This is a genomic window from Pseudonocardia sp. NPDC049154 (genome assembly GCF_040648315.1).
Lineage (GTDB): Bacteria > Actinomycetota > Actinomycetes > Mycobacteriales > Pseudonocardiaceae > Pseudonocardia.
This window is the reverse complement of the sequence record NZ_JBEZDN010000057.1, coordinates 1-47,551: the sequence shown is the minus strand read 5'-3', so window position 1 is coordinate 47,551 and position 47,551 is coordinate 1. Positions and strand designations below refer to the sequence as shown.

Here is a 47,551-nt window from a genome sequence, read left to right as displayed (position 1 = left end):
GTGACCGTGCCGACGGTGGATCGCGGGTTGGCGCCCATCCGCTCCTGGTCGACGATGATCGCGGTGGTCAGGCCGTCGAGGAGTGTCCGCGCCGAGGGCGGGTGGCGTGCGGCGGTAGTCCGGCGGGGTGGCGGAGTAGTCGACGGGGTTGCGGACCCCGCCCGGCCCGCCGCCGGGGTGCACGACCGGGGCGAGGCCGAGGCTCTCGGCGAGCTCGACGCCCTGGTCCACGGTGTTGATCGGGCCGCAGGGCACGCCGGCCGCGCTCAGCACGTCGAACCACTCCTGCGCGCCCTGGGTGGCGAGCTTCTCGAGCAGCAGGGGGCGCAGCTCGTCGCGGTGCCGGGTGCGCTCGACCATCGACCCGAAGCGCGGGTCCTCGAGCAGCTCGGGTGCGTCGATCGCGGCGCAGAGCCGGCGGAACTGGTGGTCGTTGGCGGCGATCACGATCAGCTCGCCGTCGCCGGTGGGCAGCGGCTCGTAGGGGAAGAGCGAGAGGTGGGCGTTGCCCATCCGCTTCGGTACCACGCCGCCCGCGACGTACGCCGAGGTCTGGTTGACCAGGCTCGACAGGGCCGCGGACAGCAGGTTCGTCTTCACGTGCTGGCCCTCGCCGGTGGCGTCGCGGTGCCGCAGCGCCGCCAGGATCGCGACGGCGGCGTGCAGCCCGGTCATCACGTCGAACACCGCGACGCCCGCCCGGTACGGCGTGCCGTCCGGGTCGCCGGTCAGGCTCATCAGGCCGGACGTCGCCTGGATCAGCAGGTCGTAGCCGCCGAGCTTCGCGCCGCCCTCGTCGCCGAAACCGCTGATGGAGCAGTAGACGACCGACGGGTTGGTCCCGCGCACGGTGTCGACGTCCAGGCCCCACTTCGCGGTGGAGCCGGGCATGAAGTTCTCGATCAGGACGTCCGCGCGGGCGGCGAGCTGCTGCGCGACCGCCAGGTCCTCGGGGTCCTTCAGGTCGAGCACCACGGAGTGCTTGTTGCGGTTGATCGAGAGGTAGTAGGTGGCGACCGGGCCGTCGGGGCCGTCGACCGTGGGCGGCTGCCAGGTGCGGGTGTCGTCGCCGGTCGGGCCCTCGACCTTGATCACGGTCGCGCCGAGGTCGCCGAGCAGCATCGTCGCGTAGGGGCCGGCGAGGACCCGGGAGAAGTCGGCCACCACCACCCCGGCGAGCGGGCCGGACGGCGTGGGTTCGTCGGGGTCGAGCGGGGGGAGATCAGCCACGGCCCGACTCTAGATACCGGTCCGGCCGCGACGCGAGGTCGCGACCGGACGGCTACAGGACCGCGAGCACGACCAGCGCGAGGCCGGCGAGCGCGAGGCCGGCGCCGATCCAGGCCCAGATGCGCTGGCCCGTGCGGGCGGAGTCGGTCAGCTCCTCCTCCGTCCTCGTGGACATGACGAAGGGCGAGCCGTCGCGGGGCGCGCGGATCACGAGCGGGCCGTCCCGGTCGTCGACCTCGCCGAGCACGTACATCCGCGTGCCGGGCCGCAGCACCCACTCGGTGTGCTGGTAGCCGATCGTCTCGTCGCGGTCGCCGCCGGCCAGCGCGCCGAGCACCGAGATCGCCCCGGCCAGCGCGCCCTGCGGCTGGTGGTCGTGCGCGGGCTCGAACCGGTCGACGACGGTCTCGACGCCGTCGGGCCGCCGCCCGCCGTGGTCGACGCCGACGGTGTGTCCGTCGCGCAGCAGCGCCCAGCCGTGCGGGGAGCTGATCTCGGCGACGGTCTCGGTGCGAGTGGTGACGCGGGTGTCGCCGTCCGGGTCCCGGTCGTAGTGCTTGTAGCGGCGCTGGACGCGGTGCGCGTGCCACACGCAGTCGACCCCGGCCAGCTCGGAGCGCAGCAGCCCCACCGGCGCCGCCGCCGTCTCGCCGACGACCTCGCACACCTTGCGGAACTGCCCCGGCCCGGTGAGCTCGGCCGAGATGCCCTGCAGCTCGAGCAGCTCGGGCACCGAGAGCGTCTCCGCGGCCATCATCGCGTGCACCTTGCGCCGGGACCGGGTCGCGGCCCACAGGCAGCCGGCGGCGGCCAGCAGCAGGATGATCCCGAACCAGACCATGGTCGTCGTTCCTCTCGTGAAGCGGTGAGGGGAACGCTAGGGAGCGCGCGGGGCCGGCGGAGGTGTGCTGGCACCACACCCGGTGTGCGGGCTACCGGCGTTTCCGCACGGGGTCCAGCCTCCGCAGCACCAGCCCGGTCGCGACGGCGAGCACCACGGCCATGACCACCAGCACCCCGGCGCCGAGCAGCCAGTGCGCGGCGTCGTGCGTCCAGAGCGGGTCGGCGCCGCCGCGTGCGGTCCGGTTGAGGTCCGCGGTCGCCGCACCCATCGCGAAGGCCCAGCGGGACGGGACGAGCCAGGCCAGCTGCTCCAGGCCGGCGTAGCCCGCCACCGGGAAGAGCCCGCCGCTGACCACCAGCTCCAGCATCAGGACCAGCACCAGCAGCGGCATGCCGCGATCGGCGTTGCCGATCGCCGCCGAGATCACCAGTCCGGCCAGCATCGTCACGACGGTCACGCCGACGACCGCCAGCAGCACCTCCAGCAGGCCCGACCCGAGCACGACCGCCGAGTCGGGCCCGGGTCGTCCCGCCAGCGCGAGCAGCGTGAACACCGCCGCCTGCAGCCCGGTGACCACGCCCAGCACCAGCAGTTTGGACAGCAGGTACGCCGGTAGCGACAGCCCGATCGCCCGCTCGCGGACGTAGACCGGCCGCTCCTTGACCAGCTCGCGGATCGCCGCTGCGACCCCCATCAGCGCCCCGCCGAGCACCAGGACGAGCATCAGCTGGCTCGGTTGGGCCTGCTGCAGCTCCAGCGCCCGGGTCGTACTCAGCCCGGAGTCCCCCGGGACGAGGCGCGCGAGGGCCGCGAGGACCAGCGGGAGCGCCACGAGGAAGATCGCGTACTGCCGGTCGGCGGCGATCACGGCCAGGTAGCGGCGGCACAGCACGCCCAGCTGTGCGCCGAAGCCCTGCTGGCGCGGCGCCACCTCCGGCGCCGCCCGCTCGACGACCCTCGGCATCCCCGCCGTCGGCTGCGCGACGTACCGCGAGTGCTGCCGCGACTCCCGGTACCGGGCGGCCAGGGTCTCCCCCGGCACCCGCTCCAACAGCAGGAACATCTCGGCGTAGTCCGGCGCGCCGAAGTACTCCAGCGCCTCCCGCGGCGGCCCGAAGAAGGCGACGTGCCCGCCGGGGGCGAGCACCAGCAGCCGGTCGCAGAGATCGAGGTTGAGCACGCTGTGGGTCACCACGACGACCGTGCGCGCGCCGTCGGCCAGCCCGCGCAGCGTCTGCATGACGGACTTGTCCAGGCCCGGGTCCAGGCCGGACGTCGGCTCGTCGAGGAACAGCAGGCTCGGCCGGGTCAGCAGCTCGAGGGCCACGGAGGTGCGCTTGCGCTGGCCGCCGGAGAGCGTGTCGATCCGCTGCCCGGCCTGCCCGGTGAGGTTCAGCTCGGCCAGCACCTCGTCGATGCGGCGCTCCCGGTCGGCCTCCGGGACGTCGGCGGGGAAGCGCAGCCGGGCGGCGAAGCGCAGGGCCCGACGGACGGTGAGCTGGGGGTGCAGCACGTCGTCCTGCGGGACGAGGCCGATGCGGTGCCGCAGCTCGTCGTACTCGGCGTAGAGGTCGCGGCCCGCGTAGCGAACCTCGCCGACGTCGGCCGGGCGGGAACCGGTCAGCGCGCGCAGCAGGGTCGACTTGCCCGCCCCGGACGGCCCGACGACGGCGAGCAGGCTGCGGCCCGGCAGCGCGAAGGAGACGTCCCGGAGCAGCGTCTTCCCGGAGTCGGTGGTCACGGAGGCGCCCTGGACGGAGAACCCGACGTCGCCGGTGTCCTCGGCCGAGACGAGCCGGTCGCCCTGCAGCTGCAGCAGCGCGTGCCCGATGCCGACGACGTCGCGCGGAGTGATCTCGGCGGAGGTGACCCGCACGCCGTTGACGAAGGTGCCGTTGCCGCTGTCCAGGTCCACGATCCGCCAGCCGGCGCCGCTGCGGTGCAGCTCGGCGTGGCGGCGGGAGACGAGGAGGTCGTCGAGCACGACGTCGTTGTCCGGCAGGCGGCCCACCGTGAGCCGGGTGGTGAGGACGTGCCGGACGGAGGTCTGCCCGCCCTGCCGGGCCAGGACGTCGGCCGGCCTCGGGGTGGCCGGCGGCGGTGGCGCCGGCGGTGCGCTCACCGGCAGGACCTGCACGACCGCGGAGTCCGCGGTGTCGCCGAGCCGCACCGAGACCGGGCCGGCGAGCGGGAGGGTCGTGACCCGCCGGCCGTCGACCCACGTGCCGTTGCGGGAGGCGTCGGTGAGCGTCCAGCCCTGCGGCGTGTGCTCCACGATCACGTGCCGGCGCGAGGCCCGCGGGTGCCCGACGTCGAGGTCCGCCTCCGGGCCCCGGCCGATCACGAACGGGCGGCCCGGTGGGACCGGCAGCCGCCGCCCGCCGACGACGATCTCCAGCGGGGGCGGCGTCATGCGCGGACGATATCGGGCGGACCGGACGCCGTCACCGCACCCGGCGGCGCCCGGATCGTCCGGTTGCGCACCCCACCCGAGTGTGTGCACCCGGGGAGGGGGGCCGATAGGGTCCCCGGCACGCTACCCGTCCGTAACCCCGGAGAGTCGACGATGACCAACCTGGCCGCGAACCTCGTCGCGACCGCGCGCGACCACGGCGACCGCACCGCCGTGAAGCTCGACGAGTACGTCCTGACCTACGCGCAGCTGCACTCCGCCGCCGCGGCGGTCGCCGGGGACCTGAAGGAGCGCGGGATCAACCCCGGCGACCGGGTCGGGCTCGTGCTGCCCAACGTCCCCGCCTACCCGGTGCTGTTCTACGGCGCGCTGCTGGCCGGCGCCGTCGTGGTGCCGATGAACCCGCTGCTCAAGGCGCGCGAGGTGGAGTACTACCTGGGCGACTCGGGGATGTCCCTGGTCTACGGCTGGGACGGCTCCGGCGACGTGGTGCCCGAGGCCGCGAAGGCCGTCGGGATCCCGGGGATCGTGGTGCCCGCGACCGGACCGACCGAACTGGGCGGCACCCCCGCGCCCGAGGCCGTCGAGCGCGCCGACTCCGACACCGCCGTGATCCTCTACACGTCCGGCACCACCGGGCAGCCCAAGGGCGCCGAGCTGACCCACCACAACCTCGACTCCAACGCCCGCACCACGGTCGAGACGCTCATCGAGATCAGCGCCGACGACGTGATCATGGGCTGCCTGCCGCTGTTCCACGTCTTCGGCCTGACCTGCGGGCTCAACGCCGCCGTCGTCGCCGGGTCCACGCTCAGCCTGATCCCGCGGTTCGACCCGTCCAAGGCGCTGCAGGTCGTCGCGCGGGACAAGGTCACCGTGTTCGAGGGCGTGCCCACAATGTACGCGGCGATGCTGCACTCGCCCGACGCCGAGGGCGCCGACATGGCCTCGCTGCGCACCTGCATCACCGGCGGCTCGGCGATGCCGGTGGAGATCCTCAAGTCGTTCGAGAAGCAGTTCGGCTGCGAGATCTTCGAGGGCTACGGGCTGTCGGAGACCGCGCCGGTCGCCTCGTTCAACCAGCCCGGCCGCCCGCGCAAGCCCGGCACCATCGGCTTCCCGGTGCGCGGCTGCGAGATGCGCGTGGTCGACGACGAGGGCCGCGACGTGCCGGACGGCGAGCCCGGCGAGATCGCCATCCGCGGCGAGAACGTCATGAAGGGCTACTGGAACCGGCCCGAGGCCACCGCCGACGCCATCCCGGACGGCTGGTTCCGCTCCGGCGACATCGCCACCCGCGACGCCGACGGCTACTACACGATCGTCGACCGCAAGAAGGACCTGATCATCCGCGGCGGCTACAACGTCTACCCGCGCGAGGTCGAGGAGACCCTCTACGAGCACCCGGCTGTGGCCGAGGCCGCCGTCGTCGGGATCAAGCACGCCGAGCTCGGCGAGGAGATCGGCGCCGCGGTCGCGCTCAAGCCGGGCCAGGAGGCCGACCCGGAGGAGCTGAAGAACTTCGTCAGGGACCGGCTCGCCGCCTACAAGTACCCGCGCGCGGTCTGGCTCGTCGACGCCCTCCCCAAGGGCCCGACGGGCAAGATCCTCCGCCGCGAGGTCGAGCCGCCGGCGGACGTGTAGGCCCGGCGCATCCGGTTCAGGCGAGGAGGGCGGCGGCCGTGCCCTCGGGGTCGGTGACCATCGCGTCGTGCCCCGTGGGCAGGTCCCGCCACTCCCAGCCCTGGTCCTTCACCACCTGGCGGGACGACGCCAGCGCCGGGTAGACGGGCTGCGTGCAGTGGACGTAGGTGACCGGCAGGCCGGCGCCGAGCGGGCCGTCGAGCGCCAGCGGTTCGCGGTAGCTGCGCAGCGGGTGCGGGGTCATGCGCCGCTCGACCCACGCGACGTCGTCCGGGTCGGTGACCCCGAAGGCCTCGGCGGGCGGCGGCGGGAGCGCGAGACCGTGGCCGCGCCGCTTCGCGTCGAGCTCCCGCTGCCGCACGACGTCCTCGGGCAGGGCGTCGAACGCGCGCCGCCCCGCCTCGACCACCAGGCCGTCGAGCAGCACGATCCGCCGGATCCGGTCCCGGGCGCGGTCGGCCGCCCCCAGCACGGGCAGCCCGCCGAAGCTGTGCCCGACCAGCAGGACGTCGGTGAGCTCCTCGGCCTCCAGCACCGCCGTGACGTCCCGGATCATGGTGGTGAGCCCCACCTCCGGGGTGAGCAGGTGGGCGCGCTCCCCCAGGCCGGTCAGGGTCGGGGTGAACACCTCGTGCCCCGCCGCACGGAGCAGCCGCGCCACCGGGCGCCAGCACCACCCGCCGTGGCACAGCCCGTGCACCAGCACGATCGGCTCGCCCATCGCACTCGCCCCCTCGCGACCCGCCACCCAGCCTGCCACCGGCACCGTCGTCGAGGAAGCGCCCTCACCGCACCTGCGCGGCCCGCTCCTCCACCTCGGCGGGGCGGGGGGTCGGGCGGTCGGCCGAGGGTTCGGGATGGCCGAGGTCCGTGAGCCAGCCCCGGAACACCCGGTGCAGGTGCTCGGCGCCGACGATCTCGCCGGGGTCGGCGAGCTCGGAGGGCGCGAGGAGGAAGCCGCGGCTCTGCGGGCCGCCCATCCCGCCGTGCGAGCCGACGTGCGGTTCGAAGGGCGAGGCGTCGTCGGTCGCCGGGTCGTAGCGGCTGTTGATCATGATGTCCGGGCAGTGCGGGAAGGTGTCCACCCGGCTGATCAACGACGCCGCGTGCTCGCCGTAGTCCGCCAGCGGGTCGTCGCCGATCACGGTGCCGCTCGCGAGCCGGTGCACGCCGTCCCGGCCGAGCACCACGGCGCCGTGCTCCCGGCTGCGGACCAGCACGAACCCGATCCCGGGGTGGTCGACGAGCGAGGGCAGCAGGTCGGGGAACTCGCGCTCGATCGTCTCGAGCTCCACCCGTCCCTCGTGCTCGGTGAACGACACCATCGCCACGTGCCCGGACGCGCACACCACGACCCCGGGCGCCGCCCGCACCACCTCGCCGGGCTTCCCGGACTCGGTGCGGTGCCTCGCGGGCGAGGCCCCCGCCTTCTCGACGCGCGCCCGCAGTCGTCGGGCCACGAACCCCCCGCCCGACGACGCCTCGGCCAGCGCCGCCCCCACCTGCCAGCCCTCCGCGGCGCGGCGGCTGGAGCGCTCGGCGGGGGTGCGGCCGAAGAGCCGCCGGCGCGGGCGCGGCGGCGGGCCCCCGCACAGCCGGCCGACGTACTGCTCGATCGACTCGCCGAACCGGTCGGCGAAGGCCTGGCCCTGCGTCTGCCCGTGGTCGGACAGGCACACGACCAGGTACGGCCGCGGCGCGAGCTGCGCGGCCCGGTGCAGCCGGCCGATCTGCTGGTCGATCGTGCGCAGCACCGCGAGGGAGTCGAAGCGCTCGATGCCCGAGTGGTGGGCGACCTCGTCGTAGCCCAGGAAGTCCGCGTAGGCGACGGGCCGGCCCGCGAGCATGTCCTCGATCAGCGCGGACACCACGACGTCCCGCGCGATCACCGTGGTCCCGGGCCGGGCGAGCGGGTAGAGGCCGCCGCGGTGGGTGCGCGGCCGGACGTCCGCCCGCCGCTGGGCGGACGCCTCGACGACCTCGCGCACGGCGTCGACCAGGGCGCCGGCGAAGGTGCGGATGCCGTTGACCGGGTTGGCGAAGTAGGCCCAGTACCCGCCGCCGACGTGGTCGCGCCGCCGCGCCGAGCGCCTGCCGCCGAGCACGGTCACCGTGCTCATCGTGAGGCTGTAGTGCGGGGCGTCGCCGGTGAACAGGTTGCCGCGGCTGGCCCCGTCGACGGCGAGCAGGCCCCGCCCGTCCGAGTGCCGCCGTTCGATCTCGGCGGCGTCGGCGGGGTGCGCGCACGCCATCACGTGGTCGCGGTCCTTCTCGTACCAGCGGAAGCCGAGGATGTCGTGGTTGTTCCCGTGCAGGATCCCGGAGACGCTGGCGCCCGTCTGCGAGCTCCAGTCCGTGGTCCAGTGCTGCAGCGTGTGGCTGCCCTCGGCGAGCCAGCGCGCCAGCGTCGGCACGGTCCCGTCGCGGACAGCACGGCGCGCGGTGTCGTGGCCCAGCCCGTCGATCTGCAGGAACAGCACCCCGGGCGTCTGCTGCTCGGGCGCCGCCGAGCGCCGGCTGCGGCGGACCGCGCGGCGGAAGAACAGCTCGTCCTCGTCGATCGCCAGCAGGCTCGTGGCGACGGCGTTGACCACCGTCATCACCACGACCACCACGAACGCGGTGCGGATGTTCGTGAGCTCCACACCCGGGACGAGCCAGAAGATCGCGAGCACCGCCGCGGCGAGCAGCACGAAACTGCCGAGGCCGAGGGTGAACAGGGCGATCGGCAGCGCCACCCGCAGCACCAGCGGCCAGACGACGGCGGTGAGCAGGCCGAGCAGCAGCGCGCAGACCGTGGGCTGCCACCAGCCGGCCATGGCGAACCCGGTGAGCCAGACGTCGAGCAGGTGCAGCGCCGCCGTGACCAGCGCCCACACCAGCACGACACGGGCCACCACGCGCCCGCCGCGCAGCAGCGGGCCGCGCTCGACGGGCGTCGCGCGGTAGTCGCGGACGATCGGGCCGGTCCGGTTCACGGGCGCTCCTGGTCGGTCGGCGGCGGCAGCGGGCCGCGCCGCGCCGGGCCGGCCGCGGGATCGATCATCTCCCCCGGCTTCTCGGGGACGACGTCCGGGGCACGCCGGGCACGCCGTCGTCGCACCAGCCGGGCGATCCCCGCGGACAGCGCGCCGACGAGGAGCACGAGCACCGCCGCGCCGAGGGTGGCCACGAGCGGGTTGTCGAACAGCCCGCCGGAGAGGATGCCGAGCAGCGCGTAGGCGACCGCCCACACCAGGCACGCGACCAGCGCCGACGGCAGGAACCGGCGCCACGGGTAGCCCAGGGTGCCGGCGGCCACGAGCGCCGGGATCCGCCCGGCGGGCACCAGCCGCCCGACGACGATCAGCTGCCATCCGTGCCGCGTGAACCGCACCCGGGCCCGGGCGAGCTGCTCCGGCGTCTGACCGCGGGCGACGAATCGCACCGCCGCTTCCCCACCCAGCCGAGCGACCCCGTAGGTCACGACGTCGCCCACGAACGCGGCCAGGGTCGACGCCAGCAGCACCAGCGGGAGCGACAGGTGCGTGGTCGTCATCGCGACGGCGGCGGCCGCGCCGACGACCGCTCCCGTGGGCACCACCGGCACGACCGACCCGAGCAGCACCCCGCCGATCAGCACCGGGTAGCCGATGGCCTGCGGGTTCGTCCAGTCCGCGGCGAGGGCGCCCGTCACGCGGACATCATTCCCGGTGCCCCTCGCCCGGCCCGCCGTCGCCCTGCACGAACGGCCCGTTCGTGCGGTAGGTCCGCAGGAACGGGCCGTTCGTGCGATCGCCGGGGTCGGGAGCGGTGCCGTCGAGTGGCACGTCCTGCCCCGGCCGGGCGATCGTGATCGTGCTGGTGCTCCCCCGCTTCCGCGCCGCGACGGCGAACCGGTGCGGCGGGTCGTGCAGCAGCGCCCGCATCCGCGCGCCGTGCCCGGCGGGCGCCCGGGTCAGCCCGGCGACGGCCAGCGTCCCCCAGTGGACCGGGACGGCGAGCCGGGGCCGCAGCACGTCGACGGCCTCGGCGGCCCGCTCCGGGTCGAGGTGCCCCGGGCCCAGGTTCGGACCCCAGCCCCACACCGGCAGCAGGGCGACGTCCAGGCCGAGCGCCCCGAGGTCCGCCATCCCGTCGAACAGGTCGGTGTCGCCGGCGGCGTAGACGCGCAGGCCGTCGGCCTCCAGGACGTGCCCGAGCGCCGGCGACTGCGGCCCGCGGGTGGAACGCGGGCCCCACCGGTGCCCGCTGTGCGCGGCAGGCACCGCGGTGACCCGCAGCCCGCCCTCGCGGATCTCCTGCCCCACGTCGATCTCCTCGACCCGCCGCACGCCGCGCCGGCGCACCCACTCGGCCGCTCCGCGCGGCACCACGACCCGGGTGTCGGGCCGGAGCAGCCGCAGCGAGGGCGGGTGCAGGTGGTCGCCGTGCAGGTGGGAGATCAGGACGAGGTCCGCGTCGGCCCAGTCCTCGGCGCGCAGCGGCGGCACCACACGTCGCAGCAGCGACACCCGCGGGGTGAGGACGGGGTCGGTGAGGACGACGCGCCCGCCCAGCTCCAGGCGGGTGGTCGAGTGGCCGAGGAAGCGCAGGGCCGGGTGGTGCACGCCCACCACAGTAGGTGGGCGCGGGGTGCTCAGGCGCCGAAACGGACCGGCTGCCCGGTGGACTCGAGCACCGCCTGCCACAGGTCGCCGTGCGGGTCGACCTGGTTGCGCTTGCTCACCGCGAGCGGCATCGGGATGTGGACGAAGCGGCGCCGCACCCGCCCGACGACCATCGCGGTGCGCCCCGACATGGCCGCGTGCACCGCCGCCTGCGACAGCCGGACCGTGTACACGCTGTCGTACGGGTTGGCCGGCACGGAGCGGATCGCGTAGCTGGGGTCGATGTAGCGCACCGACGTCTCGATCCCGGCCTCGTCGAAGTGGTCCTCGATGCGGTCCCGCAGGTACCGGCCGATGTCGCCGAGCTTGCGGTTGCCCGAGGCGTCCGTGGTCGAGCGGCTGGCCTGGGCCGCCTCCAGCAGCTCCTGCCCCGCCCCCTCGGCGACGACGACCACGGCGTGCCCGCGCTGCTCCACCCGCCTGCGCAGGTGCGCGAGCAGGCCGGTGTCGCCCTCCAGGGCGAACGGGACCTCCGGGATCAGCACGACGTCCGCGTCGCTGCGGGCCAGCGCGGCGTAGCAGGCGATGAAGCCCGAGTGCCGGCCCATGAGCTTGACCAGGCCGATGCCGTTGGCCGTGGACTTGGCCTCGACGGTGACCGCCCGGATCGAGTCCGACGCCCGGGAGAAGGCCGTCTGGAAGCCGAAGCTCTGGTCGATGTACGGGATGTCGTTGTCGATCGTCTTCGGCACCCCGACGACCGCGATCTTGAGGTTGCGCTCGGCGATGACCCGCTCGATGCCCATGGCGCCGCGCATGGAGCCGTCGCCGCCGATCACGAACAGGATGTTGATGTGCATCCGCTCGAGGCAGTCGACGATCTCCTCGGGGTCCTGGTGACCGCGGGAGGTGCCGAGCACGGTGCCGCCGTCGACCGCGATGTCGCGGACGTACTGCGGGGTGAGCTCCACCTCGTCGTAGCCGTAGCGGGAGATGAAGCCCTGGTAGCCGTTGCGGAAGCCGACGACCCGCCGGACCCCGTAGTGGTAGGTCAGCGTGCGGACCAGGCCGGCGATGACGTCGTTGAGCCCCGGGCAGAGCCCGCCGCAGGTCACGATCCCGGCGCGGGTCTTCGACGGGTCGAAGTAGATCTTGCGCCGCGGCCCGCAGGGCTCGAGGCCCGGCAGCTGGTCGATCGGCACACCGCGGGCGGTCACCCGGGCGATGGTGTCGTCGAGCAGGACGCGGTCGTCCTCGTCGACGTAGTGCTCGGTCGTCTGCCGCGCGTCGAGCAGGTCGAGCATCGGGGAGTCGATGCGGCTGGTCCCGAGCCTGCGGATCTCCAGGTCCGCCTGCGTGACGGCCTGCGTCCGCGAGAAGTGCACGACGTTGTCCGGCGCGTCTGGCGCGCCGGCCGTGCTCGCGCCGTCGACGGTCGCGTCGGCCGTGCTCGCGGCAGGTTCCTGTGCGCTGCTCACCGTGTCCCTCGGTCCTCGCGTGCTGGTGCGTGGTCTGCGTGCTGTCCTGCGCTGCCCGACACCGGATCGTGACGGTGCGCCGGACGGGCCGGCCCGCGACGGTGGGGACTCCTGACCCTGGAAGTGCGTACAGCGTGCCCGATCCGGACACGGACCGACAGGTCCGCGCTACGGGATCGGTTCAGACCATACCCAGGACGCGGTCGACGCGGATCTCGATGACCACCCGCTCCGGGTTCGGCCGGGGCACGCGGAAGCGCGCGGCGTAGCGCTGCTCGGCGTCCCGCACCGACTCGGGGTCGTCGCGGACCACGGCGACGCCCTCGAGCGTGGACCAGCGGCGGCCGTCGTGCTGCGACACCGCGACGCGGGCGCCTTCCGGCCCGGCCTCGACGACGTTGCGGGCCTTCTGCGAGCCGCCGCGGCAGATCACCCGGGCGAGGCCCTCCTCGACGTCGATCGTGACCCCGACCGGCACGACGTGCGGCGTCCCGTCCTTGCGCAGGGTGACCAGGGTGCCGAGGTGCCGCTCGGTCCAGAAGGAGCGGAAGTCCTCGGAGACGACGTCGGGGGCGAGCCGGGTGCGGAAGGGGCGTGCGGTCACGCCCGCATCATGCCTCGACGGGTGTCGACCGCCGGCCGCCCCACCGGACCGCGCCCGCGCAGGCCGCGACCACCAGCGCGATCGCGACCGCGCCGACCGGGGTGAGGGCCTGCCCGAGCACCAGCGCCCCGGCGAGCGCCGCGACGGCGGGTGAGAGGCTCATCACCACGGCGAAGGTGTTCGCGGGGACGCTGCGCAACGCCACCAGCTCCAGCGAGTAGGGCAGCAGCGAGGAGAGCACGGCGACGGCCGCGCCCCAACCCAGCGCGACCGGGTCGAGCAGCGCGGCCCCGACCCCGGCGATCCCCAGCGGCAGGGCCAGGGCGGCGGACACGGTGAGGGCGAGGGCCAGGCCGTCGAGCTTCGCGAAGGAGCGGCCCGCCCGCTGGGCCAGCACGATGTAGCACGCCCACAACGCGCCCGCGAGCAGCGCGAACCCCACCCCGACGACGTCGAGCCCGGTGAACCCGCCCTCCCCCAGCAGGGCGACGCCGGCCAGCGCGAGCACCGCCCACAGGGCGCCGAGCAGGCCGCGCCCGGTGAGCACGGACAGCGCGAGCGGCCCGAGCACCTCCAGCGTCACGGCCGCGCCGAGCGGGATCCGCGCGATCGCCTCGTAGAAGCAGATGTTCATGCCGCCGAGCGCCAGCCCGTAGCCGAGGACGGTGAGCAGGTCGCCGCAGGTGCGCCCGCGCAGCCGCGGCCGGCACACCAGCAGCAGAACGAGCGCGGAGATGCCGAGCCGGAGCGCCACGGTGCCGTTCGCGCCGAGCCGGGCGACCAGCAGCGCCGCCACGGCCGCGCCGAACTGCATCGAGAACTCGCCGCCGACCACCAGCCCGATCGCCGTCCGGCGCCCGGGACCGGTCGCGCCGGGGGTCGAACCAGTGGTCGGGCGGGCGGCGAGATCGGTCACCCGCTCGACGCTAGGAGCCGGATCCGCCGCCGGGAAATGCCGGTTCAGCGGTGGTTATGCTCCTGAGGCATGAGCGCGGACCTGCGACACCTGCGGGCCTTCCTGGCCATCGCCGAGGCCGGCGCGATCACCCGCGCCGCGACGCGGCTGCACGTCGGCCAGCCCGCGTTGTCACGCACGCTGCACCAGCTCGAGACCCACCTCGGGGTGCGGCTCGTGGAGCGCTCGACCCACCACCTCGCGCTGACCCCGGCCGGTCTGGCGTTCCGGGAGCGCGCCGAGCGCGCGGTCGAGGCCGTCGACGCACTGCTCGACCCGGCCCGGGCCGGCGAGTGGCTGCGGGTGCCGCTGCGTCTCGGGCACGCCTGGTCGGCGCTGGGCGGGCGCACCCCGGAGCTGCTGCGCCGCTGGCGGGCCGAGCACCCCGACCTGCCGCTGGAGCTGGTGCAGATCGACGCCCGCACGGCGGGGCTGGCCGACGGCCGGGTCGACGCCGCGGTGCTCCGCGGGAGGGTGCGCGTCCCGGGTACGCGCGTGGTGCGGCTGCCGGACGAGACGCGCATGGCGGCGGTCCCCGAGGGTGGTGAGCTGGCCGCCCGCCCGTCGCTCACCCTGGCCGACCTCGCCGGGCGGACCGTGGCGGTCAACGACGTCACCGGCACCACCACCGCGTCGCTCTGGCCCGCCGACGCCCGGCCCGACGTCGTCCGGGTGGCGACGACCGAGGACTGGCTGGTCGCGATCGCCTCCGGCGGGGCCGCGGGCGTCACCCCGGCCGCGACCTCGGAGCTGCACCGCTTCCCGGGCGTGGCCTACGTGCCCCTGACCGACGCCCCGCCGGTCCCGGTGTGGCTGGTCTGGGCCGACCCGCCGACGCACCCGGCCGTGCCCCGGCTGGTGGAGCTCGTGCAGGAGATCACGGGCGCCCCAGCAGGGTGACCGTGCCGGAAGAGCCGTCCACCAGGACCCGGTCGCCGGTGCGCAGCCGCGTGGTGGCGTCCCCGCAGCCGACGACGGCGGGGATGCCCAGCTCACGGGCCACGATCGCGGCGTGCGAGAGCGGCGCCCCGACGTCCGTGACCACGGCGGCGACCACCGGGAACAGCGGGGTCCAGCCCACGTTCGTCACGGTCGTCACGAGGATCTCGCCGGGGTGCAGGGCCGCGCCGTCGGCCACGTCGGCGAGCACCCGCACGGTGCCCTCGACCACCCCGGCCGCCCCGCCGAACCCGGTGACCGCGCCGGCGGCGGACACGGGTGCGGGCGGGCGGCCCTCGACGAACAGGTCCGCCCGCCGGTGCGGGTCCGCCGCCCAGGCGAAGGGGTCGAAGGTCCCGCGGATCACGGCGGGGTACGGCGGCAGGGCGTCGTAGGCCTCGAACACGGTGCGGTTCCGCGCGGCGCGGGCGGCGGGCGCGTCGGCACCCGGCTCGAGGGCCCGCAGCAGCGCGTCGAGATCGAGGAAGAACACGGCGTCGCCGAGCCCGGTCACCTCGCCCGCCCGCAGCGCCCAGGCCCGGAGCACGCCGAACACCCGCACCACATCGGACCGGGTGCGTTCGCGGCCGCCGGCGGCCCGGATCCAGCGGTCCACGGCCTTCCGCGCGCCGCGCACCCGCCGCGGGTGCTCGCGGCGCAGCCGGTCCCAGGCCTCCTCGCGGGCTCGCCGTTGGCGCTCCAGCAGCTGGGCGGGGCCCGCGCCCGCGGCCCGCAGCCGCCCCAGCTCGCGCCGCACCCACTCCGGGTCCTCGGCGGGGCGCGGCGCCGACACCTCGAACTCGCGCGGGCCTCGGTGCCCCCACCGCCGCAGGTACTCCGCCTCGGACAGCTCCCCCGCCTCGACCCGGGCCAGCCCGACGACGGGGCCGAGGCTCTCCAGCTCCCCGCCGGTCGCGAGGGCGGCGGCGTCGGCCGGCCCGAGCAGCCGCTCCAGCCGGGCGCGGGCGCCGAGCAGCGCGCGCGGGTCGCTGCGGCCGGCCACCTGCAGCATCCCGCTGGCGCGGACGAGGAGGGGCTGCAGCTCGGCGGTCCACGCCGTCCGCAACCCGGCGGCGTCGAGCCCCGCGACCCCGGCCGCCAGCGCCGCGCAGTGCGCCGGGTTGCCCTCGACGTACGCGTCGACGTGCGGCTTCTCCCGCCGCACGGTCCGCAGCACCTCGCGCACCGCGGGCAGCAGGACCCGCAGCGCCGCCCGGCGATCGAGCGCGGCGCGCGGGACCCGGACCCCGGCCGGGATCCGCCCGAAGGCGCTGCCGACCAGGCGCACGAACAGCCCGCGCGGGACGCCGACCAACCCCGCCAGCGCCGACGCCGTCGACAGGTCCATGTAGGCGCGCCCGCCGATCCGCCCGTAGGCACGCAGCCCTGGCAGCGCCGAGGTCGTCATCGCGTGCGCGGAGAAGATCTCCAGGAAGGACCAGGTCAACGGGGTGATGGTGCCGGGCACGGCCTCACCGAGGTTGCCGTTGGTCCACAGGTGGTCGCGGCCGCGCGAGTCGTTCCACGGGTCGCGGACCGTGGTGATCGGGCGGGCCTGCAGCAGGGCGAACCGCCCCTCCGCCCGGGCCCACTCGACGTCCGTCGGGCCGCCGTACAGGGCCGCGACACGGCGGCCGAGGGCGACCAGCTCGGCCACGCGCGCGTCGTCGAGCACCGGGGCGCGGCGCAGCTCGTCGGGCACGGGCTGCTCGACCGTCCCGGCGTCCGTCCGCACGGTCCGGACGGCCTTGTCCGCGGTGCGGCGCTCACGGACGGCACCGGTGGCGGCGTCGGCGACGACGGCATCCGGCGTGACCAGCCCGCCCACGACCGCCTCCCCGAGGCCCCACGCGGCGTCGACCCGCATCCGGCTCTCGTCGCCGGTCACCGGGTCGGCGGTGAACAGCACCCCGGCCGACTCGGCGGGAACCAGCTCCTGGACCACCACGGCGATCTCGGCCCCGTCGATCCCCGCGCGGTCGCGATAGGCGACCGCCCGCCCGGCCCACAGCGACGCCCAGCAGCGCCGGACGGCGTCGAGCACCCCGTCGGCGTCGCGGACGTCGAGCACGGTCTCCTGCTGGCCGGCGAAGGACAGCCCGGGCAGGTCCTCGGCGGTCGCCGACGACCGGACGGCGACCGGCGGGCCGCCGAGGGCGGCGTAGCCGGCCCGGACGGCGGCGGCGAGGTCGTCGGGCAGCGCGGTCGTGAAGTCCTCCGGACGCGGCCGCTCGGGGAGCCCGGCGGCGTAGCGGCGGTAGGCGGCCGTCGTGACGACGAAGCCCGGCGGCACCGGCAGCCCCGCCCGCACCGCACGGGCCAGTGCGGACCCCTTGCCGCCGGCCTCCGCGAGGTCGGTCGCGCCGGGCGCGTCGAGCGGGAGGACGAGGTCCGCCATCCCGGAACCGTAGCGCCCTCCGTATTCCCCAACGACCGTTCAGCGTGAGTTACTTGGCAAAGGCAAGGTTTCGCCTTGCCACGGAGTCGGGGGCCGTGGTCACCTGGTCGAGCACCCTCTCGTGGACGGAGACCCACACCTCGTGAGTGCCGATCTGGCCGAATCGCCCGCCTCCGCCGCAACCGGACAGCATGCTCGCCCGACCGTGGCGATCCTGGTACTCGCGTCCTGCGGCCTGCTGGTGTCGCTCATCCAGACGATGGTCGTGCCCCTGCTGCCGCAGTTCCCGCGGCTCATGTCGGTCTCCCCGTCGACGGCGGCGTGGCTGGTCACCGCCACCCTGGTCGCCGGCGCGGTGTCCGCCCCCGTGCTCGGCCGGCTCGGCGACATGTACGGCAAGCGGCGGATGCTGCTGATCTCGATCGCGCTGATCCTGGCTGGCTCGGTCATCGGGGCCGCGGCGCCCAACATCGTGCTGCTGATCGTGGGCCGGGTGCTGCAGGGCGTGTCGTTCGGCGTCATCGCGCTCGGGATGAGCCTGATGCGGGACGTGCTGCCGCCCGCACGGGTCGGCAGCGGTGTCGCGCTGATGAGCTCCTCGCTCGGCGTCGGCGGCGCGATCGGGCTGCCGATCACCGGCCTCGTGGCGCAGTTCACCTCCTGGCGCTGGCTGTTCGCCGGCGCGGCCGTGGTCGCGGTGATCCAGCTGCTGCTCGTGTCGCGGCTGGTCCCCGAGTCGCGGGTGCGCACCGGCGGCCGGTTCGACGCCGTCGGCGCCGTCGGGATCGCCGCCGCCCTGGTCTGCCTCCTGCTCGGCATCTCGAAGGGCACGGAGTGGGGCTGGACGAGCCCGACCGTCCTCGGCCTGTTCGGCGCGGCCACCGTGGTGCTCGCGGTGTGGGCGCGCTGGGAGCTCGGCCGGCGCGCCCCGCTCGTCGACCTGCGCGTCTCGGCCCGTCCGGCGGTGCTGATGACGAACGGCGCCACCGTGCTCATCGGCTTCTCGATGTTCGCGACCTTCATGCTCGCGACCCAGATCCTGCAGGCGCCCGTCGAGACCGGGTACGGCTTCGGGCTGTCGCTGCTGGTCGCCGGCGTGGTGCTGCTGCCGATCGGCGGGTCGATGGTCGTCTTCTCGTCCGCCTCGGCGATCATCTCCAGGATCCGCGGGCCGCGGACCACCCTGATCCTCGGCACCGCGCTCCTGGCGGTCGGCAACGTCGGGTTCGCCATGCTGCCGACGTCGGAGCTGCTGCTGATCGGCACCGCGACCATCGGCGCGATCGGGGCCACCCTCGCCTACTCCGCGCTGCCGCTGCTCATCATGCGGGCCGTCCCCGAGACCGAGACGGCCGCGGCGAACAGCCTCAACACGCTGATGCGCCAGCTGGGCACCTCGACCTGCACCGCGGTGGTCGCGGCCGTGAGCACCGCGCTCGTGATGGACGTGGGCGGCGAGACGCGGCCCGCCGGCACCGCCTACACCGTGGTCTTCCTGGCCGCGGCGGTCGCCGCGGTGCTGGCGATGGCGCTCGCCGCCGTCACGCCGGCGCCCGAGGGCGTCACCGACCCGCGCGACGACCCCGCCCTGGCGAGCCGGGCCGCAGCCTGAGGGTCGCCGGGTTTCTGGCGGCAACCCAGCCGCGCGGCTACCCTGGCGCGCATGACGTCCGCAGCGTCTGCACCGTCGCCCGGATCGGCCTGGACCGACTTCGACAGCGGCACCTGTTCCGTCGCCCGCACGGCGGCGCTGATCGGCGACGCCTGGACCGTGCTCGTGCTGCGGGACATGTTCAACGGCGTCCGTCGGTTCGACGACCTGGCCGCGCACCTCGGCATCGCCCGCAACGTGCTCACCCGCCGGCTCGGCGGCCTCGTCGACGCGGGCCTGGTGGAGAAGGTGCCCTACCGCGAACCGGGCCGCCGCGAGCGCCACGAGTACCGGCTCACGCCCGCCGGCAAGGACCTGCGCGTCGTCATGACGGCGTTGCGGGACTGGGGCGACCAGCACCTCGCCGGCGAGGCGGGCCAGCCCATGGTGATCCGGCACGCCGACTGTGGCGCCGAGGTGCACGCGGAGCTGCGCTGCGAGGCGGGGCACCTGATCGAGCCCCGCAGCAAGCTCACCTCCGACCCGGGCCCCGGCGCCCGCCTCCGCTCCGCCTGACGGGCGCAGCAGGGACCCACGACGCGCCCAGGGGCCTCTCCTGGTCGCAGTATGGATCCATAACGCGCCCCGGCGCCCCTCCCGGACGCAGTACGGATCCATAACGCGCCGGGCGCCGCTCGGGCCGTCGAGGTTCGCCGGCACCAGGACGCGACCGCCGCTCGCACACCGGCTCAGGGGCGACCGCACACCTGCGGTGTGTGGCCTCCGTTCTCAGCGGACCGTCACCCCCACGCCGAGCAACATCCTCGAGCCGAACCCACCCCGGCGACCGAAGACCTCCGGCAGGCCGAGCGACTCTCGCCTGCCGGAACCCCCCGACCGAACACCCCGCCGGCCGAACACCCCGCCGGCCGAACACCCCGCCGACCGGGCGCCCCTCACTCCCCGCGGGTGTCGCGGCGGAGCGGGTGTTCCGGGGGGATCTCCACGATCCCGATCTTCACCCCGTCGGGGTCGGTCACCCACATCTCGTCGAGCCCCCAGGGCTCGCGGCGCGGCTCCCGCACGATCGTGGCGCCGCGGTCCGCCAGCTCCTTGTGCGCGGCGGCGATGTCGCGGACCTGCATCCACAGCGCGACGCCCGTGGGCTCGGTGCGCGGCCCGGCGGCGTGTCCCGACACCTCCAGGAACCCGCCGCCGAGGAAGAACACGGTGCCGCCGGGGAACTCCCGGTAGACGGCCAGCCCGAGCACGTCCCGGTAGAAGGCCGTGGTCACGTCCGGGTCGGACGGGCGCAGCAGCACCCGTCCGGCGAGGATCTCCATCTCGGCGAGCCTACCCAGCGGAGGGCCGTTCCACGCGCGCCGCGGGCAGGCCGTCGGGCCCGGCGGGGGCGTCGGGGTCGATCCGGAGCGCGGTCATGATGCGCGCGAGGCCGAGATAATGCGCAGCGGTGAGTGCGATCTCCACTATTTCCCGCTCCGAGAACTCCGCCGCGAGTGCCGCATAGTTCTCGTCGGACACTTCGCCGTCGCGCACGAGCGCTGCGGTGAATTCGAGGGCCGCCCGGGTACCAGGGTCGAAAGTCCCCAACTCGTCCCGGTCGAGGGCCTCGATCTGCTCGGCGGTGCCGCCGGCGGCGAGGGCGATCGGCACGTGCTGCTCCCACTCGTAGCGCGCGGCGAGTCGTCCGACCTGGAGGATCACGAGCTCGCGCAGGAGCGGGTCGATCGCGAGGTCCGCGAGGATCGCGCCGCCGAACTTCAGCCACGGCCGGAAGGCCGTCTCCGCGTGCGCGAGCATGCGGAAGACGTGCAGCGGGGGCATCTTGCCGAGCGTGGAGGCGACGGCGGGAGGGGCGGTCTCGGGGGTCAGGTACGTGACACGGGCCATGCCCGTGGACCCTAGAGCGGATCGGCACCCGGTGCCACAACCGACGATCCGTCCACACGGGACTGCGTCCACTCAGGATGGTGTCACGTCCTTGATCTGCACCGATCCGTACCCGCCCCAGCGAACGCACAGGTAGAACCATTGAGTAGAACTCGTCGGTAACATTTCCTCGGATCCCCAACAATAGGTATCAGCAGACGGGTGAAGAGCCAGGTCACGTTCCGATCTCCGGTCAATTCCCGCTACGGTTCCCTCACCGCCGAAGCACGAAACCATCCGGGTCGTCGCGCCGCCGTCCGCCGCGCCGACCTGTGTTTCCGCCTTGTTCGGCCCACGTTTCGACCAACGTCGCCGCCTGGAGGCACCCGTATGAAGCCGTTCGTGGTCAACCGCCACGGCCGCCTCGTGTTCCCCGCGAACTTTTCGCCGGATCTCGATTTCTCGGTTCTCGACACGCTCGACGGCGCGGCCGCCGTCATCGGCCGGGACTTCGAGTCCAAGGCCCCCACCGGGACCGAGATCGCCGAGCGCGTGGCCCGCGGCGCGTACACCCGCCGGTACGACCTGCTGCGCGACCTCGGCCAGAACCTGTTCTGGGTCAACCGCTGGGCGCTGACGATGTACGAGAAGCGGCCCACCCGCTGGCGCGACCTGCCGCGCACCCGGGACGACGTGTTCCTGCCCGTCGTCACCCCGTGGGTCGACGGCGAGCGCAAGGCCGCCGCCGTCGTCGAGGCCTGGCAGTCGCTGCCCGAGGGCCGGTACCCGGAGGTCGAGGAGCGGCTGTTCGCCCTGCTCAACGACGTGTACGGCAATCGCAAGCACCACGCGACGGACCTCGAGCCCGTCAAGCCGACCGTCGCGGAGTTCCTCGCGCAGCCCGGCGCCCTGACCTTCGTCCTGCCCGACCTGGAGCCGGACTATCCGACCTTCTCCCCGACCGAGATCCTCGACGCCCACGAGGAGGCCCCCGAGCTGGAGGCCCTGTCCCGCTGGGCGATGGTGCTGCACAACCAGTACCCGTGGACCCGGTCGCGGACCGAGCTGCGCGAGGCGTCGGCGATCGGCGACGACGAGGTCGTCATCGCGTTCCACCCGCGCACCCGGGAGGTGGCGGCGTTCCTGGACCGGGTCCGCAACGGAGCGCCCGTCCGGACCCGCCCCTCCCGGCCCGCCGTCACGCCCGTCGCGCCGGCCACGCCGCTCGAGCCGGTGAAGGTCGCCGAGACGTTCGCGGTCAAGCCGACGATCGAGTCGCTGGCGGTCGTGCGCGGCGAGCACGTCTGCGAGAACACGGACGTCGTGCGCAACACCAGCTTCTCCTGGTCGCCGATGAGCGCCGCGGAGATCACGGCGAAGACCGGGATCGAGCGGCGGCGCTACTCCGAGCACGACATCGGCGAGCTCGCCCTCGCCGCGGCCGACGCCGCCCTCGCCCACTCCGGCCGCAAGCCGGAGGAGATCGGCGCGGTCCTCGTGGCGACCTGCACCAGCGACCGGCTCATCCCGTCGCTGGCCACCTGGCTCTCCGGCGAGCTCGGCCTCCTGCAGACCCACTGCTCGGCGGACATCGTGGCGGCCTGTGCGGGCCTGCCCTACGGCCTCGCCGAGGCGGTGCGCCAGCTGCAGGAGGTCGGGCGACCGGTGCTGCTGGTCTGCGTCGAGAAGTTCAGCGACAAGATCGGCGGGGTCCGCACCTCGCGCATGATCTTCGGGGACGGCGCGGCCGCCCTCGTCGTCGCGCCCGCGGCGGAGGGGTCCGCGGGCGACGTCGAGATCCTGCAGACCTACGCGAGCGGTCCTCCCTCCCAGGTCAACTCGATCATCTGGCCGAACCCGGAGTTCGACAACGACATCACGGTCTACGGCCCCGAGGTGAAGGCCCTCGTCGCCCGCTACCTCGAGCAGATGATCGGCGAGCTCGACGCGCTGCCCGGCCCGGACGGCGGGAAGCTGCTCGACGCCATCGAGCTGATCGTGCCGCACCAGGCCAACCGCACGATGATCGTGCAGCTGGCCGAGAAGGCGGGGCTGAGCGCGGACCAGCTGTACTTCAACATCGGCGACATGGGCAACGTGTCCGCCGCGTCGATCCCGATCGCGCTGTTCGACGCCGTCCGCGACGGTGTCATCGACCGCCCCACGCGGGTCTTCGCGCCCGGGTTCGGGGCCGGCGCGGTGGGCGGCTACGCCGTCCTCACGGTCGACCCCGCCGTCATGGCGCCGGAGGTCGTGCTGCCGCCCGCGGTGCGGGACCGGTCGACAACGGTGTTACCACGGAATCCGGTCGCCGGAACCTCCGTGGAGGATGTTCGCGCGGCGTTCGGGGCGTAGCAGGATGGCCCTCGTGAGCAGCTTCTCCCGGATCGCGATCGTCAATCGTGGTGAGCCCGCCATGCGGCTCATCCACGCCGTGCGCGAGTGGAACGCCGCGGGTGGATCCCCGCTGCGGACCGTCGCGCTGCACACCGCCGTGGACCGTCGCGCCATGTTCGTGCGCGAGGCCGACGAGGCCGTGCTCATCGGCCCGGACGACCCCGACCACCTCGGTCCGTCGCCCTACCTCGACCACGCGGAGCTGGAGCGGGCCCTGAAGGTGGCCCGCGCGGACGCCGTCTGGCCGGGCTGGGGCTTCGTCTCCGAGAAGGCGGAGTTCGCCGAGCTGTGCCGGGACCTCGGCATCACCTTCATCGGCCCGTCCCCCGAGGTCATGCGCGACCTCGGGGACAAGATCGCCGCGAAGAGGCTCGCCGAGCGCGTCGGCGTGCCGCTCGCGGCCTGGTCCGGCGGCCCGGTCGCCGACCTCGCCGAGGCGCGGGAGAAGGCGGAGGCGATCGGCTACCCGCTGATGGTCAAGGCCACCGCGGGCGGCGGCGGGCGCGGGATCCGCTACGTCGCCACGCCCGACGACCTCGCCGAGGCCTTCGAGCGCGCCGCGTCCGAGGCCGGCAAGACCGCCGGCGACGCGACCGTGTTCCTCGAGCGCGCGGTCCGCGGCGGGCGGCACGTCGAGGTGCAGGTCGTCGCCGACGCCACCGGCGACGTCTGGACCCTGGGCGTGCGGGACTGCTCCGTGCAGCGCCGCAACCAGAAGGTCATCGAGGAGTCCGCCTCCACCGCGCTCGACGCCGAGCAGGAGGAGCTGCTGCGCTCCTCCGCCGCCGAGCTGGCCCGCGCCGCCGGCTACGTCAACGCCGGCACCGTGGAGTTCCTCTACGAGCCCAAGGAGCGACTGCTGTCGTTCCTCGAGGTCAACACCCGCCTGCAGGTCGAGCACCCGGTCACCGAGGCGTGCACCGGCGTCGACATCGTCAAGCTGCAGCTGCACGTCGCGGGCGGCGGCAAGCTCGCCGACATCGCGCCGGAACCGCCGCGCGGCACGGGCTGGGCGATCGAGGCCCGCCTCACCGCCGAGGACCCGGAGCGCGGCTTCGCGCCCGCCCCCGGCGTCATCGAGCACCTCGCGCTGCCCGCCGGCCCCGGGATCCGGGTGGACACCGGCGTCGCGACCGGGGACGTCATCCCGCCGCAGTTCGACTCGATGATCGCCAAGATCATCGCGTGGGGCCGGGACCGCGACGAGGCCCGCGCCCGCCTGCTGCGCGGGCTGCGCCAGACCGCCGCGGTGATCGACGGCGGCACCACCAACAAGGCCTTCCTGCTCGACCTGCTGCAGCGGCCCGAGCTGATCGCCGGCGAGACCGACACGACCTGGCTCGACGGGCTGATGGCCCAGGGCTACACCCCGCCGCGCCGGCTCGACGTCGCGCTCCTCGCCACCGCCGTCGAGGCGCACGACGGGCACGTCGCCCGTCAGCAGGAGCGGCTGTTCACCGCCGCCGAGCGCGGCCGGCCCGAGGTCGGCGCCGAGACCTGGCACCAGACGGACGTCCGCGCGGCCGGCGAGTCCTACCGGCTGCGGGTCGCCCGCACCCGGGCGAACCGCTACCGCGTGGTGCTCGAGGTGCCCGGTGGCACCCCGCAGGCCGTGGACGTCGACGTCGAGCGCTCCGGCCGCTTCGAGCGCCGGCTCACCGTCGGCGGAACCACGTACTCGGTGCTGTCGGCCCCGCAGGACACGGACTACCTCGTCGAGGTCGACGGCGCCGTGCACCGGATCTCCGGCGGCGAGGCCGGCATGGTCCGGGCGCCCGCCCCGGCCATGGTCGTGGCCGTCCCGGTGATCGCCGGGCAGGAGGTCGCCGAGGGCGACGTCGTCGCGATCGTCGAGTCGATGAAGCTGGAGACCGCGCTGCGGGCCCCGTTCGCGGGCACCGTCGCCGAGGTCCTGGTGCCGTCGAACACGCAGGTCGAGGGCGGCACGAAGCTGGTCCGGCTGGAGCCCGCGGCCGACGCCGCCGGCCCCGCCGCGGGCGGCGACCGCGCCGACTTCTCCGCGCTGCTCGGCACCGGCGCCGACGCCGACCCCGCGGCCGACGCCGCCGACGCCCTCACCGCGCTGCGCTGGCAGGTGCTCGGCTTCGACGTCGACGAGCGGCAGTCCCGCCCGCTGCTCGCCCGGCTCGACGCCGCGCGCGCCGCGCTGCCCGGGGACGACCCGGCCGTGCTCGCCGGCGAGACCGCCGTGCTGCGGATCTTCACCGACCTGTCGGCGCTGTCCCGCAACCGCCGCGAGTCCGACGAGCCCTCCGACGGCAACGGCAACGGCGAGTCGGGGCGCAACCCGCAGGAGTACCTGCACGCCTACCTGCGGTCCCGGGACGTCGAGGCCGAGCAGCTGCCGGAGTCCTTCCGCGCCAAGCTGCGCCGCGCGCTCGCGCACTACGGGGTGGAGCTCGAGGGCTCCGCCAAGGGTTCCGGCACCCAGCTCGAGCCCGCGCTGTACCGGATGTTCCTGGCGCACCGCCGCGCCACCGCGCACGAGCCGGTGATCCTCAACCTGCTGCAGTGGCGGCTGGCGCACCCGGAGTCCCTGGCGGGGCTGCCGGCGGCGACCCGCGAGGAGTACCTGCGCACGCTCGACGGCCTGGTCCTGGCCACCCAGCTGCGGCACCCCGTCGTCGGCGACCTGGCCCGCCGGGTCCGCTACCACTGCTTCGACGCCCCGGCGGTCGAGGCGGAGCGCGACCGCGTGCACCGCGAGGTGCGGACGCAGCTCGACGAGCTGGCCGAGCAGCCGGACGCCGCCGACCGCGCGGAGCGGATCGAGGCGCTGGTCGCCTCGTCCGAGCCGATCCTCGGGGTCTTCGGGACGCGGCACAACGCCGCCCTGCTCGAGGTCATGACCCGGCGCTACTACCGGATCCGGCCGCTGCAGGACCTGCGGATCAGCGAGAGCATCGGGCTGCCGGTGCTCACGGCGTCGTACACGCACCGGGGCAACGACCACACGGTCCTCGCCACGGTGATCGACAACAACGACCCGCGGCGCGCGCTGGCCGCCGCGAACCAGATGCGGCGGCTGGTCGAGGAGCTGCCCGAGGGCCGCACGGCGCTGGTGGACCTGTACGTCACCTCCACCCATGCGGACGACCGGGGCGACCCCGACGCCCGCGCCGACCGGGTGCGGGCCGCGATCGGCGCCGTGCCGACCGGCCGGGTCGCCCGCGTCGCGGTGGCCGTGCGCCCCAACCCGTCCGAGACGGCCGACGTCCTGGCCGACCCCGACCCGGTGTGGTTCACCTTCCGCCCGGAGTCCGACGGCACGCTCGTCGAGGACCGCACGCTGCGCGGCCTGCACCCGCTCGTCGCGGAGCGGCTCGGGCTGTGGCGGCTCGGCAACTTCGAGCTGCGCCGGCTGCCGGCCGAGCCGGACGTGCACCTGTTCCACGCCACCGGCAAGAACGTGCGCGAGGACCAGCGCCTGCTGGCCCTGTCCGACGTCCGACGGCTCACCGTGCTTCGGGACGACGCCGGCGTCATCCGGTCGCTGCCCGAGCTGGAGCGGGCGATCGACGCCTGCCTCGACAGCCTGCGCAGCGTGCGGAGCCGGGACCCGAAGCTGGCCAAGCTGGGCTGGAACCGGATCCTGCTGCACGTCTGGCCGGTCGTCGACATCCCGTTCGAGGAGCTCGACACGGTGGTCCGGCGGCTCGCCGCCCGCACCGGGTCGCTGGGCCTGGAGCAGGTGCTGGTGCAGTTCCGGGCCGACCGCCCGGGCGAGGACACACCGCACGAGTACCTGCTGCGGTTGTCGCGGCCGCCGGGCGCGGGCCTCACCGTGCGGCTCGACGAGCCGCCGACGGGCCTCATGCGTGAGCTCGACGCCTACGCCCAGAACGTGATCAAGGCGCAGCGTCGCGGGGCGGTCTACCCGTACGAGATCATCCCGATGCTGACCGGGCCCGAGGGCCGGTTCGTCGAGTACGACCTGGTCGAGGGCTCGGGCGTCGACCCGGTGGCCGAGCCGGTCGAGCGCGAGCCCGGCCGCAACACGGCCAACATCGTGCTCGGCACGGTCACCATGCCCACCGCGAAGCAGCCCGAGGGCATGACGCGGGTGGTGCTGCTCGGCGACCCGACGCGGGGGCTGGGCGCGCTGGCCGAGCCCGAGTGCGCGCGGGTGTGCGCGGCGATCCGGCTCGCCCGCGAGCTGGACGTGCCGCTCGAGTGGTTCGCGGTGTCGTCCGGCGCCAAGATCGCCATGGACTCCGGCACGGAGAACATGGACTGGATCTCGCGCGCCCTGCGGGCGATCATCGAGTTCACCCAGGACGGCGGCGAGGTCAACGTCGTCGTCACGGGGATCAACGTCGGCGCCCAGCCCTACTGGAACGCCGAGGCCACGATGCTCACCCACACCAAGGGCATCCTGGTCATGACGCCGGACAGCGCGATGGTCCTCACCGGCAAGCAGAGCCTGGACTACTCCGGCGGCGTCTCGGCCGAGGACAACTTCGGCATCGGCGGCTACGACCGGATCATGGGCCCGAACGGGCAGGCGCAGTACTGGGCGCCGGACCTGGCCGGGGCCGTCGACGTCCTGCTCCGGCACTACGAGCACACCTACCGGATCCCCGGCGAGCGGTTCCCGCGGCCGGCCCCGACCAACGACCCGGTGCAGCGCGACGTCACGACCGCGCCGCACGAGGGCGGGGAGTTCACCACCCTCGGCGAGATCTTCTCGTCCGAGACCAACCCGGGGCGCAAGAAGCCCTTCGACATCCGCTCCGTGATGCGCGGCGTGGCCGACCTGGACCACGCCCCGCTCGAGCGGTGGGCGGACATGCACGACGCGGACTCCGTCGTCGTGTTCGACGCCCACCTGGGCGGCCAGCCCGTGTCCCTGCTCGGCATCGAGTCCAAGCCGATCCCGCGGCGGGGCGTGCTGCCCGTCGACGGGCCCGAGCAGTTCACCGCGGGCACGCTGTTCCCGCGCTCGTCGAAGAAGACGGCGCGGGCGATCAACGCGGCGAGCGGCAACCGGCCGCTGGTGGTGCTGGCGAACCTCTCCGGGTTCGACGGCTCGCCGGAGTCCCTGCGCTCGCTGCAGCTGGAGTACGGCGCCGAGATCGGCCGGGCGATCGTCAACTTCGACGGCCCGATCGTGTTCTGCGTGGTCTCCCGCTACCACGGCGGGGCGTTCGTGGTCTTCTCCGCGACGCTCAACGACCACATGGAGATCGCGGCCGTCGAGGGCTCGTACGCCTCCGTGCTGGGCGGCGCGCCTGCCGCCGCCGTGGTGTTCGCCGGTGAGGTCCGCAAGCGGACCGCCGCCGACGAGCGCGTCACGGCCCTCGAGGGGCGCATCGCCGCCGCAGTCGAGGCGGGATCCGACGCCGAGGCCTCCCGGCTGCGCGCCGAGCTCGCCTCGGTCCGGGCCGCAGTCCGCTCGGAGAAGCTCGGCGCCGTCGCCGAGGAGTTCGACAGCACCCACTCGATCCAGCGGGCCCAGCGCGTCGGGTCCGTGCACAAGATCGTCGATCCGCACCAGCTCCGGCCGTACCTCGTCGACGCCGTCCGCCGGGGCATCGCACGCACTCTCGAGGAACTGGAGACCTGACATGACGACCGCCGCCCCCGCTCCCGGACCCCTAGCGACCGACACCCACCCCGAACCGCGCGTCGCCCTCGTCACCGGCGGGGCCCGCGGGATCGGGGCGGCGATCACCACCACCCTGGCCCGCGCCGGGGTGCACGTGGCCGCCGGCTACAGCTCCAACGCCAAGGCCGCCAACGACCTGGCCGAGAAGCTGCGGGCCGAGGGCTGCTCGGTCTCGGTGCACCAGGGCAACGTCGGCGTCCCGGAGGACTGCCAGCGGTACGCCGACGAGGTGCTCGCGGCCCACGGGAAGATCGACTACCTGGTCAACAACGCGGGGATCACCGTCGACAAGACGGTGCGGCGGATGACCGTCGAGGACTGGCACGCGGTGCTGCGGATCAACCTCTCCGGCGCCTTCTACATGACCAAGGCCGTGCTGGACCACATGTCCGGCAACGGCTTCGGCCGGATCGTCAACATCAGCTCGGTGATCGGCGAGTCCGGCGCCGTGGGCCAGGCGAACTACGCGGCGTCGAAGTCCGGCCTGTTCGGGTTCAGCAAGAGCCTGGCGCAGGAGGTGGCGCGCAAGGGGATCACGGTCAACTGCGTGGCCCCGGGCTACATCGAGACCGAGATGGTGGCGGCGGTCCCGGAGAAGGTGCTGGAGAAGCTGCTCGAGAACGTCCCGGTCGGGCGGCTGGGCCAGGCGCACGAGATCGCCCGCGCCGTCCAGTTCCTCCTCGACGACGAGGCCGGCTACATCACCGGCAGTGTCGTCGCCGTCAACGGCGGGCTGGACATGTAACTCTGCTGGTCAGGCGAACGGCGCTCTCGCTCATATCTAGTGAGCGGGAGCGCTGTTCGTGTTCTCTCATCAGTTCTGACGAAGCCCGCGAGGAGAGGTAACAGGAGCAGCGGACTGCGCCGAAGGCACAACGTGACCACCTCCTCGCAGCCGCCGCAGGGCGGACAGCCCCAGCACCCCGGCCCGTACGGGCCGCCGCCGCAGTACGGCCAGTACCCGCAGCACGGCCGGTACGGCGCCCCGCAGCAGCCGTGGGCGCAGGTCCCGCAGCATTACGCCCCGGTCCCGCCGCCCGCACCGCAGCCGCGCAACGGCCTCGGCACCGCCGGCTTCGTGCTCGGCCTGCTGGCCCTGCTGTTCGCCTGGATCCCCTTCATCGGCGTGATCGGCTGGCCGCTGTCGATCCTCGGCCTGATCCTCTCGGGCTTCGGCCTGCAGCGCGTCACCAGCGGCAAGGCCGACAACAAGGGCCTCTCGGTCGCGGGTATCGCGCTCTCCGCGATCGCCCTGCTGGTCTGCATCCTCTGGGCCACCGCCTTCGCCAGCGCGGTCAGCGAGACCTCGACGTCCTCCGGCACGGTCTCCGGTGCGACAGCTCCGACCGCCGCGGCGAGCGCACCGGCCGCGTCGCAGACGGTGGGCTTCGGGCAGACGTACACCTACAAGGACGGGCTGGCGGTGACGATCGCGGCGCCGGTGGACTTCACCCCGTCCAGCTCCGCCTACCCGCAGAACGTCGACCGCGCAGTGCTGCTCACCGTCACCGTGCAGAACGGGACCGACAAGCCGTTCGAGCTCAACACCTTCGGCAACGGCCCGGACGTGACCTTTGCCGGCACGCACGCCGATGAGATCACCGACCTCCAGAAGCTGGAAGTCGCCGAGTCGACCACCGTCCTGCCCGGCAAGAGCTACACGTACAAGAAGGCCTTCGCCGTCGGCTCCGGCACAGGTGAGCTGCAGGCCGAGTGGACCCGCGAGGTCTTCTCCGAGCCCGTGATCTTCACCGGCCAGGCCTGACCTCCGAGCCCGTCACCGGGCCACACCGGGTGGTCACGCACCGGCCCGGTGACACGAACGGCGCTCTCGCTCATACCCAGTGAGCGAGAGCGCCGTTCGCTCATGTGCGGCGGCAGAGGTTCTTGGCGGCGAGGATGCGCTCGACCGCGCGGTCGTTGTCCGCGGCGGTGATCTTCCCGGAGTCGAGGGCCTGCTGGAGGGCGTCGAGGATCGGGGCGACCGGCTCGACGTTCGACGACAGCGCCACGTCCGCGCCCGCCGCCAGCGCGGTGAGGCTCGCCTGCGGCAGCGTGAACCGGTTGCTGACGGCCTTCATCGCGCCGAGGTCGTCCGTCATGACCAGGCCGTCGAACCGGTACTCGTCGCGCAGCAGCGTGTAGGTCGCCGGGGTGAGCGAGGAGGGCAGGTCGTCCGTGAGGCCCGGGACGTCGAGGTGCCCGACCATCACGCCGACGCGGTCGTGGTCCAGCTGCGCCAGCAGGTCGGTGTACGGCTTCAGGTCCGCCTGCCGCAGCTGGTCGAGCGGCGGCACGGAGACGCGGCCCTGGTGCGAGTCGCCGCTGGAGCGCCCGTGCCCGGGGAAGTGCTTGAGCACGCCGTAGACGCCGGCCTGCCGCAGCCCCTCCTCGAACGCGCCGGCGTAGCGGGTGACCACCGCGGGGTCGCTCGAGAAGGAGCGGTCCCCGATCACCGAGGTGGCCGGCTGGTCGCTGACGTCGACGTCCGGCGCCAGGTCCCAGGTCACACCGCGGGCCGCCAGCTGGCGGCCGCGCTCCTCGGCGAGGGCGCGCACCCGCTCGGGGGTCTTCTTCGCCATCGCGCGGGCGCTGGGCAGCTCGCCGTCGAGGTCGTCGATGCGCTGGACGCGGCCGCCCTCGTCGTCGACGGCCACGGCGACCGGCAGGTTCCCCGCCTCCTGCACGGCGTCGAGCGCCTTGTTCTGCAGGAGGGCGGTCGCGTTGCCGCCGATGAAGATCCCGCCGACGTGCGAGTTCCGGACGATCGTCGCTGCGCCGGCGGGGTCGGCGGCGTCGACGCCGACCATCAGCCGTTGGGCGAGCCGGTCGCGCGAGCTGAGTGCCTGGACCATGGAGACGCAGGTGGGACGCGGGTCGGCGGGAGCCGGCTCGGGCGCCGGTTGCGGGGCGGGCGCGGCCTGCTGCTGAGGTGTCCGCTCGGTGCGGGCGGAGAGCGCGACGTCGGGCGCGGCCCCGGTGATCACGCCGATCCCCGCCAACAGCGCGCCCACCACGAGCCCGGCGCTGAGGACCGAGACCGCACGCCGGCGCCGACGCGGCGGGCGCGGCCGCTCGGGGGCTTCGGGCGCCAGGTCTCCGGGAGGGAAGCTCTCGATCCGCATCGCACCCCAGTGTCCCTGCCGGGCCGGGCCGTCCCGCACACCCCCGGCCCGCGCGTCGGGTTGCGGCTCAGCCGAGCGGGGGGACCTGCTCCCCCACCGGCGGCGGCTCGGGCGGGGTGCCGTCGCCGAAGGGACGCCCGCCCAGCTCCTCGCGGTGGTGCGGGGTGAGCCAGCCGGAGAGGTCCGGGCCGGCCGGGACGATGCCCGTCGGGTTGATCTCCCTGTGGACCCCGTAGTAGTGCTGCTTGATCTGGGTGAAGTCGATCGTGTCGCCGAACCCCGGCGTCCGGAACAGGTCCCGCGCGTAGGCCCACAGCACCGGCATCTCGGTGAGCTTCTGCCGGTTGCACTTGAAGTGGCCGTGGTAGGCGGAGTCGAAGCGGACGAGCGTGACCCAGAGCCGCACGTCCGCCTCGGTGATCGTGTCGCCGACGAGGTAGCGCTGGTCCGCGAGCCGGTCCGAGAGCTCGTCGAGCCGGTCGAACAGCGCCGTGTACGCCCGCTCGTACGCCCGCTGCCCCTTGGCGAAGCCCGCCTTGTACACGCCGTTGTTGACGTCGTGGAAGATCTGCTCGGAGATCTCCTCGATCTCGTCGCGGTACTTCTCCGGGAACAGGTCCGGCGCGCCCGGGCGGTGGTGGGCCGACCACTGGGTGGCGAAGTCGAACTCCAGGGCCTTGTAGTCGTTGGTCACGACCTTCCCGCTGGCCACCTCGACGACCGCCGGCACCGTCACGCCCTTGTCGTAGCCCGGCACCGCCTTCTCGTAGGCCTCGCGCAGGTACTCGATCCCGAGCACCGGGTCCTTGTTCCCGGGGTCGAGATGGAACCGCCAGCTCCGGTCGTCGTGCAGCGGGCCGGCGATGCCCAGCGAGATGACCGGCTCCAGACCGTGCAGCCGCCGCGAGATGATCGCCCGGTTCGCCCACGGGCATGCCCGCGCCCCGACCAGGCGGTAGCGGTCCGGCTCGACGGGCCACGGCGACGATCCGTCCGAGGTGATCCGCTCCTGCACCCCGAGCGGCTCCCGCACGAACTCGTCCGTGCTCGACCGGGCGGCGCCTGCGATGTCGGCCATACCTGGAATCTAGGTCCTCCCGGCCCGTCCCGCCGTGTGGTCGAATCCGACCATGGTCACCGCGGCGGAGCTGTCGGATCTGGTGCGCCCCGGGATGCGGGTGGCCCTCGGCGACGGGTGCGGCACGCCGCTCTCCCTGCACGGCCCGTTGAGCCGCGCGGCCGAGGGCAAGGAGGTGCGGCTCGTCCTCGGCTGGATGCCCGGCCTGGCGCCCGACCTGGACCCCGCGGCCTTCGCCGACATCAGAGTGCTGATGGGCGGGCCCGGCGTGCGGCGCATGGTCGAGGCGGGGCAGGCGCACGTCGTCCCCTGCCGGCTGTCCGCCGTCCCCGCCCTGATGGCGGGCGCGCTGAAGCCCGACCTGCTCGTCGGGACGCTGGTCCGCGGACCCGACGGCCTGCACCTCGGCGCCGAGGCCTCCTACCTGCGCGGGATCGTCGACGCCGGGGTGCCGGTCGCCGCCGTCGTCTCCACGGCCGTCCCGCTCGCCGAGGTCGGCCCGCCGATTCCCGGGGAGCAGGTCACCGTGCTCGGCGAGACGGACGCGCCCCCGATCGAGATCCCCGACGCCGCCCCCACGCCGGCCGACGAGATCGTGGCGCGGCACGTCGCCGGGCTCGTCCCGGAGGGCGCGCGGGTGCAGGTCGGGCCCGGGCGGCTCGCGCAGGCGATGGTCGGGGCGCTCGAGGTGCCGGTGCGGATCGACTCGGGGCTGCTGCCCGACCCGGTCGTCGACCTCGACGCGAAGGGCCTGCTGCTCGACGAGCCCGTCGCCGCCTACCTCTGCGGCACGCGGCGGCTCTACGAGTGGGCCGACGGCCGGCGGATCCTGCACCCGGTCGAGGTCACCCACGACATCGGGCGGCTCTCCGCGGCCGGGGCACCGCCGTTGATCGGCCTGAACGCCGCCCTGGAGATCGACCTCGACGGCCAGGTCAACGTCGAGGGCGTCGGCCGGGCGAGCGCCGGAATGATCGGTGGGCACCCCGACTTCTGCGCCGCGGGCGTGCGCGGGTCCGGGCTGTCCGTCATCGCGATGCCCTCGACGGTGAAGGAGCGGCCGACCCTCGTCGAGCGGCTCTCCCGCCCGGTCACCACGGCCTCGCACGACGTCGAGGTGGTGGTCACCGACCGGGGCGTCGCCGACCTGCGCGGGCTGGACCGGGCGGAACGGCGGGCCGCCCTGCTGGAGCTGTGGGACGGGGAGGTGCGGTCGTGACGAGCCGGGTGATCGCCGTGGCGGTCGACGCCCGGGATGCCACCGGCCTCGCCCAGTTCTGGGCCGATGCGCTCGGCCGCGACGAGCCGTTCACCTGGGACGACGCCGCCGGGACCAGCTACGTCGAGCTGCCCGGCGAGCCGCCGCTGCTGTTCCAGCCGGTGCCCGAGGAGAAGTCCGGCAAGAATCGGCTGCACCTCGACCTCGCCCCGCCCGAGGGCACCGGGCAGCGCGAGGAGATCGCGCGGCTGGTGGAGCTGGGCGCGCGGGTCCTCGACGAGGCGGAGGGTCAAGCCTGGGTCGTGCTCGCCGACCCCGAGGGCAACGAGTTCTGCGTCCTCCCCCCGCGCTGATGACCTCTCGAATCGGCGCAGCTCACCCGGGGTCGTGAGTGGCAACTGCCGCTCTAGCAGCAGCTGCCGCTCACAGGAAGTCGCGCAGGGCGGAGAGAGTGGCGGGCAGGTTCTCCTCCACCAGGAAGTGCCCGGCGTCGGGGATCGGCCGCCCGGTGACGAGGGCGGGGTCGGCGGCGTGGCGGCGCCAGACCTCGGTCGGGGGTTCGGGGTTGCGGCCCACCACCCCCTTCTCGCCCCACAGGACGAGGGTCGGCGCGCGGAGCCTCGCGCCCTCGGCGTCGTGCTCCAGGTCGATCGTGGCACCGGCCCGGTAGTCCTCGAGCATCGCGTGCCGCGCCTCGGGATCGGCGAAGGCCTTCTCGTACGCGGCGAGGGACTCGGCGTCGTGGGCCGCGAGCCCGCTCCCCCAGCTGCCGAGCAGGCGGTGCAGGTAGTAGAGCGGGTCGCCGGCGATCAGCCGCTCGGGCAGGTCGGCGGGCTGGATGAAGAAGAACCAGTGGTAGTAGGCCTGTGCGAGCGCACGGTCGACGTGCTCGTAGACGTAGCTCGTCGGCAGGATGTCCAGCATCGCGAGCTTCTCCACGCGGTCGGCGTGGTCGAGGGCGAGCCGGTGGGTCACGCGGGCGCCCCGGTCGTGCCCGACCACGGCGAACCGCTCGAACCCCAGCTCGGCCATCACCCCGGCCTGGTCGGCCGCCATGGCGCGGAACGAGTAGCCGTAGTGGTCCTCACCGGAGGGCGGACGGTCGGACTCCCCGTACCCGCGCAGGTCGGTCGCGACGACCGTGTGCCGCTCGGCCAGCTCGCGCATCACCGGCCGCCACATCACGTGACTCTGCGGGAAGCCGTGGAGCAGGAGCACCGGCGGGCCCTCGCCGCCGCGCGTCCCGTGGATCCTGACCCCGTCGACCGTGACGTCGAAGGACGTGAACCCCGTCGTGTCCGCCATGGTCCGGACCGTAGCCCGGGTCGTCGCCGTCGGCAGGCGGTTCGGCGTCCCCGGACCGGGTCTCGAACACCCACGCCTTGAGCACCGCGAACCGGATCAGCCCGCCCAGTACGCTGGCCATCGTGACCGCCGCCGTCTCCTCCAGCGGGGTGGCGCCGGGGACGATCTCGTGCAGGACCAGCAGGACGGCGGTGCTGTAGCCGGCGTAGAAGGCGACGGTCCCCGCGTCCTGGATGTAGACCCGCCAGCGGTGCGCCGAGGCCCCTTGGAAGGTGAAGCGCCGGTTGATCTCGGTGCTCACCGCCGTGCTGAGCAGCAGCGCGACGAGGTTGGCCGGCACGGCGTCGAGGACCAGCCGCATGAGCAGGTAGAGCAGGGCGTTGACGGCGGTGCCGAGCCCGCCGACCACGCCGTACCGGACCAGCTGCGCCAGCAACGGGAAGCGCGCCCGGAACGCGACGGCCCCCCGGCCCAGCCCCGCCACGGCACCGGCGGTGAGCTCGGCGAGTGCGTGCCCCGGGTGCGTCACCCCGACCGCCCTGCTCGCCGTCACCCGTCCACCTCTTCCGCCCGATCCCGTGATCGGTACCTTTGTCGCATCCCCGCCTGGGTCTACGCCCTTCCCCAGCTGTGCAAACGCTGTGAGGGACGATCTTTCATCCCTCCGGGGGAGATCCGTGACGGAGTCGTGATCACCGCTACCCGTCACCGGTCCGAGGTACGCGCGTTGACCGTGTGAGGTCGATCGCCACCCGTCCGGGTGGCGGGCCGGGACATCGACAGGGGGGCGGCCGGACATGCGTCGGACGGCATTGGCACTCGCGGTCATCGCGCTCGTCGCGACGGGTGGCATCGCGGCCGCCACGGCGGCCTCCGCGGCCCCGACGAGTGATCCGGCCGTCGCACACGGCTACTACCTGGCGCAGAACGGGACCGCGTGGGACGGCTCGTGGTCGCCCCAGTCGGACACGCTCGTCGACCCGAAGGTCGGGCACTGCTACGACCTGACGTCGCTGGCCACCGGACCCGGCGCGGACTGGACGGAGTCGGTGAACCGCACCGACAAGGTCGCCCTGCTGTCCACGAACACCTGCGCGCAGCAGGCGGAGGACGCCCGGGACACGAGCGGGGAGGCCGCAGCGGCCGCGCATCAGGCGGCGCGCTGGACCTCCCCGGACTCGGTGTCGCCGGGCTCCGGCGACTACACGTTCCGCTCGGTGAGCTTCGCGAACGTGCCCTAGACCTGCAGGAACACCGTCTCGCGGTCGCCCTGCAGGTGGATGTCGAAGCGGTACTCCGCCTCGCCGACCTCCTCGGCGACCAGGGTGTCCCGCCGCTCGGCCGGCACGGCGGCGAGGACCGGGTCGGTGTCGTTGCCGGGCTGCCCGGCGAAGTAGATCCGGGTGACGACGCGGTCGAGCAGGCCGCGCGCGAACACCGACACGTCGAGGTGCGGCGCCTCCTGGGCATCGGTGTCCAGCGCCGGCAGTGCGCCGGGCAGCACGGTCCGGACGCTCCAGCGACCCGTCTCGTCCGTGCAGCTGCGCCCGAAGCCGACGAAGCCCGGCACCGAGGGCTCGACGGCCCCGCGCGGGTCGTCGGGGTGCGCGAAGCGGCCGTCGGGGTCCGCCTGCCAGGTCTCGATCAGCCCGTCGGTGATCGGCACGCCGGCGCCGTCGTAGACGATCCCGGAGATCACGATCTCGCCCGGCGTACCGGGCGGGACGACGTCGGCGCCCTTCGGCCAGTCCAGCCCGAGCCGCAGGTACGGCCCGACGGTCTGGGACGGCGTCAGCGGCAGCTGCTCACTCATGGGGCTCCTCGAACGGGGTCTGCTCGCGGCCGCGCAGCACGATGTCCCAGCGGTAGGACAGCGCCCACTCGGGCTGGGTGGTGTCCATGTCGAAGGTCGAGATCATCCGCTCCCGGGCACCCTCGGGCGCCGATCGGAAGATCGGGTCGAACGCGAACAGCGGGTCCTCGGGGAAGTACATCTGCGTCACGAGCCGCTGGGTGAACGCCCGCCCGAACAGCGAGAAGTGGATGTGCGCCGGCCGCCAGGCGTTGTGGTGGTTGCCCCACGGGTACGCGCCGGGCTTGATCGTGGTGAACGAGTACTCGCCGAGCGAGTTCGTGACCACGCGGCCGCCGCCGGAGAAGTTGGGGTCCAGCGGGGCGGGCCAGGTGTCGCGCTTGTGCGCGTAGCGGCCCGCGGCGTTGGCCTGCCAGACCTCCACCAGCGTGTCCGGCACCGGGCGGCCGTCGGAGTCGAGCACCCGGCCGGACACGGTGATCCGCTGGCCGAGGGGCTCGCCCTCGTGCTGGCGGGTCAGGTCGTGGTCGTTCGGCCCGATCTCGCCGACGAGCAGGGGCCCGGTGACCTCGGTCAGCCGCTGCGGAACGATGACCGGCCGCTGCGTCGGGGCCCGCAGCCCGGTGCTCTTGTAGCCCGCGTAGTCGAGCGGGGGGTGGGTGTCCCTCGGCTGCTGGTAGGGCCGGGGATGGGCCAGGGTCATCGATCGCTCCTCTCCGAGCGTCTCGCTGCACGGTGCCTGTCGGCGCGTCGCCCAGCACTGTGCGGCACGGAGCCGCCACGACTCGACCGGCCTTCCGTTGTGCGGAAGAATGCCCGCTCGTGGCAGGCAGGTCGACGGTGACGGCGCGGGTCCTCGACGTCCTCGGGGCCTTCACCGCCGCCACCCCGGAGCTGTCCCTCACCGAGATCAGCAGGCGGACCGGGCTCCCCCTCACCACGACCCACCGCCTCGTCGGCGAGCTCGCCGCGTGGGGCGCGCTCGAACGCGGCGAGGGTGGGCTCTACCGGGTGGGGCTGCGGCTGTGGGAGGTCGGCGCGCTCGCCCCGCGCGGGCTCGGGCTGCGCGAGCGGGCGATGCCGTACCTCGAGGACCTGCACGAGGTCACCCGGGAGAACGTCCAGCTCGCGGTGCTCGACGGCGCCGAGGTCGTCTACGTCGAGCGGCTCGCGGCCCGGGACGCGGTGAGCATCCGCTCCCGCGCCGGTTCCCGGCTGCCGGCGACGGCCACGGGCGTCGGGCTGGCACTGCTGGCGCACGCCGACCCCGAGCACGTCGAGAAGGTGCTGGCGGCGCCGTTCCGCCGCTTCACCGAGCGGACGCTGACCGAACCGGACCGGGTGCGGCACCTGCTGGGCGAGGTCCGCCGGACCGGCGTGGCGATCAGCGAGCAGCAGATCGAGATGGTCTCCCAGTCGGTCGGGGCGCCGATCCGGGCGGGCCAGGGCCGCGTCGTCGCCGCGCTGTCCATCGTGGTCCCGATCGAGGCGAACCCGCACGCCTACGTGCCCGCGGTGCTCGCCGCCGCGCGGGGCATCTCGCGGGCCCTCGGCGCGTCCGCGCTCGCCACCGGGAGCACGAGCGGCGCGTTCGCCCAGTAGGTGTGAGCGAGAGCGCCGCTCGCCGGGCGCGGGGGTTGTGGCGCGATGGGTGAAGGCGCAACGATCGCCGGCATGGACGTGGTGGAGTACCGGCCGACGCGTGACCAGTACGTCTGGACCTTCGGCGGGGTGGCGCCATCGCACCGGATCACGCCGGGCACGCTGCTGCGGCTCTGGACCGAGGACGCCTTCTCCGGGCGGCTGACCTCCACGAGCGACCGCCCCAGCGCCGTGCTGAACATGGCCGAGGTCAATCCGCAGACCGGCCCGTTCCACGTCGAGGGCGCGGAGCCGGGCGACACGCTCGCGCTGCACTTCGTCGACATGACGCCGGCGCGGGACTGGGGCGCGTCGTCGACGATCCCCTTCTTCGGCGCGCTCTCGACCACGGAGCGCACCGCGCTGCTGCACGACCCGCTGCCCGAGCGGACCTGGATCTACGAGCTCGACCGGGCGCGGGGCGTCGTCCGGTTCGCGGCGCAGAGCGTGGACCTGGAGCTCGAGCTGCCGTGCAACCCGATGCTGGGCACGGTCGGCGTGGCCCCGGCCGGGCGCGAGGTGCGCTCGAGCCTGGTGCCGGACCTGTTCGGCGGCAACATGGACACGCCCGAGATGAAGCCGGGCGTGACCTGCTACCTGGGCGTCAACGTCGAGGGCGCGCTCTTCTCGGTCGGCGACGGGCACTACCGCCAGGGCGAGGGCGAGAGCTGCGGCACCGCCGTCGAGGGCGCCATGGACGTCACGCTGATCGTCGAGCTGATCAAGAACACGCCGACGGTCTGGCCGCGGATCGAGTCGGACACGCACTACACCGTCGTCGGCTCGGCCCGGCCCCTGGAGGACGCCTGGCGGGCCAGCCAGATCGGCATGATCGCCTGGCTCGGCGAGCTGTACGGGCTGGACCGGCTCGACGCCTACCAGCTGCTCACCCAGATCTCGGAGTCGCCGCTCGCCAACGTGGTCGACACCAACTACAGCGCGGTCACCAAGATCGCGAAGAACCTCCTGCCCGCCGGGTCGGCGTACGGGGGCATGCACGCCCACCTGCGCGACACCGCCCGCACGATCTAGAGGAGAGACGCGTGGACCTGCAGCTCCGCGGCCGGAAGGCCCTGGTCACCGGCGGGACGAAGGGCATCGGCGGCGCCGTCGTCGACCTGCTGGTCGAGGAGGGCGCCACGGTCGCCTTCTGCGCCCGCAACGCCGAGGAGGTGGCGGCCAGGGCGAAGGCGACCGGGGCGAGCGGCCGGGCCCTGGACGTCGCCGACGCGGAGGCCCTCACCGCCTGGGTGCGGGACGAGGGCGAGGCCGGCGGGATCGACATCGTGATCGCCAACGTCAGCGCCCTGGCCATCGGGCCCGGCGAGGAGAACTGGAAGAACTCCTTCGAGGTCGACCTCATGCACACTGTGCGGATGGTCGAGGCGGCGATGCCGTACCTCGAGAAGAGCGACGTGCCGGCGATCGTCGCGGTGTCGAGCGTGTCCGGGCGCGAGGCGGACTTCGCCGGCGGCTCCTACGGCGTGATGAAGGCCGCGATCGTGCACTACATGTCCGGGCTCGCGTTCGACCTCGCCGCCAAGGGCATCCGGGCCAACACCGTCTCGCCCGGCAACGTCTACTTCGACGGCGGCGTCTGGCAGAGCATCGAGGCCGGCCAGCCGGAGTTCTTCGCCGAGGCCATGGCGCTGAACCCCACCGGTCGGATGGGCACGCCCGAGGAGACGGCCTACGCCGTCGTCATGCTCGCGAGCCCGCGCGCGAGCCGGATCAGCGGGACCAACCTGGTGGCCGACGGCGCGCTCACACGCGGCGTGCAACTGTAGGGCCGTGCGCGACTTCCGCATCGACGTTCCCGAGGCCGACCTCGACGACCTCCGCGACCGGCTCCGCCGCACCCGCTGGCCGGAGCCGGCGACGGTCGACGGCTGGACGCAGGGCGTGCCGCTCGACTACGCGAAGGAGCTCGTCGCGTACTGGGCGGACGAGTACGACTGGCGGCGCTGCGAGGCCGAGCTGAACTCGTACCCGCAGTTCACGACGGGTCTCGACGGCGGCGGCGACGACACGGTCGAGGTGCACTTCCTGCACGTCCGGTCCCCGCACGAGGACGCCCTGCCGCTGATCCTCACGCACGGGTGGCCGGGCTCGGTGATCGAGTACGTCGGACTGGTCGACGCGCTCACCAAGCCGGAGGACCCGGCCGACGCCTTCCACGTCGTCATCCCCTCGTTGCCCGGGTTCGGGTTCAGCGGCAAGCCCTCGGTGTCCGGGTGGGGCGTCGAGCGGATCGCGACCGCGTGGGCGCAGCTGATGGACCGCCTCGGCTACGACCGCTACGGCGCGCAGGGCGGCGACTGGGGCTCGATGATCACGGCCGCGCTGGGTACCGGGATGCCCGAGGCCCTCGCCGGCATCCACCTCACGATGCCGCTGGCCGAGGCCCCGCCCCAGGAGGAGCGCCGCACCCTCTCCCGCGAGGAGAAGGAGGCGCTGATGTTCGCCAAGCGCTTCAAGGTCACCGGCACGGGCTACTCGGCCGAGCAGTCCACCCGGCCGCAGACGCTGGGCTACGGGCTCACCGACTCCCCCGTCGGGCAGGCGTGCTGGATCGTCGAGAAGTTCTGGGACTGGACGGACTGCGCCGGGCACCCCGAGAACACGATCCCGCGGGACCGGCTGCTGGACAACGTGATGATCTACTGGCTCACCGCGAGCGCCGCCTCCAGCGCCCGGCTGTACTGGGAGAGCTTCCGCAAGCCGCGCATGGACACCGTCGAGGTGCCGACCGGCGCCACGGTGTTCCCGCACGAGATGAGCCGGCTGCCGCGCCACTGGCTCGAGCGCCGGTTCACCGACCTGCGGCACTTCTCGCACCCGGTGGCGGGCGGGCACTTCGCGTCGCTGGAGCAGCCGGAGACCTTCGTCGACGAGGTGCGGACCTTCTTCCGGATGGTGCGCTGACCGATCGTGGTCGGCCGCTGCCTCGTGACGCACGTTCGAGTGACAAACGGTTGCCTGTGTTGACGCATCGAGACGGATGTCACCGTCGATCCCGTACTCGTACCCCCGTCGAGTGACCCTCGTTGGAGTGATCGTCTGCGGATGATCACTCCATCCCGGACACATCCCCGGAACCACGAGGTCACGGTCCGCCCAGTGGGTCCACTGTGGTCGGACGCGCGGCGTGCCACGAAGGAGACCCGCTGACCCGCACCACGAGCACCGCCCTCCGCCGCTGCCCGGCCCGCCTCCAGGGGAACCCGGCGGTCAACGTCGGGGGCGTCGGCAACAGCGGCGACGTGCGCCAGGTCGCGGTGAGCGAGAACGCGGCGAACTCGGGCGTCGCGCAGCACGGGTCGGGGCGCGGCGGCGGTCAGTACGCGGTGCAGGGCGGCGGCCTGCTCGGCCTCGACCTGCAGCTCGCGCCGGCGGTCACCATCGGCGGCATCCTGAACTCCGGCGATGTCCGTCAGACCGCCGTCACCGAGAACTCGACGAACTCCGGCGTCGCGCAGCACCGCTGAGCGGACCCAGAACCTGGGCCGACGGGCCCTGCCACCGCGGCCGGCGTGGGGACGCCGCCGCGGGGTCGCGGACACCGGGGAGCGGGTCCGCGACCACTCCCGGCGGGCGTGGAACGGTGCCCCGTTCCACGCCCGGCCGGAGCGCCCGCAGCCGAGCTGCAAGGTCCACCTCCTCGCGCGCTCCGTCAGGCGCGCCACACTCGGCCGAGCGCCGCCCCGCTTCGGACGCGACGGTCCCCCTGAGCGTTCCCCCACCCGCCCGAGCCGCCGATCACGACGCGTCGAGCGGCGGCTCCGGACCGACTACTCGAACGCCAGCACCGAGGCCGTGAAGCTGTGGAGGTGGTTCCGCCCGCCCACCGGCCCGATCTCGCCGGCGGCGAAGAACCCGGCCACCGGGATCTCGCCGAGCTCGGCCCGGACGATCCGGGGGTCGTGGTCGGCGTCGGGGAACATGCCCGCGCCGCGGCCGTTGCACGAGAACAGCAGCGCACCGCGAACCTGGGGGAGGTCGTCGAGCAGGTGGGCGAGGTCCTCGCCCGCGCCGGCGGCGTCGCGCACCTGGAACCGCACGGTCCGCCCGACCTCGACCACGTCGCCGACCGCCACCGCGCCCGCCTCCGGCTCGATGCCCATCACGCCGCGGATGAGGAAGTCGCCGCGGCCGTGCTCGTCGGCGTACTCGTCCATCGCGACGCCCAGGTGCAGGGCCTGCGCCGCCTGGCGCTGCTCCTCCGGCGGCAGCGCCTGGACGATCGCGCCGAGCTTCGCGTAGGCCTGCTCGCCGGCCAGCTCCAGCAGCAGGTTCGCCTTCGCCGCGGTCACGATCATCGGCGGCCCGATCGGGCGGCAGCCCTGGCTCACCACGGTCCGGACCCCGGCGCCGCGGCCGATCAGCACGCCGGCCGCGCCGCCGTCGAGCACCTCGCCGTCGAGCACGAGGCGGTTGCCGCCGGGGGCCGCGCCGACGCTCGCCAGTCCGCCCATCAGCGGCAGGCCCGGGAGCAGCTCGGCGGACCGCTCGAGGTAGCCGCCGACCGGGAACGAGAACGGGTCGACGAGCAGGATCGCCGCCTCCGCGGCGGCCGCGGCCGCCGCCGGTGGCGTGCCCGTGACCTCGATGCCGCCGGAACCGCGCCGCGCGCCGAGCCGGAACGTGTCGAGCGGTACGCCGGGCAGGGCCGCGGCGAACACCGAGACCGACGGTTCCTGCTCGACACCACGGCCGTCGGCGATCACGCCGTGTGCGGTCGTGCCGATGGCGGCACGCGCGCCCGCGATCTCCATGGCGCGCACGGCGGCCGCCGCGGCCGCGTCGGGATCGCCTCCGCGGCCCGTGGCCACGAAGACCACCAGCAGATCGGGTGCGCGCCCCTCGAAACCGGCCAGCGCCTCTGCGGTCGCGACCTCCGCGGCTCCGCGGAGATCGGGACCGACGGCCAGGCCGTCGCCGAAGATCCTGCCGTCGTCCATGTCGTCCCCCTCCCCCGCCACCGCGGGGAGCGCCGGTGGCGACTGAAGAATCGTCGCAGGTCCGGGGCGGCACGACCAGCCGATCCGGCGCGGAAGTGCCACGACGAGAGGGCCGCCGGACGTGCCGGGCGGCCCTCTCGTGGCGCACGGATGTCGAGCTGCCAGAACGATCACCTACGCCGGGGTCCGCACCGGGCGGACGCGGATCACCTTATCGCAGAAGACTTCGACCTGCGAACAACTTGCAACAAGGGATAGCGTCGGGCCCGACGGACCCCGACACGGAACGGAGTACCCCTCGTGGCCGAGTACACGCTGCCCGAGCTGCCGTACGACTACGGCGCGCTCGCCCCGCACATCGCGCCGGAGATCATGGAGCTGCACCACTCCAAGCACCACAACACGTACGTCACCGCGCTCAACGGCGTCCTCGACAAGCTCGCGGAGGCGCGTGCAGCCGGGAACTTCGACGCGATCGTCGGGCTGGAGAAGACGCTCGCGTTCAACCTCGGCGGCCACGTGAACCACTCGGCGTTCTGGCAGAACCTCTCCCCCGAGGGCGGCGACAAGCCGGACGGCGAGCTCGCCGCGGCGCTCGACGAGGACTTCGGCTCGTTCGACGCCTTCCAGGCCCACTTCACGGCCGCGGCCACCACGATCCAGGGCTCCGGCTGGGCGATCCTCGGCTGGGACCAGCTCGGGAAGCGGCTGCTGGTGCACCAGCTCTACGACCAGCAGTCCCAGCTCCCGGCCGGCCAGGTCCCGATCGTGCTGCTGGACATGTGGGAGCACGCCTTCTACCTGCAGTACAAGAACGTCAAGCCGGACTACGTCACGGCGTGGTGGAACGTCGTGAACTGGGCGGACGCGCAGCAGCGCTTCGCCGCCGCCCGCGCGAGCTGAGCCGACGGGCCGGGCCCGCACTCCAGCGTGCCCGGCCCCTAACGGTGCCAGAACTCCCGACTCGCGGTGCCAGAACTCCCGACTCGCGGAAATACTTTCCCCATCCGTGAGTCGGGCTCTCGCCCCCGCGGGTCGGGCGAGGTCAGTGCGGGAGGCCGCCGGCGGCGCGGAGCAGCAGGTGCATCGCGAGGTCGGTGGAGCGCTCCCTGATGTCCCCCCGCGATCCGGGCAGGACCGGGTCGCGGGCGAGGACCTGCCCGTCGGCCGTGGTGACGCAGAAGCAGACGTACCCGACGGGCTTGGCCTCGGTCCCGCCACCTGGACCGGCCACCCCCGTGATCCCGACCCCGATCGAGGCGCCGAACTTCTCCCGCGCCCCGTCTGCCAGCGCGCGGGCGACCTCTGGCGACACCGCCCCGTGCTCGGCGATCATCTCGGCGGGCACGCCCAGCAGGGCGGTCTTGGCCTCGTTCGAGTAGGCGACCACCCCGCCGTTGACGTAGTCCGACGAGCCGGCGCGGTCGATCAGCCGCGACGCCAGCATCCCGCCGGTGCACGACTCCCCCGTCGCGACGGTGAGCCCGTGCTCGAGCAGCGCCTCAGCGAGCAGCTCGTCCGTGGTCGCGCCGACCGCGCTGACCAGCTGCTTCCGGTGCCGCGCGATCAGCTCGTCGGCCAGCTCGGTCGCGACCGTCTCGGCGCCGGGCAACGGGTGCAGGTCGACCTCGAGCTCCGAGCGGCGCAGACAGGTGGTGACCTCGACGTCGGACAGGTCCCGGGCGCGCTCGATGTCGCGGAGCGTCTCGGCGATCTCGGACTCGGGCAGGTTGAAGAAGCGCAACGACCGCGCCTCGGCCCGCGGCACGGTGGCGAGCAGCTCCGCGAAGGGCGCCGCCGCCAGCACCGCGGGCCACATCCCCTGCAGCTCCCTCGGCGGCCCGGGCAGGACCACGACGAGCGGCCCGTCCGGGCGCCGGACGACGAGCCCGGGCGCGGTCCCGACCGGCTCCAGCGCGACGGCCCCGCGCGGCACCATCGCCTGCTTGCGGGTGGCCTCGTCGAGGGCGGGCCCGGCGAACCCGGTGCGCCGCGCCCACCGCGCCACCCGGCGTCCGATCGTCTCCTGCATCGCGGTGTCGAGCTCCAGCTCCGCACCCACGAACGCCGCGACGATCTCGACCGTGATGTCGTCCGCCGTCGGGCCGAGTCCCCCGCTCGTCACCAGCAGGTCGACGCCGCCCTCGGTCACCTGCCGTAGGGCGGCCGCCAGGTCCTCCGGCCGGTCCCCGACGAGCACGACCTGCGCGACCTCGAACCCGAGCTCGCCGAGCTCGCGGGCGACCCACGGCCCGTTGGCGTCCCGGACGGCCCCGGTGAGCAGCTCGCTCCCGGTCACGACGATGCCGGCGCGCGGCCGGCCGACCCTTGATCCCTCACCCACGCAAGGACCCTACCCCGCCTCGGGCGTGTCCTCCGGAGATCGACACGGAGCGTCACCAATCCTGGCCGAACCACCCCTTCAGGCACCCTCAAGGACGTCACTGAGCTGGGGATGTGCTCGTTCTCAGGGTGGTCACAGCGTGCGTGCGGAGACTGGTGTTCGTCCCACCCGGGACACCCGAACTCCGGGGGCCGGGCGGGAACGGAAGGAACGCGAGATGACGGACGAGCACGGACCCACCTGGGTCGGCGAGACCGACGTCGACGACGTCGCGGGCCTGCACGTCGAGTCCCGCTACACCGCCGCCCGGCTGCTGGTCACCGCGCACGGCGACGCCGTGGGGCAGGTGACCGTGCCGCTGCGCGCGGGCGTGGCCGACGCCGTGACCGTGGCCGACGCGGTCCGCGCGCAGCTCGGGGCCCTGCCGGAGCCGCGGCGGGTGCCGAGCTCCGTCGAGCCGGTCACCGTCGTGATCGCCACCCGCGGACGCGCCGAGAGCCTGGGCCGCGCGGTGCGCGCGGTGCTGGCCGGCGACCACCCCGCCGTCACGGTGCTCGTGGTCGACAACGACCCGGCCGACGACGCGACCGAGCGGGTCGTGGCCGGCATCGGCGATCCGCGCGTGCGCTATTTGCGCGAGCCGCGCCGTGGCACGTCCGCCGGCCGGAACCGCGGGCTGGCCGAGGCGGAGACCAGGCTCGTCGCCTTCACCGACGACGACACCGAGGTCGACACCGCCTGGGCCCGCCGGCTGGCCGGTGCGTTCGCCGCTGACCCCGAGGTCGTCTGCGTGAGCGGGCCGGTGCTCGCCGCCCGCCTCGACACCGAGCAGGAGCTCCTCGCCGACGCGACGCTGGGCTGGGCCAAGGGCTTCCGCCCGCGGACCTACTCGCTCGCCGCGCCGCCGGAGGACTCGGCGATCTTCCCGTTCGCCCCCGGTCTGCTGGGCATCGGCGCGAACCTGGCTGTGCGGGCGGACGTCGCGCGCGAGGTCGGCGGGTTCGACGAGGCCTTCGGGCCGGGCTCGCCCACCCGCAGCGGCGAGGACTGCGAGTTCCTGGTGCGGCTGGTGCTCGCCGGGCACGTCCTGGCCTACGAACCGGCCGCCTGGGTGCGCCACCACCACCGCAGCGACCTCGCCGGGCTGCAGGAGCAGGTCGAGGGCTACGCCGTCGGCCTGGCCGGCTTCCTCACGAAGGTCGCACTCTCGCCGCGCGGCCGGGCCGCCGCGCTGCGCCGCATCCCGGCGGCCGTGCGCCGGCTGGGCGCGATCGCCGACCGCGACGCCGGGGTGACGGGCTGCTCCGAGACCGCCGCCCCGGGCTCCGGCCGGCGGCACCGGGCGCTGCTCTCCGGGCCCTGGCTCTACCTGCGCTCGCGGCGCCGCGCGATGCGGACCGGCGCCCCGGACATCTGGTCCCCGCCGTGCCGGACCACTTCGGACATGCACCCTCCCGTGCACCC

38 protein-coding genes and 1 pseudogene are annotated in these 47,551 nt (G+C 74.1%); 18 read left to right on the top strand and 21 right to left on the bottom strand.

Going from position 1 to position 47,551, the window contains the following annotated elements; genetic code table 11:
• The 3 genes from AB0B41_RS24655 to AB0B41_RS24645 form a co-directional block, all read right to left on the bottom strand.
• Window positions 1-1,230, bottom strand: a 1,230-nt coding sequence (locus AB0B41_RS24655; RefSeq protein WP_358207181.1) for a CoA transferase, incomplete at its 3' end; no start/stop codon positions are given.
• Window positions 1,231-1,282: 52 nt separating this feature from the next.
• On the bottom strand, window positions 1,283-2,071 hold the full coding sequence (locus AB0B41_RS24650; protein WP_358207179.1) for a GIDE domain-containing protein: 789 nt from the start codon (window positions 2,069-2,071) through the stop codon (window positions 1,283-1,285).
• A 91-nt stretch (window positions 2,072-2,162) separates the two neighbouring features.
• Window positions 2,163-4,487 carry an FHA domain-containing protein gene (locus AB0B41_RS24645; protein ID WP_358207177.1) on the bottom strand — a complete coding sequence of 775 codons (2,325 nt, stop codon included), beginning with the start codon at window positions 4,485-4,487 and terminating at the stop codon, window positions 2,163-2,165.
• A 153-nt stretch (window positions 4,488-4,640) separates the two neighbouring features.
• On the opposite strand from AB0B41_RS24645, the gene AB0B41_RS24640 reads away from it, so the two are divergent.
• Window positions 4,641-6,131, top strand: coding sequence for a long-chain fatty acid--CoA ligase (locus AB0B41_RS24640; RefSeq protein WP_358207174.1), 1,491 nt, complete (start codon window positions 4,641-4,643; stop codon window positions 6,129-6,131).
• A gap of 16 nt (window positions 6,132-6,147) precedes the next feature.
• On the opposite strand, the gene AB0B41_RS24635 is transcribed toward AB0B41_RS24640, so the two are convergent.
• The 7 genes from AB0B41_RS24635 to AB0B41_RS24605 form a co-directional block, all read right to left on the bottom strand.
• Complete coding sequence (locus AB0B41_RS24635; protein ID WP_358207172.1) at window positions 6,148-6,852, bottom strand: alpha/beta hydrolase; 705 nt, start codon at window positions 6,850-6,852, stop codon at window positions 6,148-6,150.
• Window positions 6,853-6,916: 64 nt separating this feature from the next.
• A complete protein-coding gene (locus AB0B41_RS24630; protein ID WP_358207170.1) occupies window positions 6,917-9,109 on the bottom strand; it encodes a phage holin family protein in 2,193 nt (730 codons plus the stop codon).
• A complete protein-coding gene (locus tag AB0B41_RS24625; protein WP_358207168.1) occupies window positions 9,106-9,807 on the bottom strand; it encodes a DedA family protein in 702 nt (233 codons plus the stop codon). The genes AB0B41_RS24630 and AB0B41_RS24625 overlap by 4 nt, the downstream gene beginning before the upstream one ends.
• 7 nt (window positions 9,808-9,814) lie before the next feature.
• Complete coding sequence (locus tag AB0B41_RS24620) at window positions 9,815-10,720, bottom strand: MBL fold metallo-hydrolase (RefSeq protein ID WP_358207166.1); 906 nt, start codon at window positions 10,718-10,720, stop codon at window positions 9,815-9,817.
• Between the two features lie 29 nt (window positions 10,721-10,749).
• Window positions 10,750-12,105, bottom strand: a complete 1,356-nt coding sequence (locus AB0B41_RS24615) for an ATP-dependent 6-phosphofructokinase (RefSeq protein ID WP_358207185.1) — start codon at window positions 12,103-12,105, stop codon at window positions 10,750-10,752.
• Window positions 12,106-12,379: 274 nt separating this feature from the next.
• A complete protein-coding gene (locus AB0B41_RS24610; RefSeq protein ID WP_358207164.1) occupies window positions 12,380-12,802 on the bottom strand; it encodes a TIGR03618 family F420-dependent PPOX class oxidoreductase in 423 nt (140 codons plus the stop codon).
• A 7-nt stretch (window positions 12,803-12,809) separates the two neighbouring features.
• Window positions 12,810-13,718, bottom strand: a complete 909-nt coding sequence (locus tag AB0B41_RS24605; protein WP_358207162.1) for an EamA family transporter — start codon at window positions 13,716-13,718, stop codon at window positions 12,810-12,812.
• Between the two features lie 69 nt (window positions 13,719-13,787).
• Between AB0B41_RS24605 and AB0B41_RS24600 the strand changes: the two genes are divergently transcribed.
• Window positions 13,788-14,657 carry a LysR substrate-binding domain-containing protein gene (locus AB0B41_RS24600; protein ID WP_358207160.1) on the top strand — a complete coding sequence of 290 codons (870 nt, stop codon included), beginning with the start codon at window positions 13,788-13,790 and terminating at the stop codon, window positions 14,655-14,657.
• Here AB0B41_RS24600 and AB0B41_RS24595 read toward each other — a convergent pair.
• Window positions 14,635-17,094 carry a PEP/pyruvate-binding domain-containing protein gene (locus AB0B41_RS24595; protein WP_358207158.1) on the bottom strand — a complete coding sequence of 820 codons (2,460 nt, stop codon included), beginning with the start codon at window positions 17,092-17,094 and terminating at the stop codon, window positions 14,635-14,637. The genes AB0B41_RS24600 and AB0B41_RS24595 overlap by 23 nt on opposite strands.
• A 205-nt stretch (window positions 17,095-17,299) precedes the next feature.
• Here AB0B41_RS24595 and AB0B41_RS24590 point away from each other — a divergent pair, with 205 nt between their 5' ends.
• Together AB0B41_RS24590 and AB0B41_RS24585 are read left to right on the top strand one after the other, a co-directional pair.
• The gene (locus AB0B41_RS24590; protein WP_358207156.1) at window positions 17,300-18,706 is read left to right on the top strand and encodes an MFS transporter; all 1,407 of its coding nucleotides are present in this window, start codon (window positions 17,300-17,302) and stop codon (window positions 18,704-18,706) included.
• Between the two features lie 51 nt (window positions 18,707-18,757).
• A complete protein-coding gene (locus tag AB0B41_RS24585) occupies window positions 18,758-19,261 on the top strand; it encodes a helix-turn-helix domain-containing protein (RefSeq protein WP_358207154.1) in 504 nt (167 codons plus the stop codon).
• A 380-nt stretch (window positions 19,262-19,641) separates the two neighbouring features.
• Here the strand turns inward: AB0B41_RS24585 and AB0B41_RS24580 are convergent, their stop codons facing one another.
• Window positions 19,642-20,028 (bottom strand): VOC family protein, encoded by a 387-nt coding sequence (locus AB0B41_RS24580; RefSeq protein WP_358207152.1) that lies wholly within the window; start codon window positions 20,026-20,028, stop codon window positions 19,642-19,644.
• Window positions 20,029-20,038: 10 nt separating this feature from the next.
• Entirely contained in the window at window positions 20,039-20,596 is a 558-nt protein-coding gene (locus AB0B41_RS24575) for a carboxymuconolactone decarboxylase family protein (RefSeq protein ID WP_358207150.1), read from the bottom strand.
• Window positions 20,597-20,965: 369 nt separating this feature from the next.
• Between AB0B41_RS24575 and AB0B41_RS24570 the strand changes: the two genes are divergently transcribed.
• The 4 genes from AB0B41_RS24570 (at window position 20,966) to AB0B41_RS24555 (ending at window position 30,366) form a co-directional block, all read left to right on the top strand.
• The gene (locus AB0B41_RS24570; protein WP_358207148.1) at window positions 20,966-22,930 is read left to right on the top strand and encodes a 3-oxoacyl-[acyl-carrier-protein] synthase III C-terminal domain-containing protein; all 1,965 of its coding nucleotides are present in this window, start codon (window positions 20,966-20,968) and stop codon (window positions 22,928-22,930) included.
• 4 nt (window positions 22,931-22,934) lie between these two features.
• Complete coding sequence (locus AB0B41_RS24565; RefSeq protein WP_358207146.1) at window positions 22,935-28,559, top strand: biotin carboxylase N-terminal domain-containing protein; 5,625 nt, start codon at window positions 22,935-22,937, stop codon at window positions 28,557-28,559.
• Between the two features lies 1 nt (window position 28,560).
• Window positions 28,561-29,346, top strand: a complete 786-nt coding sequence (locus tag AB0B41_RS24560) for a beta-ketoacyl-ACP reductase (protein ID WP_358207144.1) — start codon at window positions 28,561-28,563, stop codon at window positions 29,344-29,346.
• 132 nt (window positions 29,347-29,478) lie between these two features.
• Entirely contained in the window at window positions 29,479-30,366 is an 888-nt protein-coding gene (locus AB0B41_RS24555) for a DUF4190 domain-containing protein (RefSeq protein ID WP_358207142.1), read from the top strand.
• 100 nt (window positions 30,367-30,466) lie between these two features.
• Here AB0B41_RS24555 and AB0B41_RS24550 read toward each other — a convergent pair whose 3' ends face one another.
• Window positions 30,467-31,726, bottom strand: a complete 1,260-nt coding sequence (locus AB0B41_RS24550; protein ID WP_358207140.1) for a glycoside hydrolase family 3 N-terminal domain-containing protein — start codon at window positions 31,724-31,726, stop codon at window positions 30,467-30,469.
• Window positions 31,727-31,793: 67 nt separating this feature from the next.
• On the bottom strand, window positions 31,794-32,804 hold the full coding sequence (locus AB0B41_RS24545; RefSeq protein WP_358207138.1) for a glutathione S-transferase C-terminal domain-containing protein: 1,011 nt from the start codon (window positions 32,802-32,804) through the stop codon (window positions 31,794-31,796).
• Between the two features lie 52 nt (window positions 32,805-32,856).
• Here AB0B41_RS24545 and AB0B41_RS24540 point away from each other — a divergent pair, with 52 nt between their 5' ends.
• Both AB0B41_RS24540 and AB0B41_RS24535 read left to right on the top strand, forming a co-directional pair.
• Window positions 32,857-34,023, top strand: a complete 1,167-nt coding sequence (locus tag AB0B41_RS24540; protein WP_358207136.1) for an acetyl-CoA hydrolase/transferase C-terminal domain-containing protein — start codon at window positions 32,857-32,859, stop codon at window positions 34,021-34,023.
• Window positions 34,020-34,376 carry a VOC family protein gene (locus AB0B41_RS24535; RefSeq protein ID WP_358207134.1) on the top strand — a complete coding sequence of 119 codons (357 nt, stop codon included), beginning with the start codon at window positions 34,020-34,022 and terminating at the stop codon, window positions 34,374-34,376. The genes AB0B41_RS24540 and AB0B41_RS24535 overlap by 4 nt, the downstream gene beginning before the upstream one ends.
• A gap of 70 nt (window positions 34,377-34,446) precedes the next feature.
• On the opposite strand, the gene AB0B41_RS24530 is transcribed toward AB0B41_RS24535, so the two are convergent.
• Window positions 34,447-35,328: an alpha/beta hydrolase gene (locus tag AB0B41_RS24530; RefSeq protein ID WP_358207132.1), complete on the bottom strand. Its 882-nt coding sequence runs from the start codon at window positions 35,326-35,328 to the stop codon at window positions 34,447-34,449.
• A 76-nt stretch (window positions 35,329-35,404) separates the two neighbouring features.
• Window positions 35,405-36,127, bottom strand: a pseudogene (locus AB0B41_RS24525) (GtrA family protein); the annotation flags it as partial.
• On the opposite strand from AB0B41_RS24525, the gene AB0B41_RS24520 reads away from it, so the two are divergent.
• Complete coding sequence (locus tag AB0B41_RS24520; RefSeq protein WP_358207130.1) at window positions 36,126-36,569, top strand: hypothetical protein; 444 nt, start codon at window positions 36,126-36,128, stop codon at window positions 36,567-36,569. The pseudogene AB0B41_RS24525 and the gene AB0B41_RS24520 overlap by 2 nt on opposite strands.
• Here the strand turns inward: AB0B41_RS24520 and pcaG are convergent.
• Both pcaG and pcaH read right to left on the bottom strand, forming a co-directional pair.
• On the bottom strand, window positions 36,566-37,141 hold the full coding sequence (gene pcaG, locus AB0B41_RS24515; protein ID WP_358207128.1) for a protocatechuate 3,4-dioxygenase subunit alpha: 576 nt from the start codon (window positions 37,139-37,141) through the stop codon (window positions 36,566-36,568). The two genes, AB0B41_RS24520 and pcaG, sit on opposite strands and share 4 nt — an antisense overlap.
• Window positions 37,134-37,844, bottom strand: coding sequence for a protocatechuate 3,4-dioxygenase subunit beta (pcaH, locus tag AB0B41_RS24510; RefSeq protein WP_358207126.1), 711 nt, complete (start codon window positions 37,842-37,844; stop codon window positions 37,134-37,136). Before pcaH ends, pcaG begins: the two co-directional genes overlap by 8 nt.
• 119 nt (window positions 37,845-37,963) lie before the next feature.
• Here pcaH and AB0B41_RS24505 point away from each other — a divergent pair, with 119 nt between their 5' ends.
• The 5 genes from AB0B41_RS24505 (at window position 37,964) to AB0B41_RS24485 (ending at window position 42,270) form a co-directional block, all read left to right on the top strand.
• Complete coding sequence (locus tag AB0B41_RS24505) at window positions 37,964-38,743, top strand: IclR family transcriptional regulator (protein WP_358207124.1); 780 nt, start codon at window positions 37,964-37,966, stop codon at window positions 38,741-38,743.
• 72 nt (window positions 38,744-38,815) lie between these two features.
• Window positions 38,816-39,814 (top strand): acetamidase/formamidase family protein, encoded by a 999-nt coding sequence (locus tag AB0B41_RS24500; RefSeq protein WP_358207183.1) that lies wholly within the window; start codon window positions 38,816-38,818, stop codon window positions 39,812-39,814.
• An 11-nt stretch (window positions 39,815-39,825) separates the two neighbouring features.
• Entirely contained in the window at window positions 39,826-40,569 is a 744-nt protein-coding gene (locus AB0B41_RS24495) for an SDR family oxidoreductase (protein ID WP_358207122.1), read from the top strand.
• A gap of 4 nt (window positions 40,570-40,573) precedes the next feature.
• Complete coding sequence (locus tag AB0B41_RS24490) at window positions 40,574-41,707, top strand: epoxide hydrolase (protein ID WP_358207120.1); 1,134 nt, start codon at window positions 40,574-40,576, stop codon at window positions 41,705-41,707.
• Window positions 41,708-41,913: 206 nt separating this feature from the next.
• Window positions 41,914-42,270 (top strand): hypothetical protein, encoded by a 357-nt coding sequence (locus AB0B41_RS24485; RefSeq protein ID WP_358207118.1) that lies wholly within the window; start codon window positions 41,914-41,916, stop codon window positions 42,268-42,270.
• Window positions 42,271-42,573: 303 nt separating this feature from the next.
• Here AB0B41_RS24485 and AB0B41_RS24480 read toward each other — a convergent pair whose 3' ends face one another.
• Window positions 42,574-43,743, bottom strand: coding sequence for an FIST N-terminal domain-containing protein (locus AB0B41_RS24480; protein WP_358207116.1), 1,170 nt, complete (start codon window positions 43,741-43,743; stop codon window positions 42,574-42,576).
• Between the two features lie 300 nt (window positions 43,744-44,043).
• Between AB0B41_RS24480 and AB0B41_RS24475 the strand changes: the two genes are divergently transcribed.
• On the top strand, window positions 44,044-44,646 hold the full coding sequence (locus AB0B41_RS24475; protein ID WP_358207114.1) for a superoxide dismutase: 603 nt from the start codon (window positions 44,044-44,046) through the stop codon (window positions 44,644-44,646).
• 142 nt (window positions 44,647-44,788) lie between these two features.
• Here AB0B41_RS24475 and AB0B41_RS24470 read toward each other — a convergent pair whose 3' ends face one another.
• On the bottom strand, window positions 44,789-46,087 hold the full coding sequence (locus tag AB0B41_RS24470) for a competence/damage-inducible protein A (protein WP_358207112.1): 1,299 nt from the start codon (window positions 46,085-46,087) through the stop codon (window positions 44,789-44,791).
• A 217-nt stretch (window positions 46,088-46,304) separates the two neighbouring features.
• Here AB0B41_RS24470 and AB0B41_RS24465 point away from each other — a divergent pair.
• A partial coding sequence (locus AB0B41_RS24465; protein ID WP_358207110.1) for a glycosyltransferase occupies window positions 46,305-47,551 on the top strand: 1,247 nt, incomplete at its 3' end.

Coding starts and splice junctions, on each gene's coding strand:
- AB0B41_RS24650 (WP_358207179.1), bottom strand. CDS start 2,071: ATGGTCTGGTTCGGGATCATCCTGCTGCTGGCCGCCGCCGGCTGCCTG.
- AB0B41_RS24645 (WP_358207177.1), bottom strand. CDS start 4,487: ATGACGCCGCCCCCGCTGGAGATCGTCGTCGGCGGGCGGCGGCTGCCG.
- AB0B41_RS24640 (WP_358207174.1), top strand. CDS start 4,641: ATGACCAACCTGGCCGCGAACCTCGTCGCGACCGCGCGCGACCACGGC.
- AB0B41_RS24635 (WP_358207172.1), bottom strand. CDS start 6,852: ATGGGCGAGCCGATCGTGCTGGTGCACGGGCTGTGCCACGGCGGGTGG.
- AB0B41_RS24600 (WP_358207160.1), top strand. CDS start 13,788: ATGAGCGCGGACCTGCGACACCTGCGGGCCTTCCTGGCCATCGCCGAG.
- AB0B41_RS24595 (WP_358207158.1), bottom strand. CDS start 17,094: ATGGCGGACCTCGTCCTCCCGCTCGACGCGCCCGGCGCGACCGACCTC.
- AB0B41_RS24585 (WP_358207154.1), top strand. CDS start 18,758: ATGACGTCCGCAGCGTCTGCACCGTCGCCCGGATCGGCCTGGACCGAC.
- AB0B41_RS24580 (WP_358207152.1), bottom strand. CDS start 20,028: ATGGAGATCCTCGCCGGACGGGTGCTGCTGCGCCCGTCCGACCCGGAC.
- AB0B41_RS24575 (WP_358207150.1), bottom strand. CDS start 20,596: ATGGCCCGTGTCACGTACCTGACCCCCGAGACCGCCCCTCCCGCCGTC.
- AB0B41_RS24570 (WP_358207148.1), top strand. CDS start 20,966: ATGAAGCCGTTCGTGGTCAACCGCCACGGCCGCCTCGTGTTCCCCGCG.
- AB0B41_RS24565 (WP_358207146.1), top strand. CDS start 22,935: ATGGCCCTCGTGAGCAGCTTCTCCCGGATCGCGATCGTCAATCGTGGT.
- AB0B41_RS24560 (WP_358207144.1), top strand. CDS start 28,561: ATGACGACCGCCGCCCCCGCTCCCGGACCCCTAGCGACCGACACCCAC.
- AB0B41_RS24550 (WP_358207140.1), bottom strand. CDS start 31,726: ATGCGGATCGAGAGCTTCCCTCCCGGAGACCTGGCGCCCGAAGCCCCC.
- AB0B41_RS24545 (WP_358207138.1), bottom strand. CDS start 32,804: ATGGCCGACATCGCAGGCGCCGCCCGGTCGAGCACGGACGAGTTCGTG.
- AB0B41_RS24540 (WP_358207136.1), top strand. CDS start 32,857: ATGGTCACCGCGGCGGAGCTGTCGGATCTGGTGCGCCCCGGGATGCGG.
- AB0B41_RS24530 (WP_358207132.1), bottom strand. CDS start 35,328: ATGGCGGACACGACGGGGTTCACGTCCTTCGACGTCACGGTCGACGGG.
- AB0B41_RS24520 (WP_358207130.1), top strand. CDS start 36,126: ATGCGTCGGACGGCATTGGCACTCGCGGTCATCGCGCTCGTCGCGACG.
- pcaG (WP_358207128.1), bottom strand. CDS start 37,141: ATGAGTGAGCAGCTGCCGCTGACGCCGTCCCAGACCGTCGGGCCGTAC.
- pcaH (WP_358207126.1), bottom strand. CDS start 37,844: ATGACCCTGGCCCATCCCCGGCCCTACCAGCAGCCGAGGGACACCCAC.
- AB0B41_RS24500 (WP_358207183.1), top strand. CDS start 38,816: ATGGACGTGGTGGAGTACCGGCCGACGCGTGACCAGTACGTCTGGACC.
- AB0B41_RS24480 (WP_358207116.1), bottom strand. CDS start 43,743: ATGGACGACGGCAGGATCTTCGGCGACGGCCTGGCCGTCGGTCCCGAT.